Source organism: Kluyvera cryocrescens NBRC 102467, assembly GCF_001571285.1.
GTDB classification, from domain to species: Bacteria; Pseudomonadota; Gammaproteobacteria; order Enterobacterales; family Enterobacteriaceae; genus Kluyvera; species Kluyvera cryocrescens.
Genome location: NZ_BCTM01000013.1, coordinates 114,391 through 169,847, shown reverse-complemented (window position 1 = coordinate 169,847; position 55,457 = coordinate 114,391). Strand labels below are relative to the sequence as shown.

The window sequence follows — 55,457 nt, the reverse complement described above, 5'->3', positions numbered from 1 at the left end:
AGCGTGCCACGGCCTGTTCCCAAAACGTCTGGTGGTGGATGCCCTGCTGACGCTAGGTGAGCAACTCTCCGTAAAACATGTCCGTGCGGTGAGTAACGAAACCCATATTTACCGCAGCCTGCGCTATCGTCGTAAAAAGCGCGACAAGCTGCACGCCGATTATAACAGTTTCTGGGAGTCATTAAGCGCAACGGTAGATGCCGAAGGCGATTACGTACTGCCCCTGGCGCTACCGCGTAAAACGATGGAAGAGATTGCCAGTAAGAAGCGAGCGGAATACCGTCGTCGCTACGAGCTGCTGGACGCGCTCCAGCAGCAGATTGCTGCGACTATTCAGGGCTAATCGGCCTTCCCGCGCGCCAGCCAGACGACGCGGGAAAACATTTTTTTCAACAGCGGCGGCACGGCGTCAAGCCCACGCCGCCCTGCCTCCATCGCCACCTCAATCGCCAAATCGGGTTTTGACGATCGGTGTATTGCTTTGGTGATCACCCGACGCATATTCATTGGAATATTCTCCGGCAGTTGCGCCACGCGGTGGTAGACGTTAGAAAATCCCTGCTTATACATAAAGTGTTCCATATCCAGCGCCGGCAGCGTGGTCAGGTGATGGCGCTCCAGTTCCCGATCGTTATTGAGCAAGCCTCGGACCGTAGCGGCATATTTTTTGCCCGCTTCGTCGCCATCAACCAGCACGTGCCATTCAATCCCCATCCGCCGGGCAAACTTAATAAGCGGCTTTAGCCCTGATTGGGCAAACTCAATCACCTTAATCCCTTCGGCGTCAAAATGATGTCCGCATTGGCGAGCCAGTTCGTTAATTACCCAGGTTTCCGTCTCGCCCTCCACCAGCAGCCAGCAGCGGGCAAACAGCGAGGAGGCACGATTAAAACGAATATGGAAAGAGATGCGGCGGCTATCTTCCGCGCTGAGCCCTTGAGGTCCCAGCCGCCAGGCGGCAACGCGGGAGGATTCACGCACCAACCGGCAGACGTTTTCCATCGGCGTGAGCGACAGCAGTTCACCGGAATTGGTCGTGGCGATACGCTGTAACGGCATCAGATTTAACAGGCTCCAGGCCACTGACAGCATAATGGGATGGAGCCGGGTTTCCGGGTCTTCGACCAGCAGCAGCGGACGGGCATCCTTATCCAGCCTGACCGTCCCCTTCGCCTGAAGCAGCGTCGAAAACATGCCCAGAAGGATCACCCGGTGATTACGGGCGCCGGGTTTATCAATCATACGGTTGATGAGATCCAGATAGCGCCAGCTTCGCTGTTCGTCATGCGAACGACGGCGCATTAAGCGCTGGATCGCAGGCCCTGAACCCTGCTCAGAGAAGTAATGTTCCAGCAGTTGCCCCATCGCCGCCAGCCCCTGACGGATCTGCCCGTCGCTGAGGTTTTGCGGGCTGGTTACCAGTTCACGGGAGAGAAAATCGAGCTGACGTGCAGTAATTTCAACATCGGGTACAGGAGGGACCGTGCCGTTGCGAATACGCCGCATAAAGCGGGCATCGCGCAGGCGCAGCACCGGCATCAGGCGAATCAACTCCTGCGCTTTTGCATCAATGTCATCAAGCGCCAGCGCCTGGCCATCGCTATCAATAAAGCTGCGCAGCGTCAACACGCTGCCATCGGCGGCCAGCTCACCTTCAAGACGATAGAAAATACGCTGATAGCCGTCGTCACAGAGCGACCAGCAATCGGACAGGCCCCGATAGCGGCGGCCGCGGTATCGCCCCGGCTCATTTTCTCGGAAGGTCAGAATGATATGCAGATGGTGCTCTCGCCCTTCGATGTCGCCCGGCGGGAACCAGAAATCGGAATGCACAAAATGGTACAGCCCCTCGTGCGGAGAAAGCAGCAACGTTAACGCGTCCAGCAGGCTGGATTTACCCCACGCGTTTTCGCCGATCAAGACATTATTCTCTTCCAGCGTGAGCGATAAACGGTTAATGCCGCGAAACCCTGCAATCTCGGTGCGCTCAAGAAGCATAAATCCTCCGTAACACGAATACGACCATCCTGCTTTATCGGCAGTATAGCGGCATGCCGCCCGCTTGACACCCGCCTACCTGCCCGGATCCGGACCGTGTGTTGATTTAATAACCATTAAATGTAATAAAGTGCGCTACTGGTCACCCTAACCCGATTATTCCGAAAATATTGCACTACACTCTAATTCGAAGAATAAATTGATTAAGGAATGACACCACATTGTTTTGCATCAAAGTTCACGTATTTATTTAACTGGTTAAGGGATGACGTTAGTTTTTAAAATAACGCGGACTATGCCTGCCCCCATTTTCGGTAGGTATAAATTCTGTCGTCATCCTTTGTGACGATAATATTTTTGATTCGAGGTGGTTATGTTTAGAAAATTGGCTGCAGAGTGCTTCGGTACCTTCTGGCTGGTATTTGGTGGTTGCGGTAGCGCCGTTCTGGCTGCAGCATTCCCGGAATTAGGGATTGGCTTTGCGGGCGTCGCACTGGCGTTCGGTTTAACCGTTCTCACCATGGCTTATGCGGTGGGACACATTTCTGGCGGTCATTTTAACCCTGCTGTCACTCTGGGCCTGTGGGCCGGCGGTCGTTTCCCGGCTAAAGAAGTCATTGGCTATATTATTGCTCAGGTTGTCGGCGGTATTATTGCCGCGGCTATTCTGTACCTCATCGCCAGCGGTAAAGCCGGCTTTGACGCGGCGGCCAGCGGTTTTGCATCTAACGGTTATGGCGAACATTCACCTGGCGGTTTCTCCATGCTCTCCGCTATCGTCATTGAAATCGTCCTGACCTGCGGCTTCCTGATTGTGATTCACGGTGCGACTGATAAGAATGCACCTGCAGGCTTCGCTCCGATTGCTATCGGTCTGGCGCTGACCCTGATTCACCTGATCAGCATTCCGGTCACTAACACCTCCGTCAACCCGGCGCGTAGTACAGCTGTGGCTATCTTCCAGGGCGGCTGGGCGCTGGATCAGCTGTGGCTGTTCTGGGTTATGCCTATTATCGGCGGTATTCTGGGTGGCCTGATCTATCGCACCCTGCTGGAAAAGAAATAACGTATCCGTGATTCCTCCTATCCGGACAGGCATCAGCGGGTCCGAATAGACGATACCGACATGAAGGGCCCGGGTTTCCCGGGTCTTTCTTTTTTGATGGCTTTACTCAGTATGTGGTTTTCGGTAGTGTCTCTGCGCGATTTAAATACTGCAAGGAACAGTGCCAGCCATGTTATCCGGATTGCTCATTATTTTGGTGCCGCTCATTATCGGCTACCTCATTCCCCTTCGCCATCGCGGCGCACTTCAGCTCATTAATCGGCTACTCAGCTGGATTGTGTATCTTATTCTCTTCTTTATGGGGATAAGCCTGGCATTTCTGGATAATTTAACCGCCAATCTTCTCGCCATTCTCCACTATTCTGCTATCAGTATTGTGGTTATTCTGGCCTGTAATACCGCGGCATTGCTGTGGCTGGAAAAAATCCGCCCATGGGGGCATCCGCACCATCAGGAAAAATTACCTTCCCGCTTAGCCATGGCCCTGGAATCATTAAAACTGTGCTTTGTCGTTATTGCCGGTTTCGTCCTTGGCCTGAGCGGTCTTTCATTTTTACAGCATGCAACTGATGCCAGTGAATATACGCTTATTTTCCTTCTCTTCCTGGTGGGTATTCAGCTACGAAATAGCGGTATGACGCTGCGACAAATACTGCTTAATCGTCGGGGAATGCTCATTGCCCTGGTGGTGGTGGCCAGTTCAATGGTTGCCGGGGTAATTAACGCTTTCCTGCTGGGCCTGCCGATTAAAACCGGGCTGGCGATGGCCTCCGGTTTTGGCTGGTATTCGTTGTCAGGTATTCTGCTGACCGATGCTTACGGCCCGGTTATCGGCAGTGCGACCTTCTTTAATGACCTCGCGCGCGAGCTTATCGCTATCATGCTGATTCCAGGGATGGTGCGGCGCAGCCGTTCTACGGCGCTCGGCCTGTGTGGTGCGACGTCAATGGACTTTACTCTACCCGTCCTGCAACGCTCCGGCGGCGTAGAAATGGTGCCTCCGGCTATCGTTCACGGCTTTATTCTCAGCCTACTGGTTCCCCTGATGATGGCGTTCTTCACCGCCTGATACTCCTAAGGCGGTAGCGTCTGCTGCCGCCAAAATTGCGCTAAATCAACCTCCCATTAAGTTGCACTAAAAAGGCCTTTTCAAGGCTTATCGTCAGGCTTACCCTTAAACATGTATATTAAATATAACTTTAAAAGGTGTGACCATGTTTTGTGTGCAATGTGAACAAACCATCCGTACTCCGGCAGGGAACGGCTGCTCTTACGCGCAGGGTATGTGCGGTAAGACTGCAGAAACGTCCGACCTGCAGGATCTGCTGATTGCCTCCCTGCAAGGTCTGTCCGCATGGGCGGTGAAAGCGCGTGAATACGGCATCATCAGCCACGACGTTGATAACTTCGCCCCGCGCGCGTTCTTCTCCACCCTGACCAACGTTAACTTTGATTCCCCACGTATCGTCGGCTACGCGCGTCAGGCCATTGCTATGCGTGAAGCGCTGAAAGCGCAGTGCCTGGCTGTTGATGCCAACGCCTCCGTCAGCAACCCCATGGCCGATCTGCAGTTGGTGAGCGACGATCTGGGTGCCCTGCAGCAGCAGGCTGCCGAATTTACCCCTAACAAAGACAAAGCCACTATCGGCGAGAACATTCTCGGCCTGCGTCTGCTTTGCCTGTACGGCCTGAAAGGCGCGGCGGCCTATATGGAGCACGCCCACGTTCTGGGTCAGTACGACAACGACATTTACGCTCAATACCACAAAATCATGGCCTGGCTGGGCACCTGGCCTTCCGATATGAACGCTCTGCTGGAGTGTTCAATGGAAATTGGCCAGATGAACTTCAAAGTGATGAGCATTCTGGACGCCGGTGAAACCACGAAGTACGGCCACCCAACCCCGACCCAGGTCAACGTCAAAGCGACCGAAGGCAAATGCATCCTGATTTCCGGCCACGACCTGAAAGATCTGTATAACCTGCTGGAGCAAACCGAAGGCACCGGCGTGAACGTCTACACCCACGGTGAAATGCTGCCTGCTCACGGTTACCCGGAGCTGCGTAAGTTCAAGCATCTGATTGGTAACTACGGTAGCGGCTGGCAGAACCAGCAGGTTGAGTTTGCTCGCTTCCCTGGGCCCATCGTGATGACCTCTAACTGCATCATCGACCCAACCGTAGGCGCTTACGATGACCGTATCTGGACGCGTAGCATCGTGGGTTGGCCAAATGTTAGCCACCTGGAAGGCGACGATTTCACTCCAGTTATCACGCAGGCGCAGCAAATGGCGGGCTTCCCGTACAGCGAGATCCCACATCTGATCACCGTCGGTTTCGGTCGTCAGACGCTGCTGGGTGCCGCAGACTCACTGATCGATCTGGTGAGCCGCGAAAAACTGCGTCACATCTTCCTCGTCGGCGGCTGCGACGGCGCGCGCGGTGAGCGTAACTACTTCACCGACTTCGCCACCAGCGTGCCGGACGACTGCCTGATCCTGACGCTGGCCTGCGGTAAATACCGTTTCAACAAGCTTGAGTTCGGTGATATTGAAGGTCTGCCGCGTCTTATCGATGCTGGTCAATGTAACGATGCTTACTCCGCCATCATTCTGGCCGTCACTTTGGCAGAGAAACTGGGCTGCGGCGTCAACGATCTGCCGCTGTCTCTGGTGCTCTCCTGGTTTGAACAAAAAGCGATTGTGATTCTGCTGACCCTGCTCTCTCTGGGCGTGAAAAATATCGTCACTGGCCCAACCGCACCAGGCTTCTTCACGCCGGATCTGCTGGCCGTTCTCAACGAGAAATTTGGTCTGCGTTCCGTGACCACCGTTGAAGAAGACATGAAGCAGTTGCTGAACGCGTAAGGAGTAAAGAATGACAATGCCAACTCATCAGTGCCCATGGCGGATGCAGGTTCATCACATCCATCAGGAAACGCCGGACGTCTGGACAATTTCGTTGCTGTGTCACGATTATTATCCTTATCGCGCCGGGCAGTATGCACTGGTTAGCGTACGGAATTCGGCGGAGACCCTGCGGGCTTACACCATTTCATCAACCCCGGGCGTCAGCGAATACATCACGCTGACCGTGCGTCGGATTGATGACGGTGCCGGTTCGCAGTGGCTAACCCGTGACGTGAAGCGCGGCGATTACATCTGGCTGTCCGATGCAATGGGTGATTTCACCTGTGAAGATAAAGCAGAAGATAAGTTCCTGATGCTGGCCGCTGGCTGCGGCGTGACGCCTATCATGTCGATGCGTCGCTGGTTGGCAAAATATCGCCCGCAGGCCGATGTGCAGGTTATCTTCAACGTCCGTTCACCGGACGATGTGATTTTTGCCGATGAATGGCGTCAGTATCCGGTGACGCTGGTGGCGGAAAATAATGCGACTCATGGTTTTGTTTCCGGTCGCCTGAGCACCGCGCTGCTGCAAAGCGTGCCGGATCTGGCTTCCCGCACCGTGATGACCTGCGGCCCTGCGCCATATATGGATCTGGTGGAAAAAGAAGTGAAAGCGCTGGGCGTGACTCGCTTCTTCAAAGAGAAGTTCTTCACTCCGGTTGCCGAAGCGGCATCTACTGGCCTGAAATTCACCAAACTTCAGCCGGCGAAAGAGTTCTACGCACCGGTTGGTACCACGCTGCTGGATGCGCTAGAGAGCAATCAGGTTCCGGTTGTCGCGGCCTGCCGCGCTGGCGTATGCGGCTGCTGCAAAACTAAAGTGGTTTCCGGTGAGTATACGGTCGATAGCACCATGACGCTGACCGACGCGGAAATTGCTGAAGGCTATGTGCTGGCGTGTTCCTGCCATCCACAGGGCGATTTAGTGCTGGCGTAACGTTGCGCACAGCGACAAAAGGCCGTCGGGTTATACCCGGCGGCCTTTTTTATTCCCCGCATGCCGAGGGGCGTAAATCGGTTACCGGCCTTGCCGGTAACAACGGCTAGCGCTGCGCTTTTATATATTCGACAAATGCCTGAAAAGCCGCCGAGGCAAATTTGCGGTTGGAGTAGTAGAGATAAAAACCCGGTAATTCCGGCAGCCATTCGTCAAGCAGTGAAATGAGTTTGCCGCTGCGCAGATGAGGTTCCGCCATTTCAGATAGCACATAGCCTATTCCCGCCCCCTGCAGCGCCAGGCTCAGAGCGATATCGAGATCGTTAACTTCAAGCATCCCCTGCACGCTGATAGCCAACTGCTCGTGATCCCGGCCAAACTGCCACTGGTAGCTGCGGCCACCGGGGTAGCGAAACTTGATGCAGGAGTGCTGCAAAAGGTCGTGCGGCCGTTCAGGCGCTGCATGATGTTGAAGATACTCAGGGCTGGCAACCACCGCATAACGAATCGGCTTGCCCAGAGGAATCGAAATCATATCTTTTTCGATAATCTCACTTAGCCTTACCCCGGCGTCGTATTCACTGCTCACAATATCCACCAGATTATCGTCCTGGGCTATTTCAACCCGCACGTCAGGATATTTTTGGGTAAACCCGGCGACGAGCGGTGCAAGCCGATAACGGCCGCCCAGCCTAACGGCATTGATCCGCAGGGTGCCGATAGGCGTTGTGCGGTAATCATTAATCGCTTCAACCGCCTCCCTCGCGCTGCTGAATAACGGTGAAAGCGACTCAAATAGCTGATGCCCGGCATCCGTTAGCGCAACGCTACGGGTCGTGCGATTAAATAAACGGATCTTTAACCGTTCCTCTAGCTGACGAATGGAATGGCTCATGGCAGAAGAAGTGACGCCCGCCGCTTCCGCCGCCAGGCGGAAACTCCGAAAGGTCGCCACCGCGATGAAAGGCTCAAAGTCGGAAATTTTAATGCCCATTACTGAATAAAACTCACCAAGCCATCAAGTTTAATGAGCTTAATTAAAGCGTATTTGTGCTCTAAAGTCTTGCCATCAGCAACGTTTCGATGAGGAAAAATGATGGCTATCAACATGGCAGAACAAATTTTTATCGCCGGCGGCTACGGCATGATTGGCGGTAACCTGGCGGCACAGCTGCGGTCCCGCTTTCCGCAATCACGGTTAATTCTGGCGGGACGCTCGCCGCAAAAAGGCGAAGCATTGGCGGAACAGCTTGGAAATGCTCAGACCGCTTGTCTTGATCTGCTGAGTGGCGACATTCCACCGCTTGCCGCAACCTCTCAACTGATTATCAGCGCAGTCCCCGACCCTAAACATGTGCTCGGCGAATTTGCTATTCGCCATAATATTGCGTTTATCGATATTACCGTCGGGACCGCCGACGGCTACGCCCCGCTGCTCAATATGGCGATGCAATATCAAACCACTGCCCCGGTGGTGCCATTAGGGTATTACGAAGCAGGAATGTTTTTACCGCTGGTTAATAGGCTTAGCCGCCAGTTTAGCGCCATCAATAGCGTGCGCCTAACGGCATTACATGACGCCGAAGACCCGATTGGCGCAACCACCGAACAGGAACTGACCCAGGAACTTGCGCCGGCGTTTGTTCGGGAAGCGGGGATCTGGCGCTATACCTCGGCTCAGGATGAGATTTGCCTCATCAGCGGGGAATGCGTGGAAACGACGCCGTTTGGTATTCTGGATGTCAGCGCCGTCGCCGCCATGACCGGGGCAGAAAATATCAGGCTGGATGTCGCCATGGGTATTTCAGAAGGTCAGCGAAATTCGGCCCAAGCCTCCGTTGAACTGTATGTCGATATGCAGGGAATGAATGAAGCTGGCAAGCCGGATTCAAAACGCATCGTCGCTTCCGACCCTCGGGGACAGGCACATTTTACCGCGTTAGGCATCGTCACCGTGGTTACCGCCATGTTTGAGCGTCCTCTGAGCGGTTTTGTTTTGCCCGAAAATTTGCTCAATCCGCAAGCCGCGCTCATCACAATGCAGGACGCAGGCGTGGTCCTGATTCAGGATTAACTTAATTTTTCCGTTTCCGCAGGGCGCATCGGCGCTCGCGGGATACGCGTAAAAAACGGCGCCCCATGTTATCAGCCGTCCCCGCTGATTGCGCATCGGTAAATGTCCGCTTTAGGTTGCGAGTGTTAAGCGGACATCAGCTAACGGGCCTTTTGCCGCGATAGCGTTTCAATGCCTAATTTCGGTGTTCCCGCTTTATTATTGAATTCGCGTCACATTGGGATGTTTGTCGGTTGCCGCTTCATGATAAATATCATCCAGCCAGCCGGGAATTTCCGCCTCGGTCAGGTCATCCGGAATAATCACGCCATGCAGTCGGGAATATTTCTGCTCCGTGAGATCAACACGAAATACCTGCCAGCGCTCATCTTCGCGCTGAACGCCGATATGTCGGCCAAAAACGTCGTAAATCAACATCACCACCCTCTCTGGACAGGGATAACCTCTTCCCTTTAACTTATCCCAAACATCGCTAAAAAACAGCCCTTAGTTCACCACCACGCGGTGACCACCTTCGGGCGGCGCATATCGCTTACGACGCAGCCACCTTCTCCGTTCTGGCGGCTTTCTTTCCCGAGCACAATGCAATTCCGCAAACAATCAGCAGCGCGCTGACCAAATGGAACGAGTGTAATGGCACGCTCAGAAACAGCACGCTGAACAACCCGCCGCTGAGCGGAATAATATGGGAAAAAATCTCCCCACGCGTCGCGCCAATCGCCTGAATACCTTTGTTCCACAGCAAATAGGAGAGCCAAGAAGGAAAAATAACGAGATACAGCAGGCCGGAAACCACATCGCTACGGCTGAATTCAGCTAGCGCTGGCACGCCATTTTTTGCCATCGAGAAAATCAATACTGGAATCAGGACCACGGCCCCTATCGTCGCGCTGACCGCCACAAACGCGTTCCCCCCTACTTCACGCGGCTTCACGCGCAAAAAGGCGCAGTACACCGCCCAGCTTGCGGCCGATCCCATCGTCCACAGATCGCCACGATTGAGATGTTTTAGGGTATCCAGATGCCATAAATCTCCCTGCATCACCAGCCATATCACGCCAAGCGAGCTGATAATAACCCCGGCAATATTCTGCAGTGATATTTTCTCCTTGAACACAGTTTTATTAATCAATAAAACCAATGCGGGAGTGGTCGATAAATAAATGGCCGCATTCAGTGAAGATGTATATTGCAAGCCAATATATAAAGTGAGCGGAAATAATACCTGGCCAAATAAAGCCAGAAAGCTGATGATGTGGAAAGCACGCCGCATTGCGCTCCACTGCTGCCTGACCTGGCGATGATACAGTGCGACCAACAGCACCGCAGTCGCTACCCAGCGGGCTGAGGATAATAATATCGGGTCAACTAAATTTACCAATAAGTGGCCAACGACATAATTCCCGCCCCAAAAACAAGCGGCTAACGTGAGTAGTAAATAAGGCATTGTGCCCCCGATAAATAACATCATTTTGTTATTTGCCAGATTACTGCGATGACGATAGAGATGCTAATATAAAGTTTTGCTCTGCCGGTATCGTTTAAAACTATGATGTTTACTCTCAGGCAACTTGAATTCTACATAGCATTAGCAGAAACCTTACAAGTTTCTAAAGCCGCCAGCCGCTGCCACGTTTCGCAGTCCTCGATGACCGTTGCGCTGCGTAATCTGGAAGAGGCGCTCAACGCCCAGCTCTTTCTACGCCAGCCAAAAGGGATCCAGCTCACGGTAGCCGGGGAACGCTTTCTCGCTCATGCCCGCACCATCATCAGCAACAGCCACATCGCGCTGGAAGATCTGCATCGTCAGCCCGAAACCACGGCCGGCAAGGTGCGCATCGGCATCGCCCAGACGCTCTCCGCTTACCTGTTACCGGAAATGCTCAGCGATATAGACAACCGTTTTCCGCTGCTGGAGATCGACTATTTCGAGGCGACTGCCCCTGAACTGCTCACTGCGCTGCGCCAACGGCAGGTTGATTTTTGTCTCCTGCTGACTTCCAACATTGAGCATGATGGCGATCTGGAGGTTGAGACCATTATTCGATCGCTACGCCAGCTGTGGATTGCCCCAGGGCACGCGTTGCTCAGCCAATCGGTTATTCGCCTACGGGATATCGAAAAACTGCCCTTTCTCATGCTGGAAACCGACCAATATCCGGCGGTGATAACAGAAGTCTGGCGGCGCGATGGCTATCAGCCCAATATCCACTTTCGCAGTAACTCCTTTGAAGCCGTACGCAGCCTCGTCGCGCAAGGCAACGGGATCACCATTTTAAGCGACCTGGTTTACCGCCCCTGGTCGCTCAACGGCCAGCGCATCATTCGCCGGGCGATTGAGGACTGTATCACTTACATGGACGTTGGCGTGGTCACCTGCGCAGGGCAGCCATTATCGAGTCAGGCCCAGCGGCTGAGGGATTTTCTGCGTTCGCTGATCGTGAGGCGGGAAGGGAAAAACGCGATTATGTAGCGTGAATGGCCACAGGGAATGCGCCCTGTGACCGATAATGTCACGCTATTGCCTTACCACTTCATCTCGCCGGTATTGACCTTCGCGCTTAACTCAAGCGAGCTGTCATCCGCCAGATTCGGATACTCTGCCTTCATCGCGCTTATCACTGCTTTCGACGTTTTATGCTGGCTGAGCGCCTGCTCGAAGGTTTGCAGATAACGATGGGTGAAAGTGATGGCCGCAACGCCTGCCGGTCGCTCGCCCAGGTAATGGCCCGGGATCACCTGCTGCGGTTTGAGTGACTGCATCTCGCTTAACACGTTCATCCAGCCCTGACGGATTGCCGGCGTTTGCGTGTCAGCGGTCCAGACGTGAATACCGGACGCAATACCGGTACCGCCCAGAATGACTTTATTCGCCGGGATCCATACGTATGCGGCATATTCACCTGCGTGCTTCAGCTCAAGCGGCTCACCGTCCACGGTAAAGCGGGTACTGTTGGTGGCCTGCGGCACGATGACTTTGGTCGGCGCGCCCTCTTTCATCTGCGGTCCCCAGAAGGCTAGCTTCGCGTCCTTGGTGGCCTTAATGTGATCCACCACGGCCTGAGATGCCACGACTTTCGCCTGCGGGAATGCCTTCACCAACGGTTCAAGGCCAAAGTAGAAATCCGGATCGCCTGAGGTGATCACAATCTCTTTAAGCGTTTTGCCGCTGGCGTTGATCATTTGCACCAGCTTTTCACCATCTTTCACGCTGAACTGAGCATCAAATAAAATCGCTTCTTTTGGCCCGGAAACCAATGTCGAGGAGACCGGGAAAATCCCCTTGTCCTGCGGGTTGTAGACATCAAGCTGTAACGGCGCGGCAAATGCGGGTGCGGCTGCCAGCGACAATACCAGTGATAGCGTTTTTACGTTCATGGTGATCCTTAGTGATAGAGCCGGGTTTGGCTTTCGATACCCCCCATTTTACGGATTTATACTTCTGCTAGAATTCCTGAAACAATACATGCAGAGTTTCATAAAACGATCAAATGGGAATGTAATGGACAGAATCATGGCCGCAATCACCTACAACCGCATTTGTGAACTTGGGAGCCTCAGCGCCGCCGCCCGTTCGCTGGGCATCTCGCGCCCCATGGTCAGCCGTTACCTCGATGAGATGGAGAAGTGGGCCGGTTCGCGGCTGATTCACCGTTCAACGCGGCGGCTGACCATTACGCCTGCAGGGGAGAAAACGCTGGAGAAGACGCGGCAACTGGTTCTGCTCTCACAGGGCATCGAAGGGGACGCGACCCGCATTACGCCTTCCGGAACGCTGCGTATCGCCTGCGCCCATTTTACCGCCACCCACCTGCTCAGGCCGGTTATCCCCGCCTTTCTCGCCCGCTATCCGGCCTTACGTATCGAGGTCGATATCAATAACCATCCGGTCAGCCTGGTAGGAGAACGCATCGATCTGGCGATTCGCATCACCAATGAGCCGGAGCCTGGGGCTATTGCGCGCACTCTTGGAACATGCCGATCGGTACTGTGTGCCTCACCGGAGTACCTTAACACGGCGGGCACGCCGACAACGCTTGAGGATCTCGCCCAACATAATTGTCTGCATTACAGCCGTTTTTCCGCGCAGTCCTGGTCTTTTCGCGATCGCGATACCGGAGTGATGTCGGTTGCCGTGGGCGGGAATTTCAGCGCCGGCATCTCGTCACTGCTGTGTGATATGGCCGCCGCCGGCGTCGGCCTGGCAATGGTTCCTGAGATTGAGGCGCGCAGCGCTCTGGAAAAGGGGCAGTTGGTGAGGGTATTGCCGCATCTGGAACCGCAGCCGCTGGGCATTTATGGCCTCTATCAATCCCGAGACCACCAGCATGCGGCGCTCAGCCTGTTTCTCGACGCCCTCAAACAGCATTTAACGGACTCGGAATAGAAAAGAGTTTCCTGTTGCATTACCGATTACAGGTGAGCCGCGATACTCTGCATAATAAACATGGCTTGGGTGAGAATATGAAAATCTATATGACGGACCCTGATGGTGACTTAATCTTGCAAAAAGGCCGCAGTATTGTGGTTGAATTTGAGCATGGTCAAACGCTAGAGCTGGCGGGTAGCCAATCGCCATTGCCACCAGAAATCCCCGACGGTTTCGAGCTCTGGGGAGGTAGAATACCGACCGAAACGTCTCGTGATGTCGTCACCTCGCGGCTCAACATCACGCCAGTGGCAGCGAATGGCATCACCGTATCGCCGTATAATGAGGCCACATCCCGCGCCGCTATCACTGTGCTCTCTGTTGCCGATGACGATGGCAACCTGACACCGCTAACTACCTCGACAGCAGTGCTTGAGCTGGCTAACGGTAAAACCGTTGAAGTGATGGAAGATTACGGCCAAAAAGGTCTCCTGATTTGGGGAGGGCGCGAGCCAAATCCCGATCTAGCCGTTGAAGAGATTAAGGCCAGAACCGAATGCCTGGGCCTGTATCCTATTGCCGCTAATGTGGTGCATATCTTTGCCTATAAACTGGCCAGTGATTGAGGCGCACGCATCCGTAATAAAAAACCCAGCCGTTGGCTGGGTTTGGCCTCTGCTTCTACGAGTAAACTAGCGCCAGGCCGAATGACCGCCCAGCGCATACTTCCCGGCGCCCATAAAGGCAATCGCCAGCGCGGCAACGAAGAAATAGACCAGGCTCTCAATCGCCCACGCGCCGGTTTTTTCCAACGCGGCGGTTTCACCCAGCCCAACCATTAGCCATGCCACAATCATGGTAAACGCCAGTACCAGCGCCGCCGGGCGAGTCAGTATGCCGAGGATCAACAGAATGGGCGCCACCACTTCACCCACCAGTACACCGTAGGCGATAAACCCCGGAAGCCCTTTGGCCACCAGCATCGCGCTGATGCCATCTACGCCACCAATCAGCTTATGCAGCCCGTGAAACAACATGAGACCGCCTACCGCAAGACGCAGCAGCAGCTTGCCAAAATCCTCATGCGACAGCATACGGTTTACCGTATTTAACAATGTTGTAATCATTTGAATAATTTCCCTGTTTATCCCTGTAGAGCCCCACGTTACTTGTTCTTTCTGCGTAAATATACCTGCTGAAAATAAGGGGATTCAGCCAGCGAAACGACGAGATTCATCTAAACTTGTAACCGGTATCACATTTAAGGAGATGGAAAACCATGAAACAGACCGTAGCCAACTACATTGCCAAAACTCTTGAACAGGCCGGAGTGAAACGAATCTGGGGAGTGACGGGAGACTCCCTCAACGGGCTCAGCGACAGCCTAAACCGGATGGGCACCATCGCGTGGATGCCCACGCGACACGAAGAGGTCGCCGCCTTCGCCGCCGGTGCAGAAGCGCAGTTAACCGGCGAACTGGCGGTATGCGCCGGCTCCTGCGGGCCTGGAAACCTGCATTTAATTAACGGTCTGTTTGACTGCCACCGTAACCATGTTCCCGTCTTAGCCATCGCCGCGCATATTCCGTCGAGCGAAATCGGTAGCGGTTATTTTCAGGAAACGCACCCGCAGGAGTTGTTCCGCGAATGCAGCCACTACTGTGAACTGGTTTCATCCCCGGAGCAGATCCCGCAGGTGCTGGCAATCGCCATGCGCAAAGCGGTTCTCAACCGTGGCGTTTCGGTAGTGGTGCTACCGGGTGACGTCGCGCTGAAGGCCGCACCGGAAAGCGCCAGTACCCATTGGTATCCCGCGCCACAGCCTGTCGTCACCCCCGCGCATAGCGAGCTGGAAAAACTGGCTGAAAAACTCAAATCATCCAGCAACATCACCTTACTGTGCGGCAGCGGCTGCGCAGGAGCACACGCGGAGCTCACGGCTTTCGCTGAGAAGCTGAAATCCCCTATTGTTCACGCCCTGCGCGGCAAAGAGCACGTCGAGTACGATAACCCTTACGACGTCGGAATGACCGGTCTTATCGGTTTCTCCTCCGGCTTCCACGCGATGATGAACGCCGATACCCTGATTCTGCTCGGCACGCAGTTCCCCTATCGCCCGTTCTATCCAACCGAAAGCACCATCATTCAAATCGACATCAATCCCGCCAGCATTGGGGCGCACAGTAAGGTCGACATGGCGCTGATTGGCGATGTCAAAGCTACGCTTGCCGCTCTCCTGCCGATGCTGGAAGAGAAAAGCGACCGTCGCTTCCTCGATAAAGCGCTGGAGCACTACCGCAGTGCGCGCAAAGGGCTGGATGATTTAGCCACCGCCAGCGACAAAGTGATTCACCCGCAGTATCTGGCGCAGCAAATTAGCCGCTTCGCCGCCGATGACGCGATCTTTACCTGTGATGTCGGCACCCCGACGGTGTGGGCCGCGCGCTATTTGCAGATGAACGGCAAACGCCGCCTGCTCGGCTCGTTCAACCACGGTTCGATGGCCAACGCTATGCCGCAGGCGCTGGGCGCTCAGGCCACTCATCCGGATCGCCAGGTGGTAGCAATGTGTGGGGACGGCGGCTTTAGTATGCTGATGGGCGATTTTTTGTCGGTGGCGCAGATGAAGCTGCCGGTCAAAATCGTGGTCTTTAACAATAGCGTGCTGGGCTTTGTCGCCATGGAGATGAAAGCCGGTGGTTATCTCACCGATGGCACCGAACTGCACGACACCAACTTTGCCCGTATCGCTGAAGCCTGCGGTATTCCCGGTATTCGCGTCGAAAAAGCGGCCGACGTCGATGAGGCGCTGCAGCGTGCTTTTAGTATCGACGGCCCGGTACTGATCGACGTCGTCGTGGCTAAAGAAGAGTTAGCCATGCCGCCGCAGGTGAAGCTGGAGCAGGCGAAGGGCTTTAGTCTGTATATGCTGCGCGCCATCATCAACGGCCGCGGCGATGAAGTTATCGAACTGGCGAAAACCAACTGGCTCAGGTAAAAAGGATGGCATTGTTCTGAGTTTAAAAAGGAAAATGCCATGATTGATTTGCGTAGTGATACCGTCACCCGCCCGACGCGCGCCATGCTTGATGAGATGGTGGCCGCGCCGGTCGGCGATGACGTCTATGGCGATGACCCAACCGTTAACGCCCTGCAACAGTATGCCGCCGAATTGGCAGGTAAAGAGGCGGCGCTGTTCCTGCCAACCGGAACCCAGGCCAACCTGGTGGCGCTGTTAAGCCACTGCGAACGCGGGGAAGAGTACATTGTTGGCCAAGGGGCGCATAACTATCTGTATGAAGCAGGCGGCGCAGCGGTACTGGGTAGCATTCAACCACAGCCGATCGATGCCGCAGCCGATGGTACGCTGCCGCTGGATAAAGTGGCGGCTAAAATCAAAGCTGACGATATCCACTTCGCCCGCACCAAACTGCTGAGCATTGAAAACACCCATAACGGCAAAGTGCTGCCGCAGGCCTACCTGAAAGAGGCGTGGGAATTTACCCGCCAACGCGGTCTGGCGCTGCACGTTGACGGCGCGCGTATTTTTAACGCCCTCGTCACCTACGGCTGCGAGCTAAAAGAGATTGCCCAATACTGCGACTCTTTCACCATCTGTCTCTCCAAAGGCCTTGGCACCCCCGTCGGCTCTCTGCTGGTCGGCAACCGCGATTACATTAAGCGCGCCAACCGCTGGCGTAAAATGACCGGCGGCGGCATGCGTCAGGCCGGATTCCTGGCGGCAGCCGGGCTGTATGCCCTGAAAAATAATGTCGCTCGCCTACAAGACGATCACGACAACGCCGCTTGGCTTGCCGAACAGCTGCGCGAAATTGGTGCCGACGTGATGCGCCATGACACCAACATGCTGTTCGTGCGCGTGGGTGAGGCAAACGCCGCTGCGCTGGGCGAGTTTATGCAGCAGCGCGGGGTGCTGATTAACGCCTCGCCAATCGTCCGCCTGGTGACGCATCTGGACGTCAGCCGTCAGCAGCTTGCTGAGGTTGTCAGCCACTGGAAAGCGTTTTTAGCCCGCTAAGGAGCCCGACGTGTCGCAGTCTATTCTGGTTTTTGGTGCCAGCGGCTATATCGGCCAGCATTTGGTCACTGAACTCAGCCAGCGCGGATACTCCGTGCGGGCGGTAGCGCGTCGTGTTGAACGGCTGCAAAAACTACAGCTGCCTGGGGTGACCTGCCACGCGGTAGATCTGGAAAAAAACAGTGATTTCTCTGCTCTGCTGGAAGGTGTGGAGACGGTCTACTACCTGGTGCACGGCATGGGTGAAGGTTCGGACTTTATCGCCCATGAACGTCGGGTAGCTGAAAACGTGCGCGACGCGCTGCGAAAAACACCGGTGCACCAGCTCATTTTTCTCAGTTCGCTGCAGGCGCCAGCCCATGAGCAGTCTGCGCATTTACGCGCCCGCCAGCTCACTGCCGATATCCTGCGTAATGCCGGTGTGCCGGTAAGCGAACTGCGAGCCGGCATTATCGTCGGCGCCGGTTCCGCTGCATTTGAGGTGATGCGCGACATGGTCTACAACCTGCCGGTGCTGACGCCACCGCGCTGGGTACGTTCACGCACCACGCCCATCGCACTGGAAAACCTGCTGGTTTACCTGGTTGAATTGCTCAATCATCCCACGTCTGAACATCGCGTTTTAGAGGCTGCCGGCCCGGAAGAACTCACCTATCAGCAGCAGTTTGAGCACTTTATGCGGGTCAGCGGTCGCCATCGTCTGCTGATCCCGATCCCTTTCCCTACCAGTTGGATTTCAGTGTGGTTTCTGAATGTCATCACCTCCGTGCCGCCAACGATCGCGAAGGCGTTGATCCAAGGACTAAAGCACGATCTGCTGGCGGACGATCGCACGCTGCGGGCGCTGATCCCGCAAACCCTGATCCCCTTTGACGAAGCAGTGCGCCGCACGCTGGAAGAAGAGAAGAAGCTGGCTAACTCCAGCGACTGGGGGTACGACGCCCAGGCGTTCGCCCGCTGGCGTCCGGAGTACGGTTTTTTTGCCAAACAGGCGGGTTGTACCGTCCAGACCTCCGCCAGCCTGGCATCGCTGTGGGAAGTGGTTAACCAACTCGGCGGCAAAGAGGGCTATTTCTTCGGAAATATTCTGTGGAAAACGCGCGCAGCCATGGATCTGCTAGTTGGCCATCGGCTGGCCAAAGGCCGCCCTGCCAGCGCGATGCTGCAAACCGGCGATAGGGTCGATAGCTGGAAGGTGATCATCGTCGAACCTGAAAAGGCGCTAACCTTACTGTTCGGCATGAAAGCGCCGGGGCTGGGTCGCCTGAGCTTTACGATGGTCGATAAAGGCACACATCGCGAACTTGACGTTCGCGCCTGGTGGCATCCGCACGGTATGCCAGGATTACTCTACTGGCTGTTGATGATTCCAGCGCACCTTTTCATCTTTCGCGGGATGGCGCGGCGAATTGTTCATCTGGCAGAACAAGCAACAGGAAAAAATGCGCAATAACCCTTTTTCGTCTTAGTTTCCCATTGCATACGAGTGAAATAAACGGAAGAATGCGCACGAAACTCTTTTTTAACACTGTGGATGATTATGAAGGTACTGGTCACCGGCGCCACCAGCGGTTTAGGCAGAAATGCAGTTGAATATCTGCGCAGCAGGGGCATTAGCGTCAGAGCGAGCGGTCGCAATGAAGCGATGGGCAAACTGCTGGAGAAAATGGGCGCCGAGTTCGTCCATGCTGACCTAACCGAACTGGTTTCTTCACAAGCCAAGGTCATGCTGGCGGGCGTCGATACCCTTTGGCACTGCTCCAGCTTTACCTCGCCGTGGGGCACGCAAGCCGCGTTTGATTTGGCCAACGTCCGTGCCACCCGTCGTCTTGGCGAATGGGCCGTGGCGTGGGGGGTACGTAATTTCATCCATATTTCTTCGCCTTCTCTGTACTTCGACTATCACCATCATCGCGATATCAAAGAAGACTTCCGCCCGCACCGTTTCGCCAACGAATTCGCTCGCAGCAAAGCTGCCAGCGAAGAAGTGATCCAGCTGCTGGCGCAGGCAAACCCCAACACGCGCTTTACCATTCTGCGTCCGCAGAGCGTTTTTGGTCCGCATGACAAAGTGTTTATCCCACGTCTGGCGCAGATGATGCACCACTACGGCAGCGTGCTGTTGCCGCGCGGCGGCCACGCGATGGTAGACATGACATACTACGAGAATGCCGTACACGCGATGTGGCTTGCCAGCCAGCCGCGCTGCGATGATCTGCCGTCCGGCCGCGCCTATAACATCACCAACGGCGAACCGCGCACCCTGCGCAGCATCGTTGAACGACTGATTGACGAGCTGGATATTGCCTGCCGGATCCGTTCCGTTCCCTACCCGATGCTGGACATGATCGCCCGCAGCATGGAACGCTTTGGCGATAAGAGTGCGAAAGAGCCATCGCTGACCCACTACGGTGTTTCAAAGCTAAATTTCGACTTTACCCTCGATATCAGCCGCGCGCGTGAAGAGTTAGGGTACGAGCCAATCGTCTCGCTCGACGACGGTATCATTCGTACCGCCGCCTGGCTTGAAGATCACGGTAAACTGCCCCGCTAGTCTTATCCTTGACCGTATTTTTCCAGCAGCGCTTCCGCAATGGCCTGACTTTCGGCATCAGCAATGCCATCCCAGCGTGCCGGCCGGAAGTGCATCTGGAAGGCGGCAATCACGCGAATCTGCTGCATCCGAGTCATCCCCGGCTTAATTTCATAGCCGTAGCGCCCCAATAAATCGAGAAGATTGGTCGTCGACACCGGTGCGTTTGGCGCACGGCCATTGAGGTAAAACGCCACCCGATGTGCATCCGGCCATGCGCCTATACCCTGCTGCGCCAGCGACTGCCACGGGAAAAGTGGGCCGGGATCGTCTTTACGCTGCGGCGCAATATCCGCATGCGCCACCACGTTCTGCGGCTCAATGTTGTAGCGTTTGATAATGTCTTTAGCCAGCGGGACCAGCGCCTGAATTTGCGCCGGCTCGAACGGCGTAAAGAAGCGGGTACCTTCCGACTGTTTCCAGCCGGGATTTTCCAGTTCAATGCCAATCGAGGTGTCGTTGATCCGCGTGGCGCCGCGCCAGAAGCTAATCCCTGCATGCCAGGCCAGCTCTGACTCCGGCACCAGCTGCCAGATCTTAGGTTTACCGCGCATCAGCGGGGGGACTGAGGGGATAAGGTAATGAACGCTCACCTGACTCCCGGTGAGGGTGGTAAGAGAACCGTCAAAATCATCCGCCGTATAGTGCAGTACCAGCACTTTGACGCGCGGATAGGCTGCCGGTGCTGAACGACTGCGGTCGAGAACGTAACCAGGCTTCTCGACCACCGCTTTTTTCTCTTCTTTACTGGCACATCCCACCAACACCACGGCCAGCATTAAAACCGCCAGAAAACGTTTCATCTGCGCGTTTTAACCGCCGTTCCGCTTACGCTGACCATCAGCATGCTGCTGTCTTTACCCACGGTTTCGTAGTCAATATCGATACCGACCACCGCGTCAGCGCCCAGCGCTTTGGCCTGTTCGCCCAGCTCTTTAAAGGCGATTTCCCGCGCCTTACGCAGTTCCTTTTCGTAGGCCCCGGAGCGGCCGCCAACGATGTCGCGGATACCGGCAAAAAAGTCACGAAAAATGTTAGCACCCAGAATGGCTTCCCCGGTGACTACGCCGCAGTACTCGACAATCGGCTGCCCTTCAAGGGTGGGGGTCGTTGAAAATTGCATTACCTGCTCCTTCTTTAACGTTCAATGTCTTAGCTCTCAGCGCTAAACGCATTATCGGACCGATACGCTATGCTTGAAAAGGGAATACTCCATAATCGTATACATAAATCGCGCCCGCTGCATGGCGGCGCCGAGGCGATTACTGCCGGGACTGCACACAAGGAATCACTATGCGTTATACCAACCTTGCCTTTATTTTTCCTGCTGCGCTGCTGCTGAGCGCCTGTACGACCGTCACCCCTGCTTATAAAGATATCGGTACCCGCAGCGGACCCTGCGTGGAAGGTGGCCCGGATACCGTGGCACAGCAGTTTTACGATTTCCAAATCCAGCATCGGACGTCAGACTACGCCGTACTGCGCCCATACCTGAGCGATGGACTGGCCAAACTGCTTAATGACAGCAGCCAGGATGCGAGCAAGCGAGCGCTGCTGCAATCCGGGATGTTCTCAAGCAGCACGACGCCACCGAGCAGCGCCAGCGTCGATAGCGCCTCCACCATCCCGAACACGGATGCTCGCAACATCCCGCTGCGCGTAGAGTTAAAACAGGGCAGCCAAAGCTGGAAGGATGAAGTGCTGATGGTGCGTGAAGGGCAGTGCTGGGCGGTTGATGATGTGCGCTATCTGGGCAACAACACCCATTCGCCCGCGGGCACATTACGCCAATCTCTCGAGAAACGTTAATTAGCTGTTAACAAATTCTGCTTAACCGGTTATTCCGGCAAAATGTCTGGCATTCCCTCTGGAATGCCGACATTTATTCCCCGCCCCCACCCCGACCGTTATTTTGTGCTAACTTTATAAGAAAAGTTGGTTTATATTTAAGTTTTAACGCACAAATATTGCATAACTATTCTGTCAAAGGTACTATTTGCGGCCTCAATTGCTGATAATTCCTCTACGGCTGATACCTTCAGCGGGGATGAGTAAAGCGGCAGCGGAGTAAGCACCTGGCGTTTCCAGGGCGAGGACAACATATTCGTGACGGGTATCAATGAGCATTAAATTAGACGGCATTAACTGCTTTTATGGCGCACATCAGGCGCTATTCGACATCACGCTGCAGTGCCCAGAAGGCGAAACGCTGGTGCTGCTTGGCCCAAGCGGCGCGGGTAAAAGCTCACTGCTGCGCGTGCTGAATCTGCTGGAGATGCCAAAATCAGGCACTCTGGCGATTGCGGGTAACCATTTCGATTTTGCTAAAGCCCCGTCAGACAAAGCGATTCGCGAACTGCGTCAAAACGTGGGTATGGTCTTCCAGCAGTACAATCTCTGGCCGCACCTGACGGTGGTACAAAACCTGATTGAAGCGCCCTGCCGCGTGCTGGGTCTGAGCAAAGATCAGGCGATGGCCCGTGCGGAGAAACTGCTTGAGCGTTTACGCCTCAAACCCTTTAGCGACCGCTTCCCTCTGCATCTTTCCGGTGGTCAACAGCAGCGCGTGGCGATTGCCCGTGCGCTGATGATGGAGCCGCAGGTTCTGCTGTTTGATGAGCCAACCGCCGCCCTCGACCCGGAAATCACCGCACAGATCGTCAGCATCATTCACGAACTGGCGGAAACCAACATAACCCAAGTTATCGTCACCCACGAAGTCGAAGTGGCGCGTAAAACGGCCAGCCGCGTGGTGTACATGGAAAACGGTTATATCGTCGAACAAGGCGATGCAAGCTGCTTTAACAGCCCACAGACGGATGCATTTAGAAGTTATCTTTCTCACTGAGATTCAGGACAATGACTATGAAAAAAATACTGATTGCCGCGCTGCTCGCAAGCTTCAGCCTCTCCGCTGCCGCCGCTCAAACCATTCGTTTTGCCACGGAAGCCTCCTACCCTCCATTTGAGTCGATGGATGCCAACAACCAGATCGTCGGCTTTGACGTAGATCTGGCGAACGCCCTGTGTAAAGAGATTGATGCCACCTGTACCTTCAGCAATCAGTCTTTCGATAGCCTGATCCCAAGCCTGAAGTTCCGCCGTATTGACGCGGTCATGGCCGGAATGGATATCACCCCTGAGCGTGAAAAACAGGTTCTGTTCACTACCCCGTACTATGACAACTCCGCGCTGTTTGTCGGCGTGAAGGGCAAATTCACCGGCGTTGACCAGCTGAAAGGCAAAAAAGTCGGCGTGCAGAACGGTACCACGCACCAGAAATTCATCATGGATAAACATCCGGAAATCACTACCGTACCTTACGACAGCTATCAGAATGCGAAGCTGGATCTGCAAAACGGTCGTATTGATGCCGTCTTTGGTGACACTGCAGTGGTTACCGAATGGCTGAAAGCGAACGACAAGCTGGCGGCCGTGGGCGATAAAGTGGCTGACAAAGGCTACTTCGGTACCGGTCTGGGTATCGCTGTCCGCCAGGGCAACACCGAGCTGCAGCAGAAATTCAATGCTGCGCTGGAAAAAGTGAAGAAAGATGGGACGTACGCCACCATCTACGCTAAATGGTTCCAGAAGTAAGACTTGATGAACGAAATGTTTCCTTTAGCAAGCGCCGCCGGCATGACCGTCGGCCTTGCCATTTGTGCACTGGTCATCGGGCTGGCGCTGGCGATGTTCTTTGCGGTATGGGAGTCAGTAAAATGGCGTCCTGTCGCATGGGCAGGCTCGGCGCTGGTTACCGTGCTGCGCGGCCTGCCGGAAATTCTGGTGGTGCTGTTTATCTATTTTGGCTCCTCTCAACTGCTACTGACGCTGTCTGACGGCTTCACGATAAACCTTGGTTTCGTGCAAATTCCGGTACAGATGCAGATCGAAAACTTCGATGTCAGCCCGTTCCTGTGCGGTGTTATCGCCCTCTCTTTGCTCTATGCAGCCTATGCCTCGCAAACGCTGCGCGGTGCGCTGAAAGCGGTCCCGATGGGCCAATGGGAGTCGGGACAGGCGCTGGGGTTGTCGAAAAGCGCCATTTTCTTCCGTCTGGTGATGCCGCAAATGTGGCGCCACGCGCTACCCGGTTTGGGCAACCAGTGGCTGGTGCTGCTGAAGGATACCGCGCTGGTGTCGCTGATTAGCGTGAACGATTTGATGCTGCAAACCAAAAGCATCGCCACGCGGACCCAGGAGCCGTTTACCTGGTACATCGTTGCCGCAGCTATTTACCTGGTGATTACGCTGTTAAGCCAGTACATCCTCAAACGCATTGACCTGCGTACCACTCGCTTTGAACGGAGACCAGGCTGATGCTCGAGTATTTACCGGAGCTGATGAAAGGGCTGCATACCAGCCTGACGCTAACCGTGGCCTCTATCGTCGTGGCGCTGGTGCTGTCGCTGATTTTCACCATCATTTTGACGCTGAAAACGCCGGTGCTGGTCTGGCTGGTTCGCGGCTACATCACCCTATTCACCGGCACCCCGCTGCTGGTGCAGATCTTCCTGATCTACTACGGCCCGGGTCAGTTCCCGTCGCTGCAGAACTATCCGGTGGTGTGGCACCTGCTGTCTGAGCCGTGGCTGTGCGCGCTGATTGCACTGTCGCTCAACAGCGCGGCGTATACCACGCAGCTATTCTACGGTGCCATTCGCGCGATCCCGGAAGGCCAATGGCAGTCCTGTAGTTCGCTGGGGATGAGCAAGAAAGATACGCTGGCGATCCTACTGCCGTACGCGCTCAAACGTGCGCTTTCTTCTTACTCCAACGAAGTGGTGCTGGTGTTCAAGAGTACGTCGCTGGCCTACACCATCACCCTGATGGAAGTCATGGGCCATGGACAATTGCTGTATGGGCGTACCTACGACGTGATGGTCTTTGGTGCCGCCGGGCTGGTTTATCTGGTCGTCAACGGCCTGTTAACGCTGCTCATGCGCTTAATTGAGCGTAAGGCATTAGCCTTCGAGCGCCGCAATTAAGTTTTGCATAAATAGAAAATCAAAAAACGGATAAGTCACTGGCTTGTCCGTTTTTTTTTGCAATGTATAAAATATTTACTCAATTATATTGCATATAAATTCACGCAGTGGCATTGTACCCCCATGCCACACGCAGGGCAGCATCTAACAAGTCAGACAGACAGGAGCACATCCATGAAAAAATTAGTATTGGCCGCCTTACTCGCCACCGTTGCCGCAGGCGCACATGCCGCAGATAAAATCAGCTTTGGCGTTTCCGCGACCTATCCACCATTTGAATCAATGGATGCAAACAACCAGATTGTTGGCTTTGATATCGATCTGGCGAACGCGCTGTGCAAACAAATGCAGGCCGAATGTACCTTCACCAACCATGCGTTCGACAGCCTGATCCCGGCGCTGAAATTCAAAAAATACGACGCGGTGATTTCCGGTATGGATATTACCCCGGAGCGTAGCAAACAGGTCTCCTTTACCGACCCATACTATGCTAACTCCGCATTAGTTATCGCCAAAAAGGGCGAGTTCAAAAGCTTTGAAGATCTGAAAGGCAAACGTATCGGGATGGAAAACGGGACAACCCACCAGAAATACCTGATGGATAAACACCCGGAAGTGAAAACCGTGGCCTATGACAGCTACCAGAACGCGATTATTGACCTGAAAAATGGCCGCATCGATGGCGTATTTGGTGATACCGCCGTGGTGAACGAATGGCTGAAAACCAACCCGCAGCTGGGCGCGGCGACGCCAAAAGTGACCGACGCGCAGTACTTCGGTACCGGCCTTGGCATTGCGGTGCGTCCGGACAACAAAGCCCTGCTGGAGAAACTTAACGGCGCGCTGAAAGCGATTAAAGCCGATGGCACTTATCAGAAAATCAGCGACCAGTGGTTCCCACAGTAAGTGAAAATACCCCGCAGGCATCGCGCCGAGCGGGGTTTCTTTTTACAGCGGGACAAAGAAGCGGAAACAGGCTCCTGTGGACGCTTCCATCAACCGAATCCCCCCACCGTGCAGCTCCAGCATTCTGCGGACAATCAGCAACCCCAGACCACCGCGATTCTCCCGCACGCTCTGCGGATTAAGCACCGATGGCCGCTGGAATAGCTGGTCGCGCAGATCTTGCTCAACGCCCGGCCCGCTATCGGCGACTTCGACCTGTAACTGGGCGCCCTCCTGCCAAACGCGTAGCGCGATGGTTCCGCCAATCGGCGTATGACGCACGGCGTTATCCAGCAGATTAGTGACCACCCGTTCTATCATTGACACATCGGCCAGCACCTGCGGCAGCGCCCGCGGCATATCGACCTGAAGCTTAAGCTGCCGGGTTTCAATCGCCAGATCGAATTTCTGCGCCACGTCCTGAATCAGATCGCCAATGGCGAACCGCTCAAGCTGGGGTTTGATTCCGCCGTGCTCCAGCTTGGCTAGCTCAAACAGCTGCTGGGATAAATGGCGAACCTTATGTCCTTGCCGCAGCGCAATGGCCAGATACTGGCGATTATCGGCGGGTGAGAGCGTATCGGCTTTCATTGACAGAGTTTCCAGATACCCCAACAAAGAGGTCAACGGCGTGCGTAAGTCATGGGAAATATTGGCGATAAATTCGCGGCGCTGCCGGTCGCTATCGGACAGCTGATCCCACTGATTGGCAATTTTGCGCGCCAGCTCGATAAAGGTATTGCGCAAAATCGCCACCTCATTCGCCGGATGGCTTTCCAGCGTCTGCTGCGCCAGTTGCTTAATGGCGCTGATACTGTCCTGGTCCAGCCCGCGGACGTCCGAGGTCAGCTTTTTCACCGGGCGCGTCACCCAATACCAGACGGTCATCCCGGCCAGCAGGCCAAACAGCGCCACCAGCAGCAAAGACCACGAGAGCGTGCTCCACAGCGCATCACGCCATGCGGTATCGGCGAGAGCATTGAGATCCTCACCCTGCAGAATAATGTACAGATAGCAGTGCAGCTCGCCGTTCAGACGCACCGGTGCGACGCTGAATACTTTTTGCTTATCAACGCTGCGCGGGTCATCGCCGTAGACCGGCCAGGCGGCACCTGCGAGAAATGTTTGTAGCGGCGCAACGGCGATGGTCTGCCGCTTCAAATGCCCTGCCGGAGCGGCATCGGCCAGCAGTTGGCCTTCCGGTGAAACCAAATACAGCTCGACGCTGGGATTGAGCGTCATCAGGCGGTCAAACAATGTTTTGAGCGTCTGCCGATTCACATTGCCCTGCGCATCCAGCAGCGGCTCACTTTTGACAATTTGCTGCGCCAGGCCGGCCGACAGCCGCTGCACCATCGCATTCCCGTACTGGCTGCTGCTGTAAAGCTGCACGCTACATACCGCCACGGCGCAGAGCAGCAAAATAGTGGTGAACACCAAGGTTAAACGCTGGCTGAGGCTCAATCGACGGATCATGGCGTAGACTCCGTTTTTTCCGTGGCGAATTTATAGCCTTTTCCCCAGACGGTCAGAATGATTTCCGGCTCGGCGGGATCGCGCTCTATCTTAATCCGTAGGCGGTTAATGTGGGTGTTGACGGTGTGCTCATAGCCTTCATGCTGATAGCCCCACACCCGGTCGAGCAGCGATAAGCGGGAAAAAACCTCACCCGGATGACGCGCAAACCAGTACAGCAGGTCAAATTCGCGCGGCGTCAGTTCGACCGGTTCACCGCGCAGGCGCACTTCCCGCGACAGCGGTTCGATATCGAGGCCGTGACAGGCTATTGAGCCGCTTTCGAGGCGGATATTTTGCCCCATCGCCTCCTGGCGGCGAAACAGTGCCTTGACGCGAGCAATCAGCTCCAGCACGGAAAATGGCTTCGGCAGATAATCGTCAGCCCCCATCTCCAGCCCCAGCACCCGATGGGTTTCGCTGGTACGGGCGCTGATAATAATCACCGGTAGATAACGCGTCATTTGGCGGATACGACGGCAAATCTCCAGCCCGTCAACGCCCGGCAGCATCAAATCGAGGATCACCGCGTCCCAGCTCTGTTTTTCAAGCTGTATCAGCGCCTGATTGCCATCGGCTTCATGCACTATCTGATAGCCCTCATCCTGCAGGTTAAGCCGCAGTAAGGTGGCGATGTCCTGATCGTCTTCGACCAGCAGTATTTTCTTTGCGCTATTCATAACTCTTCACCGACAGACTTTTCTCAAGCTTAACGCAGGCGGGCGCGGCAAGTTATCACATTTTATTTAAACTTCCGTGAGGATCTGGTGATCAGAAACCGCGCATGCTGTGGACATGTCATTCACGGAGAGCCGGCCATGTCCGCATCGCATCCTGCAAACATTCACCCATTGTGGCTGCGCTGCTGCCACTGGGTAAACGCTATCGCCATTGCCGGCATGCTGTTTAGCGGCTGGCGCATCTACAACGCCTCCCCGCTGTTTGATTTTACCTTTCCGGCCAGCCTCACGCTCGGCGGCTGGCTCGGCGGCGCGTTGCAGTGGCATTTCGCCATGATGTGGGTGCTGGGAATCAATGCGGTGGTGTATTTGACGCTCGGCATCATCACCGGGCGTTTTCGCCACAAATTCTTGCCGCTTTCACCCCGCGAGATTGTCGATGACCTGCGCCAGGCGCTACGCGGCAAGCTCCAGCATGCCGACCTGAGCCACTACAACGCGGTGCAAAAGCTGGCTTATTTAGGCGTGATTTTGCTGGGTATCGGTCTGGTGCTGTCGGGCCTGGTACTGTGGAAATCCGTGCAGTTTCCGCTGCTGCGTGACCTGCTCGGTGGTTATGAGGCCGCCCGCTATATCCATTTCTTCTGTATGAGCGCGATGGGCCTGTTCGTGGTGATTCACCTGCTGATGGTGCTACTGGTGCCGCGAACTTTACTCGCCATGCTGCGTGGACGCTAAGGATAACAAAATGAAAAAACCGACCTTTCTTTCCGCCAGCGATTCACATTATTTGGTTAAGGACGCAGAAAAGTTGCTGAGCCCAGACCGCCGTCGCCTGTTGCGCCAGGGTCTGACGCTCGGCGGCATCATGATGCTCACCGGTTGTGATATCAGCGATAACGAAAGCGTAGAGACGGCGCTGTCCCGCATGTCTCGCTTTAACGATCGCGTGCAGGGATTCCTGTTTAGCGACCGCGATCTGGCACCGGAATACAGTGAGTCACAGATCACGCGCCCCTTCCCGTTTAACGCCTTCTATGGCCCAGAAGATATCCCGAAAGTGGATGGACGTGATTACCAACTGGAGATCCGCGGCCTGGTACAGACAACCAAAAGCTGGAGCTTAACCGAGCTTTATCACATGCAGCAGGTCAGCCAAATCACCCGCCATATCTGCGTCGAGGGCTGGAGCGCTATCGGCAAATGGGGCGGCGTGCCTTTCCGCGAGTTTCTGCAGCTGATTGGCGCTGACCGTCGCGCCAGATACGTCAGCTTCCGCTGCGCGGATGACTACTACACCAGCATCGATATGGCCACCGCGCTCCATCCCCAGACGCTGCTGGCCTTAACCTGGGATAACCGCATTCTGCCCCCTGAGTACGGTTATCCGATGAAAATCCGTATTCCGACCAAGCTCGGATACAAAAACCCGAAGCACGTTTTATCTATCGAAATCACCAATCGTTTCCCAGGCGGTTACTGGGAAGACCAGGGATACAACTGGTTTGGTGGAAGTTAATCCCTAACGCAAAAATGATGAGGAAATACCATGAAAAAGATGATGATTGCCGCTGCTGCTCTGTCCGCCCTGTTTATGGTGAACGTTCAGGCCGCCGACAGCATGAGCAAAGATGCGATGCATAAAGACGGTATGGAAATGTCTCACGACGGCATGGCCAAAGATGGCATGGCGAAACCGCATGACAAAATGTGTAAGGACGGCATGTGTAAAGAGGGAATGGCTAAAGACGGTATGCACAAAGACGGCATGAAAAAGGACAAGATGGGAAAAATGGATAACATGGCGAAAGATGGCATGAAAAAAGAGGCGATGAGTCAGTAAGCCCTACGGTGATAACCCGGCGGCCTGCGGCTTGCCGGGCTGTCATCACCGCGTTAGATACGCACTAACAGCGTCAACACTTCATAATGCGCGGTGTGCGGGAACATATCGAACAACTGTACCCGCTCCACGCGGTAGCCCGTCAAATGGGCAAAATCCTTCGCCATGGTCTGCGCATTACAACTGGAGTAAACAATATACTCCGGCGCCATCTCGCTAAGATAATCACACAGCGCTTTGCCAATCCCGCGACGAGGCGGGTTGACCAGCACCAGTTGCGGCACTTCCCCCTGCGCGGTGGCAAACTGTGTCGAATCCAGCGCCTGGAACTGTAATTTATCCAGCCCCAGCTGCGCCGCCGACTGTTTGGCGCAGGCAATGGCCTCAGGGGCAATTTCAATCCCGGTCAGCATCATCTCCGGCGTGGCGCAGTGCAGGCCAAAGCCGCCCACGCCGCAAAACAGATCCCACATATGATTGACCGGCAGCGCCCTTACCCAATCACGCGCCGTCGCATACAGCGCGCTGGCCACGGTCGGGTTGGTCTGGAAAAAGCTTTGCGGACGGATCCACAGCGGCACGCCGTTAAAGGTTTCCGCCAGCGCCTGCTGCTCGGTGAAGAAGATCTCCTCCTCGCCTTCCATTATCGCCATATGCACCGGCTGAATATTCGCGGTGATCACTTTTAGCTGCGGTAGCTGAGCCTGCAGCCACGGCAGCGCCGCGCGCAGTTGCGCCAGCTTGTCCTGCGAGCGCAGCACGAAGCGCAGCATCATACCGCCGTCCAGTTGGCTTTCGGTTAACAGCAGATACTTCAGTTCGCCGCGCTTGCGCGCCACGTTATACGGCGTCAGCCCGGCGCGGGCGATAAAGGGCTTCAGAACGGCGAATACCGGCGCAAAGCTGTCGGGATAGAGCGGGCAGTCGGTCAGGTCTTCCGGCGTGCCGTCGCGGTGCAGCATGCCGAACAGCGGCTTTTCTACGCTACCGCTAACCACCATTTTAGCTTTATTGCGAAAGCCCTGTTCCGGGCCGCAGACGGGTGCGCACCAGTCGCCAACGGCAAAATCCGCCAGCAGCGTCTGGAGATCGGCCATTTTGGCCGCAAGTTGTTCGCTAATCGGTCGCTCAATCCACTGACATGAACGACAACGATCGGCATCATAAAGTGCGCACTGCATACAAAGACCTTCACAAAAACGGGGGCGTGGATTGTATCACCGTTATTGTAAGCGGAAAAATCGCCGCGAGGCTGAGGGAACAAATAGCAGGAATAAAACCAGCAGATCCGGCATCTTTTGCATGACCAGCGAACGGAAAATCTCCCGTTTTGACTCCCCGGCAATACTGAACAGCTCAGGGTAACCGTAGCCGAGCGAGGCGGCCCACAGGTAGCTGGCGGCAATCACCTGGGTGAGCAAGTAAACCCAGCGCGCCCAGTTTCGCCCTTTCACCAGCGAAAACGCACAGCCAATCTCGACAAAGACCAGCATCAGGCTACTCAGAAAGACCAGCGTCAACGTCCAGGTCTGGACGCTGCGATGGATAAAATCAACCATTCCGGCAAACCCGAGCAGGTTGAATATCATCAACAGATCGAGGCAGCGGATTAAAATAATCGCGAGCGCGGCCACCTGCACAATAGCAGGAACATTCAAACGGGCATGCGACCGACGAGTTCGAGTAAACAGTTCCAATGTGATGCCTTCCATGAAAACGATGCCGCGAACGTTCGCGGCATCGACTGCATATCCGTATCGATTTTAAGTGGATTATCCGCGTCTTGCACGCTGGATATCGCGCACCCGTTGTTTTTCTGCGCGCGCCATCAGATACCAGGCGATTAATCCGACAATTCCGACGACGCCTAAAATCAGCGACGCCAGAGCATTGATCTCTGGATTGACCCCCATCCGCACGCTGGAGAACACCAGCATCGGTAACGTCGTGGCTCCCGGACCGGAGACAAAGCTGGCAATCACCAGATCATCAAGCGACAGCGTAAAGGCCAGCAGCCAGCCGGAGATCACCGCCGGCATAATCATCGGCAGCGTGATGATGAAAAACACCTTCAGCGGCGTCGCGCCCAAATCCATCGCCGCCTCTTCAATCGAGTGATCAATTTCGCGCAGCCGCGAAGAGATAACCACCGCAACATAGGCGGTACAGAAGGTCACGTGCGCCAGCCAGATAGTCAGCATGCCACGATCCGCCGGCCAGCCGATGGCGTGCGCCAGAGCGACGAACAGCAGCAGCAGCGACAGCCCGGTGATCACATCCGGCATAACCAACGGCGCGGTGATCATAAAGGCAAAGCCATTGGACCCGCGGAAGCGGCCAAAGCGCACCATCACCATCGCCGCGATGGTGCCCAGGATCGCCGCCATCGTTGCCGCCGCAGCGGCAATGGTCAGACTCAGCCCCACCGCGCTCATCATCGCGTCATCGCGGAACAGTTCACCGTACCAGCGCGTCGACCAGCCCGCCCACACGGTCACCAGCTTCGAGCTGTTAAATGAATAGATAACCAACATCAGCATTGGGGCGTAGAGGAACGTAAACCCTATCACCAGAATCAGGATGCGCCACGGCGAGCGCACAACCGGTAAGTTATTCATCCGTGATCCCCCATCTGTTTTTGCTGATATTTGTGGAACCACATGATCGGCACGATCAACAGCAATAGCATGACGATCGCCACCGCCGAAGCCACCGGCCAATCGCGGTTGTTGAAGAATTCCTGCCACAGCACGCGGCCAATCATGATGCTATCCGGCCCACCCAGCAGTTCCGGGATCACAAACTCCCCTACCGCCGGGATAAACACCAGCATCGAGCCGGCAATAATGCCGCCTTTGGTGAGCGGCACAATCACGCTGAAGAAGGTTTTCAGCGGGCGCGCGCCAAGATCCAGCGAGGCTTCAACCAGCGAATAATCAATGCGGGTCAGCGCAGTATAGATTGGCAACACCATAAACGGCAGATAGGCGTAAACGATACCGATATACACCGCAAGGTTGGTGTGCAGAATGGTCAGCGGCTGGTCGATAACGCCGAGCCACATCAGGAAATTATTCAGCACGCCGTTGTTTTTCAGAATCCCCATCCAGGCGTAGACGCGAATCAAAAATGAGGTCCACGACGGCAGGATCACCAGCAGCAGCAGGATATTGCGGGTCGACGGTTTACTGTGCGCCACCGCCCAGGCCAGCGGATAGCCAAGCAACAAACAGCAGATCGTTGAGATCCCCGCCACCTGAAGCGACTGGAGATAGGCTTCAAAGTAGAGCGGATCGTCGGTCAGCTGCAGGTAGTTGCCAAAGTTCAGCGTCAGGCTCAGCTGACCATCCGCCCACTCCATCAGATCGGTATACGGTGGAATGGCCCGCGCCATTTCAGCGAGGCTGATTTTAAAGACGATCAGAAACGGCAGCAAAAACAGTAAAATCAGCCAAATATATGGCATCGCAATGACCAGCTTGCGGCCATGTTTCATATTGATGCGCGCCAGCCATAGGGCTATCCCACCCGGCTTATGCGGGCGGGCCGGTGGTTCATAAATACTCATCGCCCCTCCTTAAACCGTCAGTACCACACAGCTATCGGCTTCCCAGCACAGACGCACTTCATCACCCCAGGTCGGCAACCCTTTCTGGTAGCGATGTTCGTTCTGTAGCTGAGCGCTGATCATCTGGCCGCTCTGCAGCCGCACGTGGTAGATAGAGAGATCGCCCAGGTAGGCGATGTGCACCACTTCACCGACGGCAAAGTTATAGCCATCGGCCGGCGGTTCGTCACAGAGCATGATTTTCTCCGGACGCAGCGCCACGTAGACCGGGACGTTGTCGACCACCGAAGCATCAGGATCCACCTTCAGCGGGTGCACCAGCCCCGGCGATTCAATCACCAGGCCATCTTCCTGGCGCTCTTTTAACAGCCCTTCAAAGACGTTGACCGAGCCGATAAATTCGGCGCTGTAGCGGGTGGTTGGGTGCTCATAAATCTCTTCCGGTTCGCCAATCTGCACGAACTTACCGCGGTTCATAATGGCGATACGCCCCGCCATGGTCATGGCCTCTTCCTGGTCATGGGTCACCATCACGCAGGTCACGCCAACGCGCTCCAGAATGTCCACCACTTCCAGCTGCATACGATCGCGCAGCTTTTTATCCAGCGCACCCATCGGTTCATCCAGCAGCAAAAGCTTTGGCCGCTTGGCCAGGCTGCGCGCCAGCGCCACGCGCTGACGCTGGCCGCCGGAGAGCTGATGCGGTTTGCGTTTGGCGAACTCCTGCATATGCACCAGCGCCAGCATTTCATTCACGCGGGCAGTGATTTCGGCTTTTGGCAGTTTGTCCTGCTTGAGGCCAAAGGCAATATTCTGTTCGACGGTCATATGCGGGAAGAGCGCATACGACTGGAACATCATATTAATCGGGCGTAGATACGGTGGCACCTGCGCCAGGTCAACGCCGTCCAGCACAATTTGCCCGGCCGTTGGCTGTTCAAATCCCGCCAGCATACGCAGCAGGGTTGATTTTCCACAGCCGGAAGCGCCCAGCAGGGCAAAGATTTCGCCTTTATAAATGGTGAGGTTAACGTCATCGACCGCGTGCTGACCGTCAAACGATTTGGTCAGATTACGGATTTCCAGCAGCGGGGTGAGCGCTTTGCGAGTTTTCGCCTGTGGGCGGGGAATAGCGTCGTTCAATCTGGTGCTCTCCGGCAAAAAACAAATATCAATATGACCCGGTTGTCATATCAACCCCTGGCTACCGGCCGGGCGGCCGGTGTCCAGATTGGGGCAGTTGCACTGCCCCGGTGCATAATCATCACTTTTCAGGTGATTGAATTACTTCCCACTTTTCACTTTCGTCCATGCACGCGTTCTGACGCGGTCAATTTTTGGATCCTGGACTTTCAGCGTAAACAGTTTGGCGAAGACATCAGCCGGCGGATAAATCGCCGGGTTATCGCGAACTTCGGCGCTCACTAGCGGCGTAGAAGCCTTATTCCCGTTGGCGTAGAACACGTGGTCGCTGATATGCGCGATAACGTCTGGACGCATCAGGTAGTTAAGGAACTGATAGGCCTCATCTTTATTTTTGGCATCTGCCGGCATCGCGAAGACGTCGAAGAAGGCCAGCGCCCCCTCTTTTGGAATGAAGTAAGAAACGTTCACGCCGTTTTTCGCCTCTTTGGCGCGGTTAGCCGCCTGCCAGACGTCACCCGCCCAGCCGATGGCCACGCAGATATCGCCGTTCGCGAGATCGTTAATGTATTGCGAAGAGTGGAAGTAGCGGATATTCGGACGCAGCTTCAGCAGCAGATCGGTCGCCGGACCGCTGTAATCATCAGCCTTGGTGCTGTTCGGATCTTTGCCAAGGTAATTCAGCACGGTGGCAAAAATCTCTTCCGGTGCATCGAGGAATGAGACGCCGCAGCTTTTCAGCTTCTCGAGGTTCTCTGGTTTCATCACCAGATCCCAGCTGTTCAGCGGTACGTCTTTGCCCAACACGGCTTTCACTTTATCGACGTTATAGCCAATGCCGGTGGTCGCCCACAGATAAGGCAGCGCATATTTATTGTCCGGGTCGTGACGAGCCACCAGCTTCAGTACATCCGGATCGAGGTTTTTCCAGTTTGGCAGCTTGCTCTTATCCAGCGGCTGGAACACGCCTGCCGTCAGTTGGCGTTCAAGGAAGCTTGCGGACGGCACCACCAGGTCAAAGCCGGTGCTGCCGGCCATCAGTTTGCCTTCCAGCACCTCGTTGGAGTCGAATACGTCGTACACGACTTTAATCCCGGTCTCTTTTTCAAAGTTCGCCACGGTGTCCGGCGCGATATAGTCAGACCAGTTATAAACATGCAGCGTTTTTTGTTCTGCAGCGAGCACGCTTGCCGAGGCGGCCATCAGCGCACCCGTCACCAGACCTGTTAACCATTTTTTATTCAAGGCGGCCATATCTCTTATCCTTCTCGTCGCCCGTTAACAAACGGACTAAATATACGCAATTTAGAGTATGCAGAAATCATGCATATTATTTCGGACTATATGAAAGAGAAGAGACCGGGCTCCCCTGCAGTCATTGCTCGCAATACCGATGCAAGAATCTCGCCAACAATGATTATTGCTAGCAATACAGAGGGGGGCATCGATATGTCGAAAGAATAACTGTAGCCCGGGTCAGAGGCTATAGGGCAGTGTAAAAAACGCCTTTTATCAATTTTTTATGCAAGATCACTCTATCTGATAAGCCAAAAGCGGCAATCAGGTAGTGAAAGAATCTTTAAAGATAGGTTAAAAGCAGAATAAAAGAATGTGATATGCAGCCACTATGGCAGTGACTGCGCTATTTCGCCGGCTGGCTTAGTGAAGAAAATGGTATTGAATATCTTCCGGCGGCTGCTCGCTCTCTTCAGCCTTATACAGCAGGTCATGCGCCGAGGCCTCAAGAATCACCATGGAAACCTGTTCTTCACTTTGCTGCACAAATGAGGAGAACTGTTCGAAAGTCACCCCCACGGCTGCGGATAAAGACTGGCATACCACCAGTTTTGGCAGATTATCATCCTGCATATCGAGAAACGCTTTTACCGTCAGTGAACTGGCGTTAATCGCTGAGAGATCGGCACCCAGCGCCAGCAGCGCGGAAGGTTTTACCTCAGCCAACGCGGAAAACAGCACGACGTTATCGATGAGATCGATTTTGGCATCAAAAATGCCCTCAAAATTTTGCATGTGCGGCAGGTGCAGCGCCTGACAGGTGTCGCACTCAAAAAAGCTCATGCCCATTTCGTCGAGCCACTGACGTAACGTATCCAGACTCGGGACGACGAGAGAATCCATATTGCCTATGACCTCATGCAGTAAAATAACAACCCAGAAAAACAAACTACCGGGCGTAGGCCCGGTAAAAGTACGATTTTAGCGCACAGTCTACGCAAAAACGCCAGTGCATACCACGATAGACGTACTATCCGCCGATTTTCAGGCAAAAGCCTGGGCGCGCCTGGCGCTCGATCCACTCGATCATTTTGCCCGCAATATCGATTCCGGTGGTGGTTTCCACCCCTTCAAGACCGGGTGAAGCGTTCACTTCCATCACCAGCGGACCGCGGCTGGCACGCAAAATATCGACACCGGCAACATCAAGACCCAGCGTTTGTGCCGCTTTCACCGCAATTTCACGCTCGGCAGCGGTGATATCCGCGACCGTCGCGACACCGCCACGGTGCAGATTCGAGCGAAAATCGCCGTCTTTTGCCCGCCGCTCAATCGCCGCCACCACTTCATTACCCACCACCAGGCAGCGGATATCGCGACCTTTGGCTTCTTTGATGTACTCCTGAACCAGGATATGGGCATTCAGGCCACGAAACGCGTCCACGACGCTCTCCGCCGCCTGCCGGGTTTCCGCCAACACCACGCCGATCCCCTGCGTCCCTTCCACCAGTTTCACCACCAGCGGCGCGCCGCCCACCATATCAATAAGATCGCTGGTATCGTCCGGGGAGTGTGCAATACCGGTGACGGGGAGATCGATGCCCTGACGCGCCAGCAGTTGCAAAGATCGCAGCTTGTCGCGGGCGCGGGTAATGGCCACCGATTCGTTTAGCGGATAGCTTCCCAGCATTTCAAACTGGCGTAGCGCAGCCATGCCATAGTAGGTAATCGCCGATCCAATACGCGGGATCACCGCGTCGTAGTGCGGTAGCTGCTGCCCTTTATAATGAATAGACGACGCGGCAGGATTAATATTCATATAGCAAGAAAGCGGGTCGAGCACTTCAACAATATGCCCCCGACGCCTGGCTGCCTCACGCAGGCGCTTGCACGAATAGAGCGTTCCATCCCGGGACAAAATGGCAATTTTCACCCTTTACCTCTCCTGAAGACCTTAAAAAAGCCGACGTATGATACAGCGCCCACCGGGCCGGGTGCATGCGCCCGCACACAATTTCAGGCTTTAGCCCCGCCAATTATTCGTCATCTATCAGCGCGTTGCCCAACCCTGCTTATGCAGGTAATCGAGAATAAATGGTCGATTCTCTTTGATAAGCGTACGGCGAATATGGTCACTCCAGGTATCGCGACGAGCATTGGTGCTACGCGACAGATAATACTGCGCCAGCAGCTCGTCATAACGATCCAGCTCCGCCTTATCGAGCGGCTGATAGTGGTTTTCATGCACCAGCAGCGAAGCCGGCAGGCGCGGCTTGAGATCCGGCTGACTGGCCGGCCAGCCGAGGCACAGGCCAAACAGCGGCAGCACGTGTTTTGGTAAGCCGAGCAGATCCGTCACCTGCTGGATATTGTTACGCAGACCGCCGATGTACACGCCGCCAAGCCCCAGCGACTCCGCCGCGGTCAGCGCATTCTGCGCCATCAACGACGTATCGACCACGCCCAGTAGCAACTGTTCAGCCAGCCCCAACTGTGCATCCGGACAGATTTCCAGATGACGATGAAAATCGGCACAGAACACCCAAAACTCGGCCGCCTGCGCCACGTGGGCCTGCCCACCAGTCAGCTCAACCAGCTGCGCACGCGTCGATTTATCGGTGATGCGGATAATGGAAGTGCACTGCAAAAAGCTCGAACTGGACGTCGCCTGCGCGCTGGCAATAATCGCCTCGCGCTGCTCGTCGCTAATAGCTTCGTTGGTAAACTGGCGAATGGAGCGATGGTTAAGCAAAACCTCAATGGTCGGTGTCATCTTTTTTTTCCTTTTTGCGCGGCAGGTCAGAATTCATCAGCTGCGGGGCGACCGTACGGGCAATGCTCCAAAAAAGCACCGCTGCGGCGGGCAGCATTAGCGCAATACCCACGAAGATCATCACCACCGCCGCCAACTGGCTGGCAAAGGGGTCGGGCAGCGTGACGTACTGATTCAACGACAACCATGCCGCAGCCAGCACAACCATGCCGATGGCCTCCAGTATTAACACGCTTTTCGGGAGTGCTCCGAGCGAACGCATACGTTTCTCCGGTGAATCTGTACCGCAATTTGTTAGGCTATTGACGACGAGTATAACGGCAAGACCGCAAAAAATAATTAGCCAAACATAGCCTGAATGAATCGTAACAACAGGTAGAACCTTCTTTCCCCTTCTGCCTTAGCGCGGCATGATAAGCGCCATTCGCCGACAGGCACATTGATTAGTCCGCTCGTTTAAGGAGAGACATATGTTTACCGTTATTTTTGGTCGCCCTGGTTGCCCTTACTGTGTTCGTGCAAAAGAGCTGGCGGAAAAACTGACTCAGGAACGTGACGATTTTAACTACCGTTACGTCGATATTCATGCGGAAGGTATTACCAAAGCCGACCTGGAAAAAACGGTGGGTAAACCGGTTGAGACCGTGCCACAGATTTTTGTCGACCAGCAGCACATTGGTGGATGTACCGATTTTGAAGCCTGGGCGAAAGAAAACCTCGGCCTGTTTGCTTAATACTGATTGCAGCGCCCGCCTCTACAGCGGGCGTTTTCCTTCCCGGCGTTTATCGCCCAGCATTGAGCTGACGAATAGATAACACAACGCTCCCAGCGCGCACCAGAAGATAGCGCTGAATAACCACGCCAGTTCCTGCCACATTGAACGATCGCTGATAATGAAAACCCGGGCCAGCAGAAGGCACAGCGGTGCCGCCAGAATAGCACCCAGCAGCGGACGCAGCACCCGACGGCGCGAAGAAATAAAGCTTGAAACGACGCCCGGAATCAGGAAAAACAGCAGACCCAGCTCAGGGGTTCCCGATGTGCGAAAAGCGCCCTTCACTTGCAGAAGAAGTGAACAAAAAACCACAATAAATAATATGAAGCAGCAAATAACACCAGCCCAACCGCGTTCAGTTTTCACACGCATCTCCTGAAAAATCTCTCTATCGAAATCCAGACTTCGTCCTTTCGGACGCCCAGTCAGATAAAGTCATTGGCTTTCCATGCCAAAACACTTCTGTGCTAAAAGCGATTGTTACTGGCAGTAGTAGCCAGGAACGATTAAACTATCGTCCGCTATTTTCTGGTTATTCTGCGGGTACAGGATAGCAGCACACATGCCATAGCCCTTGGTCAACAGTAGACCAAATAGCCATTCCTTTCAACACGTTACTGGTAAACAATAAGTTAGACTCCGTGAATATAAACGTCGCAGATTTGTTAAACGGGAATTACATCCTGTTATTATTCGTGGTATTAGCGCTGGGGCTTTGTCTCGGTAAATTACGCCTGGGCTCAATCCAACTTGGTAATTCCATTGGCGTTTTAGTGGTTTCTCTCTTATTAGGGCAACAACACTTCAGTATTAACACTGAGGCGCTTAACCTGGGCTTTATGCTGTTTATTTTTTGCGTAGGCGTAGAAGCGGGGCCAAACTTTTTTTCTATTTTCTTCCGCGACGGCAAGAATTATCTGATGCTCGGTCTGGTGATGGTCGGCAGCGCTCTGCTGATTGCCCTGGGACTCGGTAAGCTATTCGGCTGGGATATCGGTCTGACTGCGGGTTTGCTGGCAGGTTCGATGACGTCGACCCCGGTGCTGGTGGGTGCAGGCGATACGCTACGACACTCCGGCATGGAGGCCAGCCTGCTGGCGCAGGCGCAGGATCATCTGAGCCTCGGCTACGCCCTGACCTATCTGATTGGTCTGGTGAGCCTGATTGTCGCCGCGCGCTATATGCCTAAGTTCCAGCACCAGGATCTGCAGACCAGCGCCCAGCAAATCGCTCGCGAGCGCGGTCTGGATACCGATACCAATCGTAAAGTCTATCTGCCGGTGATCCGCGCCTACCGCGTGGGCCCGGAATTAGTCGCCTGGGCCGACGGTAAAAATCTGCGCGAGCTGGGCATCTATCGCCAGACAGGCTGCTATATCGAACGTATCCGTCGTAACGGCATTCTCGCTAACCCAGACGGCGATGCGGTGCTGCAAATGGGCGACGAAATTTCACTGGTCGGTTACCCGGACGCCCATGCGCGCCTTGACCCAAGTTTCCGTAACGGTAAAGAAGTCTTCGACCGCGACCTGCTGGATATGCGCATCGTCACCGAGGAGATTGTGGTCAAAAACCACAATGTCGTTGGCCGCCGTCTGGCGCAGCTCAAGCTGACCGACCACGGCTGCTTCCTGAACCGCGTGATCCGCAGCCAGATTGAGATGCCGATTGACGACAACATAGTGCTCAACAAAGGCGACGTACTGCAGGTGAGCGGCGATGCGCGCCGCGTGAAAACCGTCGCCGACCGCATCGGCTTCGTGTCTATTCACAGCCAGGTGACCGACCTGCTGGCCTTCTGCGCCTTCTTTATCGTAGGCCTGATGATCGGCATGATCACCTTCCAGTTCAGCAACTTCAATTTCGGCGTCGGCAACGCGGCCGGTCTGCTGTTTGCCGGTATCATGCTGGGCTTCCTGCGTGCCAACCACCCGACCTTCGGCTACATCCCACAGGGTGCGCTGAACATGGTGAAAGAATTTGGTCTGATGGTATTTATGGCCGGCGTCGGCCTGAGCGCCGGTAGCGGGATTGGCAACGGCCTCGGCGCGGTGGGCGGGCAAATGCTGGTTGCCGGATTGTTCGTCAGCCTGATCCCGGTCGTCATCTGCTTCCTGTTCGGGGCCTACATCCTGAGAATGAACCGCGCGCTGCTGTTCGGGGCGATTATGGGTGCTCGAACCTGTGCGCCGGCAATGGAAATCATCAGCGACACCGCACGCAGCAACATTCCTGCGCTCGGCTACGCGGGCACCTATGCTATTGCTAACGTATTGTTAACATTGGCCGGTACGCTGATTATCATCATCTGGCCAGGGCTCGGCGGCTAGCCCGAGCCAATGGGAAACAAAGAAAAGAAAAATATTTTTGCGCAACGCAGAACTTTTTGACCAAGCGCAAGTCTTAATTAGTGCCACTGCTTTTCTTTGATGTCCCCATTTTGTGGAGCCCATCAACCCCGCCATCTTTGGTTCAAGGTTGATGGGTTTTTTGTTGCCTGACGTTCATGGCGCTTCACATAGGTTCCTTCGGCCAGTCATCAGCCAGCCGTCATAACGCCGCCTCTTCCCGCTCAGTACAGCCCTTGGATCTGTCATTCATAACATCCATTTATTTGTGATCAAGCATTCCCACCTACTATCGAATAAAATCAAATAAAAGAGATAGTAAGGATTGAATATGTTCGCGTTTTACCCTGAAAAAACCTATAGCAGAGCAGAAGTAATGAGTAGGCCAACCCCCGTGCCTGCCACAAACGGTGTCTATTTCTGGTGGTTTAAAGACCTCCCCTCTTGCGTGCCAACCGAAGGCTGTATTGAGAAAGATGGCTACACTCTACTTTATGTCGGTATCTCACCCGATAAAAAGGGCAAACCCAGCAGTAAAGCTAATCTCAAAACACGTATCAAAACTCATTACAGCGGTAATGCTGAGGGTTCAACGCTTAGGCGAACGCTAGGAGTCTTACTTGCTGCGGAAAGCCATTTTCCGCTTCGCCGCGTTGGCTCCGGAACCAGAACCACCTTCACACATTCAGGAGAACAATGGCTGGATAGATGGATGGAACAAAACGCGAAAGTGCATTGGGTTGCACACGATGAACCCTGGGTTCTTGAAGAGAGTCTGATTGGCAGCATAGCATTGCCATTAAACATCCAGGGAAACACCCACGCCTTTAAGCCTTTACTTTCCGCGATGCGGAGTAAAGCCATGGCGGAGGCGAAACGGCTGGAGATTGCTGACGAGTCCGGTTACAGCAGACGATTAAAAAACCCGGTTGCTTAATAGTTTTTCAGCTTTCAGTGATGACTATTTAGCCTTAGATCACGACGCCGGGGTAATAGTCACAATCGTAAACCGTGCCACTATGCCCTCACTCCCCATCCGGCAAAACCTCACGCCACCACTGCGGTTTCATATCCTCGAAGGCATGAAAATCAGGCGCAAACGCGGCGCTCTGGTTTTGGTCAAACACGCCGCTCAGCAGCGCGATCACCGGGCCGTCGTCAATTGCGCCCAGCGAGCTGCCGCAGCGTGGGCAGAATGCGCGGCTGGAAACGTCAGAAGAGCGCCAAGTGGCAGGCCGCCCGCCCTCTCCCGTCCACTGGACATCGTCGGCGGCGAACTCGAGCCACACCACGGTCTGGCCGCCGGTATGTTTTTGGCAGATATCGCAAGAGCAGCTGTGGGCGTTGGTGGGATTCATGGCAGTGAAGGTGATGCGGCCGCACAGGCAGCCGCCGGATAATACTGTCGTCATCGCAAGGCCTCGGCAAAAGAGTTTGCCTAAGCGTATACGCTTTTAGCCATTCTCTCCCGCAATCCGCCCTACCATTTTTCGGATCTCCTCACGCGCGAGCGGCTGGCGGTCGGTTGCAAAGTGCAGCGTCATCCCCTCGATAAACGCATCGAGCGCGCGGGCGGTAGCCGGGTCGAACCACTGCTCCAGCGTTTGCTGGCTGCGGCGCATCCAGTTTTGCATCACCGCTTTTAGCGTTGGCGTACTGCTGGCGAGCGCATAAAGCTGATACATCAGCGTCATATTTTTCGGCGTGGTGACCTGGCTACTGAAAATCAGTTCCGCCACCGCATCGCAGGCGCCATCAACGGTAGTGACGCCGGTGAAGAATGCCGTGTACTCCTCCGACATTCGTGTCGTAAAGGTGGCAAAGGCTTCGCCCAGCAGGGCCTCAATGCCGTCGAAATAGTAGGTCATTGAGCCCAGCGGGACATCGGCACAGCTGGCGATTTTGCGGTGCGTCACCGCGCTAATGCCATGGACGGCGATGGTTTCCAGAGTCGCATCAATAATACGGGCGCGACGCAGCGGGTCATTCGGTCGACGAGCCATAACTCTCCTCTTTCAGGTTATGTACAAATGTACACAACCTTGTTAGTGTTGTCTGCACACTTTCCGACCCGACTCGAATGGATGACAACGTTAACCTCCCGTAAAGCCCTGCAACTGCGGATGTGGGCACTTTTTATGTTCTTCTTTTTACCCGGCTTGTTGATGGCCTCCTGGGCCACGCGTACTCCAGCAATCCGTGACATCCTGTCGGTTTCTACCGCCGAAATGGGCATTGTGCTGTTTGGCCTGTCGATTGGTTCGATGAGCGGCATCCTCTGTTCGGCCTTTTTAGTGAAACGATTCGGTACCCGCACCGTTATCCGCACCACCATGTCTTGCGCTTTAGTTGGCATGATGATCCTAAGCCTGGCGCTGTATCTCAGTTCAGCATGGGTATTCGCCATTGGACTGGCAATCTTTGGCGCGAGCTTCGGCTCGGCGGAAGTCGCCATTAACGTCGAAGGCGCGGCGGTTGAGCGCGAAATGAAAAAAACCGTGCTGCCAATGATGCACGGCTTCTACAGCTTTGGCACCCTGGTCGGTGCGGGCGTCGGCATGGCGGTAACTGCCTTTGGCCTGCCGGCCATGTGGCATATTCTGGTCGCGGCGCTGGTGGGTATCGCCCCCATTGCTATCGCGATCAAAGCCATTCCGGACGGTACCGGGCGCAACGAGGCCGAGAATGCACAGCATCAGGAAAAAGGCGTGCCTTTCTGGCGCGATGGGCAACTGATGCTAATTGGCGTCGTGGTGCTGGCGATGGCCTTTGCCGAAGGCTCCGCTAATGACTGGCTACCGCTGCTGATGGTCGATGGCCACGGCTTTAGCCCCACCTCCGGCTCGCTGATTTATGCTGGCTTTACGCTAGGGATGACGGTCGGCCGCTTTACCGGCGGTTGGTTTATTGATCGCTACAGCCGCGTCACCGTGGTCCGCGCCAGCGCACTGATGGGCGCGTTGGGTATCGCACTGATTATCTTTGTCGACAGTCCCTGGGTTGCCGGGGTGTCGGTTATCCTATGGGGTCTGGGCGCATCGCTCGGTTTCCCACTGACCATTTCCGCTGCCAGCGACACCGGCCCGGATGCCCCTACCCGCGTAAGCGTTGTTGCCACCACCGGGTATCTGGCGTTCCTGGTAGGACCGCCGCTGCTCGGCTTCCTCGGCGAACATTACGGCCTGCGCAGCGCGATGCTGGCCGTACTGGCGCTGGTTCTGATTGCCGCGATAGTCGCAAAAGCGGTGGCTAAACCCGAGCCCCGCGCTGTAATGGAGAGTCACTAATGAGCGTTAAATTGATCGCCGTAGACATGGATGGCACGTTCCTCAACGATAAGAAAACCTACAACCGCGAGCGTTTTCGTCAGCAGTATCAGCAGATGAAAGCGCAGCAGATTCGCTTCGTGGTCGCCAGCGGTAACCAGTATTACCAACTGGCCTCCTTCTTCCCGGAGATTGTTGGGGAAATCGCCTTCGTGGCCGAGAACGGCGGCTGGGTGCGCGATGCGGGCGAAGATGTGTATAACTGCTCAATGCCGCGCGACCACTTCCAGCAGATTGTTGATTTCCTGCTGACCCGCCCGGAAATTGAAATTATCGCCTGTGGTAAAGCCAGCGCCTATACGCTGAAAAGCTATGACCCGCGCTTCCATCAGATTGCCGAACACTACTATCACCGCATCGAACTGGTGGATAACTTCGACAATATCGATGACACCATTTTGAAGTTCGCCCTGAATATTCCTGATGACAAAGTTCCGCAGATGCAGGCGACGCTGGACGCCAAGCTCGGCCATCTGCTGACGGCAGTGACCACCGGACACGGCAGTATTGACCTGATTATCCCCGGTGTGCATAAAGCACACGGTCTGCGTTTACTGCAGGACCGCTGGGGGATTGCCGATGAGGAAGTGGTCGCTTTCGGCGACAGCGGAAATGATATTGAGATGGTGAAACAGGCCGGATACGGCTTTGCAATGGCCAACGCCGCCGAGGCGGTAAAAGCCGTCGCGGGCTATCATGCGCCGCATAACAATGATGAAGGTGTGTTAGCCATCATTGATAAAGCGCTGAAGGGCGAAGCGCCGTTTGCCTGACTGAACACCGGGCTACGGCTGTAGCCCGGTAATGCGCAGCGCCTGCCGGGATTACTCCGGCTGTAAGCCGCTGCCGACGCGCTTATCGCGCAGGAACATCACCACCAGCCCCAGCCACAGCACACCGCCCGCCAGATTGAACAGGCTGAACATACCAATGCCGCCCAGCTGATAGCTGTGCTTGCTCAGCTCAATCCCCACGGTGAAGATAAGCATTTGCAGCATGCCCATCGCCGCTGAGACCGTGCCTTTACTCATGTCGCTGGCAAACAGCGTCAGACGCACTAGCCCCGCGTTCGCAAGACCGATACCAAAGGCGTAGAAGCTCAGCCCAGCCGTCATCCACAGATAGGCGTGAGAAGAGACCACCGTCGCCGCAGCCGCTAGAATCAAGCCGAACATAATGGGATAACCGCCGGCAATAATCAGCTCGCGTACCGTACGCCGTGAGGTCAAACGCGCCAGCACCAGGTTGCCAAGGATCAGGGCGCCGAAGATCGGTACCTGCAGCAGACCATACTCATAGCTGCTGGCCTTCTCGCCGCTGATAATAATCACCGGCGACTGCGCAATCCACGCCAACAGCGGCAGGCTGACAAACCCTGTCGCCAGTGCGCCGGCGACAAAGCGGCCATTTTTCAGCACTTCGCGATAGTCGCGGCCCAGCGCTTTCAACGAAAGTGATTCACCGAGGCGGGTCGCCGTTTCAGGCATCGACTTGAAGAGACCGAGATAAGAGATGGCTGCCAGCACAGCGAACAGCACAAACATGCTCTCCCAGCGCGCAAGATGGATCCACGCGGCCCCCACGAGCGGCCCTAACAGCGGCGCAATCAGCGCAACGTTGGCCATTAACGCCGTTATCTTGATGCAAGTGGCCTCATCGAATGACTCCTGAATCGCCGCATAGCCCACCGCACCGATAAAGCACAGGCTCACCCCCTGCAAAAAGCGCATGAAGGTAAACTGCTCGATGTTTTGTACCAGCAGCGTGGCAAGACAGGTGACGATGAACCAGATAACCCCGGTGAGCATCACCGGACGACGTCCGATGCGATCCGACAGCGGCCCCAGCAGCCACTGCAGGAACATACCGCCCGCCAGATACGCGGTCATGGAGGTTGGAACCCACTCGTCGCCGGCATTAAATTCTTGCACGACTGCCAGCATCCCCGGCTGGATCATATCGTTGGCAATATAGGTGGAAAACTCGTAGAGCACGAGGCAAAGCGGGAACAGAATTGCCTTACGCCCCAAGCGTTTCCGGGAAGAAGTGGAAGTATCCATTTGACTCGCATCCGTCATAAAAACGCGCAAGTTTAATCAATGCACGGTAGTGGTGATAGTTAATTATCACGCAGCTTAACGATTTCGCACAAATTGATGTCGTTAAGATTTGCTTAAGGTTGTGCACGTTATACTCTACGCCACTTGTTGCACCACCTTATTCTCCAGATAGTTGCCTGTTAGTGACAGGATTCAGACAATACTGGTTTACCGTCCTGGCATGGTTTTTTAAGGTGGCCGTCATAAAACCGTCATCTTTTAAGCCGGAACGTTATGCTGGAAAATCTTAATAACACGCTGTTTTTAATGATCAACGCTACCCCTGCCTCAGCGCAGTGGCAGATTTCGTTGGCCACATTTTTAGCCAAGGACCTGATTCTTATCGTTCCCGTGCTGGCTGCCGCCATGTGGCTGTGGGGTGAGCGCCGGCAGGTACATGCGCAACGTCATTTGGTGGTTAAAGTGGCCCTGGCGATGGCGGTCAGCCTGACGATCTCCTGGACGATGGGCCAACTGTTCCCGCATGAGCGGCCGTTTGTTGCCAACGTCGGTTATAACTTCCTGCATCACGCAGCGGACAACTCTTTCCCAAGCGATCATGGCACGGTGATTTTCACCTTCGCGCTGGCGTTCCTGTTCTGGCACCGCCTGTGGTCCGGGCTGGTATTGATGGCTATCGGGGTCGCCATTGCCTGGTCACGCGTTTATCTCGGCGTGCACTGGCCGATGGATATGCTCGGCGGCTTCCTGTGTGGCGTTGTTGGCTGTATTGCGGCACAGATGCTGTGGCACTTTATCGGCGCCAGCGTCTTCCCGCGCTTGCAGCAGGTTTACCGCCTGATTTTCTCACTGCCGATCCGTAAAGGTTGGGTTCGCGGATAAGCGCAGCCATACCGCCCAGCGTCGGGCGGTATTTCCCTTCACACTCTCCCGCCTCCGCTTGAAATTTGTGACCTAAGTCGCAAACACTTCGCCATCAAGCAAAATGATTATCATTTTAAAAACAGTCATATAGATAAGAGTCCCCTATCAGAAAAGTATGACTAACATCACAAATTCACAATCAGGTCACTATTTTCAAGAAAAGGTGACTTTTTTACTATATGAACCCCTGATGGTTCAGTGAAAGATATTGGCCATTACATTGCCCATTTACGCTTTCCGCCGCGTAGTCGCCCGCGCTATCCGCACTACGCTCTCAGGAGTCTCGCATGGCGAAGGAAATCACCTATCATTGCACCTTAAGCGAGGGGATCCACGCCAGACCGGCCGGGCATATCGCACGTCTGTGCAACACCTATCAGGCCGAGATTAACTGGCAAAACCAACGCACCGGAATTGCTGGCAGCGCCAGAAATGCGCTGTCGCTGGTGGCTACCGATACCTTACCGGGCGATAGCTGCCGGATAACGCTTAGCGGCCCGGATAGCGACAGCGCTGCCGTTGCGCTGGAAGCGCTGCTGGCGCATCTTCCTGATTTCAGCGCGATCGCGGAAACGGCACCGGGCCATCTCCCGCGCTGGCTGGAAGAGCTAAAACCCCAGTACCAGACCGGTGCCTGCATCAGCGAGGGGATCGCCATTGCGCCGCCGGTCGTCATCGCCAGCGCCAGTTTTGACGATTTGCTGGCGCAAAGCCCGCAGCAGCATTCAAGCATTGAGCTAGAGCAGCAGACATTTGCCACGGCGTTAGCCACGCTGCGCCAGGAAAAAATCGCCGCCCTGCGACTTACTGAAGGCATTGAACATGATTTGCTGGAGGCGCATCTGGCATTTATTAGCGACGGCGAATTTCAGGACAGCATCGGCGACTATCTCATGCAGGGGCAGAGCTGTTGGCAAGCCGTGCTCCACGCGGCGATGGACTACAGCGCCCTACTGCAACGTTCGTCGAGCCGCTACATTCAGCAGCGCACGCTGGATATTCTCGACATCGCCACGCAAATTCTGCGAACGATTGACCAGACTCACCCCCTGCTACAAGGGGCACCCGCGCTGACCGCTCCTGCCGTAGTATTTGCCAGCGCGCTAACGCCAAGCCAGTTGCTCGCCATTAAACGTGAAAATCTGGCAGGGCTGGTGCTTTCCAATACCGGGAAAAATTCACACACGGCGATTCTCGCCCGGGCGCTGGCGATCCCAACCCTTGCGGATATTGCGCTACCCACCGACTCTTCCGGCCAGAAGCTCGTCGTGCTCGACGCGGGATATGGCATTCTGATAACCGACATCACGGAACGGATCCTGCGCGACTATCGCCACGAAATTGCCGTGCAGCAGCAAAAAATCAGCCAACCACCGGCTCAGTCCGCGGATAAATCGCTGCTGACACCCGAAATGATCCAGTGGGATCTGGCGGCGGAAGATAAAAATGAGGCGATCAAAAAAATGGTCGATCATCTCTGGCTCCTGCAGCGCACTGCATCTCGCGAAAAGCTATGCCAGGATATCTGGGCGCGGGAAATTCCCTTCCCGACCGTGGTTGGCTCGGGCTTTGCCATCCCGCACGCGCGCACATCCGCGATTGAGAATTCAACCGTCAGCATTGCCCGTTTAAAGCAGCCCGTCGCCTGGGGGGGCGTGCAGGTGGATATGGTGTTCATGCTCTCCATCAGCGAGCATGCCGCTGAACATGAACACATGCGCTATTTCTCGACGCTTGCCCGCATGCTGATGAACGATGAGTTCGTCAGCCAAGCCAAAGCGGCCACTTCGCCTATTGCACTTTATGACCTGATTTTCAGCACCCTGGCGCGCTAAGTCGCCCCACCCTGCAACGAGGCCGGTATGTTAAAACTATTAAAAAATACCAAGCGGCATTTTATGACCGGAGTGTCCTACATGGTGCCGTTTGTCGTCGCTGGCGGCGTGCTGCTGGCGCTGGCGGTGATGTTCAACGACCATGCGGCGATTCCGGAAAGTGGCTTTTTAAAGGCGATGTCGCAGATTGGCATGGCCGGTCTGACGCTGTTTATCCCAATTCTGGCCGGTTTTATCGCCTGGTCGATGGTGGATAAACCCGGCATCGCCCCCGGTGCTATCGGCGGCCTCATGGCCTATCAAATGGGGGCCGGTTTCTTAGGCGGTATGCTGGCCGGTATTATTGCCGGATTGGTCGTGTGGCTGCTGCTGGCTATTATTGCGCGCCTGAAAATTCCTGTATTTCTGCGGATGGTGCTGCCGATTTTCATTATCCCGCTGATTGGGACTTTCGTGACCGGCATGGCGGTCTACTACATTATCGGTGACCCGATAGCCGGGATGATGAAATGGCTCAGCGCCTGGCTAGCCAATATGCAGGGCGTTTCGTTTATCATCCTCGGCGGTATTTTAGGCTGCATGATTGCCGTCGATATGGGCGGCCCGATGAACAAAACCGCCTTCTTTTTCGCCGTGGCGCTGATCTCAACGAATCCGCAATTGATGGCCGCCGTTGCCGCCGCCGACTGTACGCCGCCGCTTGGGCTGGCCTTGGCCACATTCATGTTCAAAGGGATTTTTAACGACGTCGAACGGGAGGCCGGTAAACCGGCCATCATCATGGGGTTTATGGGCATAACCGAAGGCGCGATTCCTTTCGCCGCCGCCGATCCGGTGCGCGTGATCCCGGCAATCATGCTCGGCAGCGCGGTGGCGGCGATTTCATCGTTGTGGTTTGGTGCCACCAATGCCGCACCGTGGGGGGGACTGATTGTCCTCCCCGTAGTCAGTAATCATTTCGGCTATATCGTTTCGGTCATTGCCGGCACGCTCACCACCGCCATCGCAGTGAAGGTACTAAAGACCGTGGTAAAACCCCGGGATGAGCAATAAGGACCAGGAAAATGGCCGCATTCATACAGTCAATTTTGAGCGAGTTTAGCGCCCAGTGCGCGACCACCGAAAGCGTGCTGGTGGCAAACGGTGACGCCCAGCCACCGGTGATGGCCTATCATCTGCACGTCCCGCGCATCGAGCTCACGGTGAAAGGCGCGTTGAATATGCTGCTGCCTAAAGGCAGCGACCGGATAATCAAATGCGAGCGCACGGTGGGAACCATTACCTATATTCCCGCCAACAGCTGGAATTCACCGCAGTGGGAAAACCCGGTTATCTGTATGTCGATTGTGTTCTGGAAGCAGGATGTCGGTTTTAGTATCAGCAACTGGGACGGTACGCAGTTTAAAGAGGTCGAGAAATTCAACCTCCAGAACTCGAGCAGCACGGTACGCGATCGCCTGCTGGAGCTCGCAGAGTCACTGGCCTGGGCGCAGGATAAAACCAGCGAAACGTTCGCCCATATCGTCTATGCCCTGTTAAACGACCTGCTTTATCAGGTGGCCGAAGGGATGAACAACCCGCGAGGGCCGTTCTCACTGCTGGATGAAATTAAAAGCCACATCGATAGTCACTATCACCAGGAAATTAGCCGCGAAAGCGTCGCGGAGACGTTTAATATTTCGCCCGGCTATCTGTCTCGTCTGTTTACCCGTGAATCAGACGTGAAGTTTAACGAGTACCTTAAGCTTGCCCGGATCTCGCGGTCAAAAACGCTGCTAACTCACTCCACGATGAAGATCAACGAGGTGGCAGAGAAGTGCGGATTCACCGACACCAACTATTTTTGCAAAGTGTTCCGGGACATTAACGATTGCACGCCGCTTGAATACCGGCGTAAGAACAAGGGAGCAAACTTATCATGACACGCAGCGCTAAAGATGAAGTTCAACCCTTTTCCAGCGACCGCAACCTGCATGTTGTCGCGGTAACCGCCTGCGCCACCGGCGTCGCACATACCTACATGGCCGCCGAACAGCTGGAAAAACTGGCGAAGCGCTATCGGTTCTCCATAAAAATCGAAACCCAAGGCGTGCTGGGGATGAAAAATGATATTACCGATAAGGATCTGCTCGATGCCGAGCTGACCATCATCGCCTCCGATATTACGATTAACAACCCAGCCCGTTTCGAGGGTTGTCGGATCATCAACGTCTGTATTAACTCGCTGCTGTTAAAGCCTGCTGAGGTGATTTCCGCGATCCGCAAGTCGCTGAATCTGCCGCGTGGCAACGTTATCGATCTCTAGCCTATAGTTCGTCAAACTCCACAATTCGCTCGCCGCCGCGCCGCTCCAGAAATTCCAGAACCCGGCGCGGCGAGGCGTTGAGCACACGCGCAGACGGAAATTCGCTCTCCACCAGCAGAGGCAGACAGGCGTTAAAGTCGCCCAGCGAAAACGCGCTGTGGGAATCGGTTCCCAGCGACAAGAGCCCGCCGGCATCTCTTACCGCGGCAACAATCTTACGGCAGTTTCCCTCACTGCCCCGGCGGGAGAGCAGAAAGGAGGCATTGTTCACCTCCAGCGCTACATCGTATTCACGCGCCGCCGCCACCACCGCCGGGATATCAATCGGGTATTCCGGGTTCCCGGGATGGCTAATGATATGTACTTTGCCGCTGGCGATAACCGCAATCATGGCCTCGGTATTGGTCACAACATCGGCCGGGGCAAAAACCTGCTTGTGGAATCCGGCAATAATCAGATCCAGCGCGCCGCGCATTTTGTCACTGCAATCAGTCTCGCCTCCCGTTTTGATGTTGGCTTCAATACCGCGCAAAATCCCTACCCCATCAACCATTCTTGGCAGGATGCGCATATTGTTAAAGTGAAACGCGTGCGGTGCATCGACCATTTCCGGCCCATGATCGGTAATCGCGATCAGGCGAATCTGCTTACGCGCCGCGGCGGCAATATAGTCATGAATCGTACTGTAGGCGTGGGTGCTGGCCACGGTATGCAGATGAAGATCAACGTTAAACATGGCGTATCCTCGTTGGGAGTAGGCCCCGCTAACGGGGCCTGTGTCATTACGCTAGCAGGGCCTTCGCTTCGCGTACCACGCGTTCTGCGGTGATCCCAAAGCTTTCATAGAGCTGTTCCGCAGGAGCGGACTCGCCGAAGCTCTGCATCCCGACGATCGCCCCGTTCAGGCCGGTATATTTAAACCAGTAATCGGTTATGCCCGCCTCGACTGCCACGCGGGCGGTCACCGCTTTCGGCAGCACCGCTTCGCGATAGGCAGCATCCTGCATATCAAAGCGGTCAGTGCACGGCATCGACACCACTCGCACCTTCACGCCTTCAGCGCTGAGCGTTTGCCAGGCCGCTACCGCCAGCTCGACTTCTGAACCGGTGGCAATCAGGATCACCTGCGGCTCACCTTCACACGCCTTCAGCACATAAGCACCGCGCGCAATATCTCGAACCTGCTGCAAAGTACGCTCTGGCTGGGTCAGATTCTGTCGGGATAAGATCAGCGCCGTTGGCCCATCCTCACGTTCCACAGCCTGCTGCCACGCTACGGCAGTTTCAACCTGGCAGCAGGGGCGCCAGACGCTCAGGTTCGGCGTCAAACGAAGAGAGGCCGTTTGTTCAACCGGCTGATGGGTTGGGCCGTCCTCGCCCAGACCAATAGAGTCGTGGGTATAGACCATCACGTGGCGCTGCTTCATCAGTGCCGCCATCCGCACCGCGTTGCGGGCGTATTCAACGAACATCAGAAACGTCGAGGTGTAAGGTAAGAATCCACCGTGCAAAGCCACCCCATTCGCGATAGCCGTCATGCCAAATTCGCGCACCCCGTAATGGATGTAATTACCTGCCGCCTGCTCATTAATGGGTTTCGATCCCGACCACAGCGTCAGATTGCTGGGGGCCAGATCGGCGGAACCGCCGAGAAACTCCGGCAGCAGCGGTCCAAAGGCTTCAAGGGCATTTTGTGAGGCTTTACGGCTGGCGATTTTTGCCGGCTTCGCCTGTAAGCGTTCAACGAACGTCTGAGCTTTGGCACTGAAATCTGTCGGGAGATCGCCGCGAAGTCGCCGCGTAAGTTCCACCGCCTCCTGTGGGAAAGCTTCGGCGTAGCGGGAAAATTGCGCCTGCCATGCCGACTCTTTCGCCTGACCACTCTCTTTTGCGTCCCAATGCGCATAGATCTCCGCCGGAATAACAAACGGCGCATGCGGCCAGTTCAGGGCATCGCGCGTGGCGGTAATTTCGGCGTCACCCAGCGGCGCGCCGTGCACATCGTGGGTGCCCGCTTTGTTAGGTGAGCCGAAACCAATCACCGTTTTACACATCAGCAAAGAGGGCTTATCGGTTACCGCCCGCGCGGCGTTGATCGCGCGCTGAATGGCCTCGGCGTCATGGCCGTCCACATCACGCACCACGTGCCAGCCGTAGGCCTCAAAACGCCTGGCGGTATCGTCGGTAAACCAGCCCTCGACGTGGCCATCAATCGAAATACCGTTATCGTCATAGAACGCCAGCAGCTTACCCAGCTTCAAGGTACCGGCAAGCGAGCAAACTTCATGGGAAATACCCTCCATCATGCAGCCATCACCCATAAATACGTAGGTAAAATGATCGATGATTTCATGATTTAGGCGATTAAACTGCGCCGCCAGCGTTTTCTCGGCAATGGCCATGCCGACCGCATTAGCAATCCCCTGTCCCAACGGGCCGGTCGTGGTTTCGACACCTGCGGTGTAACCCACTTCTGGATGGCCTGGGGTTTTCGAGTGCAGCTGGCGGAAGTTTTGCAGCTCGCTCAGCGGTAAGTCATAACCGGTCAGATGCAGTAGGCTGTAAATCAGCATCGAGCCGTGACCGTTAGAGAGTACAAAGCGGTCGCGGTTAGCCCAATTCGGGTTATGCGGATTGTGGTTAAGAAAATCGCGCCACAGCACTTCGGCAATATCCGCCATCCCCATCGGGGCGCCGGGATGGCCTGATTTTGCCCGCTGCACGGCATCAATACTCAGGAAGCGAATCGCATTCGCTAGGGTCTTTCTTGAGGTCATTACAAACTCCATTTTAAAGCTGAAGGATAAATTCGGCCGCGCCCTTAGGGCTGACGCTGAGATCCTGGTAGTGGGGAATGGTGGCGAAGGTCTCTAAATCATGAACCCCGGCCTGCGGTGTGAGGACTTCGACAACCACGCTTTGCGCCGCCTGGGCCGACAGCAGCCCAGCGTGAGAATCCTCAAATACGACGCACTGGGAGACCGGCACATTCAGGCGTTTCGCCCCCAACAGGAAGGGTTCCGGATGCGGTTTGCCATAGGTAATATCTTCACTGGTTACCAGCACATCCGGGAACGGAAGCCCCGCATGGTGGATACGTGCAGAAGCCACCTTTCGCGATCCTGAGGTCACGATGCCCCACGGCACGTTGAGCGCATTTAGCTGCCGGAGAAATGCCACCGCGCCGGCTACCGCGGTCATCCCCTG

Annotated in this window: 59 protein-coding genes (2 of these 59 only partly in view); 32 read left to right on the top strand and 27 right to left on the bottom strand. The window is 55.2% G+C overall.

Annotation, left to right across the window (positions count from 1 at the left end):
- Positions 1-343 carry the 3' end of a VirK/YbjX family protein gene (locus tag KCR01S_RS11245; RefSeq protein WP_061282836.1) on the top strand. It extends 614 nt beyond the left edge of the window, so the window shows 343 of its 957 coding nt (coding positions 615-957); its start codon lies beyond the left edge, outside the window; the stop codon is at positions 341-343.
- Here KCR01S_RS11245 and KCR01S_RS11240 read toward each other — a convergent pair.
- Complete coding sequence (locus tag KCR01S_RS11240; protein ID WP_061282835.1) at positions 340-1,998, bottom strand: ATP-dependent endonuclease; 1,659 nt, start codon at positions 1,996-1,998, stop codon at positions 340-342. The genes KCR01S_RS11245 and KCR01S_RS11240 overlap by 4 nt on opposite strands.
- 373 nt (positions 1,999-2,371) lie before the next feature.
- Here KCR01S_RS11240 and aqpZ point away from each other — a divergent pair, with 373 nt between their 5' ends.
- The 4 genes from aqpZ to hcr all read left to right on the top strand — a co-directional run bounded on the left by aqpZ (position 2,372) and on the right by hcr (position 6,910).
- The gene (gene aqpZ / locus KCR01S_RS11235) at positions 2,372-3,064 is read left to right on the top strand and encodes an aquaporin Z (RefSeq protein WP_061282834.1); all 693 of its coding nucleotides are present in this window, start codon (positions 2,372-2,374) and stop codon (positions 3,062-3,064) included.
- A gap of 169 nt (positions 3,065-3,233) precedes the next feature.
- Positions 3,234-4,133, top strand: coding sequence for a LysO family transporter (locus tag KCR01S_RS11230; protein ID WP_061282833.1), 900 nt, complete (start codon positions 3,234-3,236; stop codon positions 4,131-4,133).
- Between the two features lie 145 nt (positions 4,134-4,278).
- Entirely contained in the window at positions 4,279-5,931 is a 1,653-nt protein-coding gene (gene hcp / locus KCR01S_RS11225) for a hydroxylamine reductase (RefSeq protein WP_061282832.1), read from the top strand.
- A 10-nt stretch (positions 5,932-5,941) separates the two neighbouring features.
- Positions 5,942-6,910, top strand: a complete 969-nt coding sequence (gene hcr, locus KCR01S_RS11220; protein ID WP_061282831.1) for an NADH oxidoreductase — start codon at positions 5,942-5,944, stop codon at positions 6,908-6,910.
- Between the two features lie 106 nt (positions 6,911-7,016).
- Here hcr and KCR01S_RS11215 read toward each other — a convergent pair whose 3' ends face one another.
- The gene (locus tag KCR01S_RS11215) at positions 7,017-7,904 is read right to left on the bottom strand and encodes a LysR family transcriptional regulator (protein WP_061282830.1); all 888 of its coding nucleotides are present in this window, start codon (positions 7,902-7,904) and stop codon (positions 7,017-7,019) included.
- 114 nt (positions 7,905-8,018) lie between these two features.
- Between KCR01S_RS11215 and KCR01S_RS11210 the strand changes: the two genes are divergently transcribed.
- On the top strand, positions 8,019-8,984 hold the full coding sequence (locus KCR01S_RS11210) for a saccharopine dehydrogenase family protein (RefSeq protein WP_156478758.1): 966 nt from the start codon (positions 8,019-8,021) through the stop codon (positions 8,982-8,984).
- A 198-nt stretch (positions 8,985-9,182) separates the two neighbouring features.
- Here KCR01S_RS11210 and KCR01S_RS11205 read toward each other — a convergent pair whose 3' ends face one another.
- The gene (locus KCR01S_RS11205) at positions 9,183-9,401 is read right to left on the bottom strand and encodes a DUF7661 family protein (RefSeq protein ID WP_061282828.1); all 219 of its coding nucleotides are present in this window, start codon (positions 9,399-9,401) and stop codon (positions 9,183-9,185) included.
- 115 nt (positions 9,402-9,516) lie between these two features.
- Positions 9,517-10,431, bottom strand: coding sequence for a DMT family transporter (locus tag KCR01S_RS11200; RefSeq protein WP_061282852.1), 915 nt, complete (start codon positions 10,429-10,431; stop codon positions 9,517-9,519).
- Between the two features lie 102 nt (positions 10,432-10,533).
- Here KCR01S_RS11200 and KCR01S_RS11195 point away from each other — a divergent pair, with 102 nt between their 5' ends.
- Complete coding sequence (locus KCR01S_RS11195) at positions 10,534-11,457, top strand: LysR family transcriptional regulator (RefSeq protein ID WP_061282827.1); 924 nt, start codon at positions 10,534-10,536, stop codon at positions 11,455-11,457.
- A 53-nt stretch (positions 11,458-11,510) separates the two neighbouring features.
- Here KCR01S_RS11195 and KCR01S_RS11190 read toward each other — a convergent pair whose 3' ends face one another.
- Entirely contained in the window at positions 11,511-12,362 is an 852-nt protein-coding gene (locus KCR01S_RS11190; RefSeq protein WP_061282826.1) for a Vmh family MBL fold metallo-hydrolase, read from the bottom strand.
- A 124-nt stretch (positions 12,363-12,486) separates the two neighbouring features.
- On the opposite strand from KCR01S_RS11190, the gene KCR01S_RS11185 reads away from it, so the two are divergent.
- The gene (locus KCR01S_RS11185; RefSeq protein WP_061282825.1) at positions 12,487-13,371 is read left to right on the top strand and encodes a LysR family transcriptional regulator; all 885 of its coding nucleotides are present in this window, start codon (positions 12,487-12,489) and stop codon (positions 13,369-13,371) included.
- 89 nt (positions 13,372-13,460) lie between these two features.
- Positions 13,461-13,979, top strand: coding sequence for a hypothetical protein (locus KCR01S_RS25625; RefSeq protein WP_244886208.1), 519 nt, complete (start codon positions 13,461-13,463; stop codon positions 13,977-13,979).
- A gap of 66 nt (positions 13,980-14,045) precedes the next feature.
- Here the strand turns inward: KCR01S_RS25625 and KCR01S_RS11175 are convergent, their stop codons facing one another.
- Complete coding sequence (locus tag KCR01S_RS11175; protein WP_061282823.1) at positions 14,046-14,480, bottom strand: DoxX family protein; 435 nt, start codon at positions 14,478-14,480, stop codon at positions 14,046-14,048.
- A 152-nt stretch (positions 14,481-14,632) separates the two neighbouring features.
- Here KCR01S_RS11175 and poxB point away from each other — a divergent pair, with 152 nt between their 5' ends.
- From poxB to KCR01S_RS11155, 4 genes are all read left to right on the top strand, one after another.
- Entirely contained in the window at positions 14,633-16,351 is a 1,719-nt protein-coding gene (poxB, locus tag KCR01S_RS11170; protein WP_061282822.1) for a ubiquinone-dependent pyruvate dehydrogenase, read from the top strand.
- 39 nt (positions 16,352-16,390) lie between these two features.
- A complete protein-coding gene (gene ltaE / locus KCR01S_RS11165) occupies positions 16,391-17,392 on the top strand; it encodes a low-specificity L-threonine aldolase (RefSeq protein WP_061282821.1) in 1,002 nt (333 codons plus the stop codon).
- Between the two features lie 10 nt (positions 17,393-17,402).
- Positions 17,403-18,845, top strand: a complete 1,443-nt coding sequence (locus KCR01S_RS11160; protein WP_061282820.1) for an SDR family oxidoreductase — start codon at positions 17,403-17,405, stop codon at positions 18,843-18,845.
- 87 nt (positions 18,846-18,932) lie between these two features.
- Complete coding sequence (locus tag KCR01S_RS11155) at positions 18,933-19,946, top strand: NAD-dependent epimerase/dehydratase family protein (RefSeq protein ID WP_061282851.1); 1,014 nt, start codon at positions 18,933-18,935, stop codon at positions 19,944-19,946.
- Positions 19,947-19,948: 2 nt separating this feature from the next.
- Here the strand turns inward: KCR01S_RS11155 and KCR01S_RS11150 are convergent, their stop codons facing one another.
- Positions 19,949-20,788 (bottom strand): N-acetylmuramoyl-L-alanine amidase, encoded by an 840-nt coding sequence (locus KCR01S_RS11150; protein ID WP_061282819.1) that lies wholly within the window; start codon positions 20,786-20,788, stop codon positions 19,949-19,951.
- Entirely contained in the window at positions 20,785-21,108 is a 324-nt protein-coding gene (locus KCR01S_RS11145) for a heavy metal-binding domain-containing protein (protein ID WP_061282818.1), read from the bottom strand. The genes KCR01S_RS11150 and KCR01S_RS11145 overlap by 4 nt, the downstream gene beginning before the upstream one ends.
- A 170-nt stretch (positions 21,109-21,278) precedes the next feature.
- On the opposite strand from KCR01S_RS11145, the gene KCR01S_RS11140 reads away from it, so the two are divergent.
- The 6 genes from KCR01S_RS11140 (at position 21,279) to artJ (ending at position 25,879) form a co-directional block, all read left to right on the top strand.
- Entirely contained in the window at positions 21,279-21,794 is a 516-nt protein-coding gene (locus tag KCR01S_RS11140; RefSeq protein WP_061282817.1) for a lipoprotein, read from the top strand.
- 310 nt (positions 21,795-22,104) lie between these two features.
- Positions 22,105-22,833 carry an arginine ABC transporter ATP-binding protein ArtP gene (gene artP, locus KCR01S_RS11135; protein ID WP_061282816.1) on the top strand — a complete coding sequence of 243 codons (729 nt, stop codon included), beginning with the start codon at positions 22,105-22,107 and terminating at the stop codon, positions 22,831-22,833.
- 17 nt (positions 22,834-22,850) lie between these two features.
- Positions 22,851-23,582, top strand: a complete 732-nt coding sequence (gene artI / locus KCR01S_RS11130; protein ID WP_061282815.1) for an arginine ABC transporter substrate-binding protein ArtI — start codon at positions 22,851-22,853, stop codon at positions 23,580-23,582.
- A 6-nt stretch (positions 23,583-23,588) separates the two neighbouring features.
- Positions 23,589-24,305, top strand: a complete 717-nt coding sequence (gene artQ / locus KCR01S_RS11125) for an arginine ABC transporter permease ArtQ (protein ID WP_061282814.1) — start codon at positions 23,589-23,591, stop codon at positions 24,303-24,305.
- Positions 24,305-24,973, top strand: coding sequence for an arginine ABC transporter permease ArtM (artM, locus tag KCR01S_RS11120; RefSeq protein ID WP_061282813.1), 669 nt, complete (start codon positions 24,305-24,307; stop codon positions 24,971-24,973). The genes artQ and artM overlap by 1 nt, the downstream gene beginning before the upstream one ends.
- A gap of 174 nt (positions 24,974-25,147) precedes the next feature.
- Positions 25,148-25,879 carry an arginine ABC transporter substrate-binding protein ArtJ gene (gene artJ / locus KCR01S_RS11115; protein WP_061282812.1) on the top strand — a complete coding sequence of 244 codons (732 nt, stop codon included), beginning with the start codon at positions 25,148-25,150 and terminating at the stop codon, positions 25,877-25,879.
- Positions 25,880-25,921: 42 nt separating this feature from the next.
- Here artJ and KCR01S_RS11110 read toward each other — a convergent pair whose 3' ends face one another.
- Together KCR01S_RS11110 and KCR01S_RS11105 are read right to left on the bottom strand one after the other, a co-directional pair.
- A complete protein-coding gene (locus tag KCR01S_RS11110; protein ID WP_061282811.1) occupies positions 25,922-27,394 on the bottom strand; it encodes a sensor histidine kinase in 1,473 nt (490 codons plus the stop codon).
- Positions 27,391-28,113, bottom strand: coding sequence for a response regulator transcription factor (locus KCR01S_RS11105; protein ID WP_061282810.1), 723 nt, complete (start codon positions 28,111-28,113; stop codon positions 27,391-27,393). Before KCR01S_RS11105 ends, KCR01S_RS11110 begins: the two co-directional genes overlap by 4 nt.
- 138 nt (positions 28,114-28,251) lie before the next feature.
- On the opposite strand from KCR01S_RS11105, the gene KCR01S_RS11100 reads away from it, so the two are divergent.
- Genes KCR01S_RS11100 through KCR01S_RS11090 form a run of 3 tightly spaced genes read left to right on the top strand, consistent with a single transcriptional unit; the run spans position 28,252 to position 29,956 of the window.
- Positions 28,252-28,851, top strand: a complete 600-nt coding sequence (locus tag KCR01S_RS11100; protein ID WP_061282809.1) for a cytochrome b/b6 domain-containing protein — start codon at positions 28,252-28,254, stop codon at positions 28,849-28,851.
- Between the two features lie 10 nt (positions 28,852-28,861).
- Complete coding sequence (locus tag KCR01S_RS11095; RefSeq protein ID WP_061282808.1) at positions 28,862-29,632, top strand: molybdopterin-dependent oxidoreductase; 771 nt, start codon at positions 28,862-28,864, stop codon at positions 29,630-29,632.
- Positions 29,633-29,662: 30 nt separating this feature from the next.
- Positions 29,663-29,956 carry a pentapeptide MXKDX repeat protein gene (locus tag KCR01S_RS11090; protein WP_061282807.1) on the top strand — a complete coding sequence of 98 codons (294 nt, stop codon included), beginning with the start codon at positions 29,663-29,665 and terminating at the stop codon, positions 29,954-29,956.
- Positions 29,957-30,009: 53 nt separating this feature from the next.
- Here the strand turns inward: KCR01S_RS11090 and rlmC are convergent, their stop codons facing one another.
- The 10 genes from rlmC to KCR01S_RS11040 form a co-directional block, all read right to left on the bottom strand.
- On the bottom strand, positions 30,010-31,137 hold the full coding sequence (gene rlmC, locus KCR01S_RS11085) for a 23S rRNA (uracil(747)-C(5))-methyltransferase RlmC (RefSeq protein ID WP_061282806.1): 1,128 nt from the start codon (positions 31,135-31,137) through the stop codon (positions 30,010-30,012).
- A 42-nt stretch (positions 31,138-31,179) separates the two neighbouring features.
- Complete coding sequence (locus KCR01S_RS11080; protein WP_061282805.1) at positions 31,180-31,668, bottom strand: YbjO family protein; 489 nt, start codon at positions 31,666-31,668, stop codon at positions 31,180-31,182.
- A 60-nt stretch (positions 31,669-31,728) separates the two neighbouring features.
- Positions 31,729-32,574, bottom strand: a complete 846-nt coding sequence (gene potI, locus KCR01S_RS11075) for a putrescine ABC transporter permease PotI (RefSeq protein ID WP_052284299.1) — start codon at positions 32,572-32,574, stop codon at positions 31,729-31,731.
- Positions 32,571-33,524 (bottom strand): putrescine ABC transporter permease PotH, encoded by a 954-nt coding sequence (potH, locus tag KCR01S_RS11070; RefSeq protein ID WP_061282804.1) that lies wholly within the window; start codon positions 33,522-33,524, stop codon positions 32,571-32,573. The genes potI and potH overlap by 4 nt, the downstream gene beginning before the upstream one ends.
- Before the next feature lie 9 nt (positions 33,525-33,533).
- Entirely contained in the window at positions 33,534-34,667 is a 1,134-nt protein-coding gene (gene potG / locus KCR01S_RS11065; protein WP_061282803.1) for a putrescine ABC transporter ATP-binding subunit PotG, read from the bottom strand.
- A gap of 141 nt (positions 34,668-34,808) precedes the next feature.
- Positions 34,809-35,921 carry a spermidine/putrescine ABC transporter substrate-binding protein PotF gene (potF, locus tag KCR01S_RS11060; protein WP_061282802.1) on the bottom strand — a complete coding sequence of 371 codons (1,113 nt, stop codon included), beginning with the start codon at positions 35,919-35,921 and terminating at the stop codon, positions 34,809-34,811.
- Positions 35,922-36,326: 405 nt separating this feature from the next.
- Positions 36,327-36,806, bottom strand: coding sequence for a type III secretion system chaperone family protein (locus KCR01S_RS11055; RefSeq protein WP_061282801.1), 480 nt, complete (start codon positions 36,804-36,806; stop codon positions 36,327-36,329).
- Positions 36,807-36,933: 127 nt separating this feature from the next.
- Positions 36,934-37,836 carry a 30S ribosomal protein S6--L-glutamate ligase gene (rimK, locus tag KCR01S_RS11050; RefSeq protein WP_061282800.1) on the bottom strand — a complete coding sequence of 301 codons (903 nt, stop codon included), beginning with the start codon at positions 37,834-37,836 and terminating at the stop codon, positions 36,934-36,936.
- Positions 37,837-37,953: 117 nt separating this feature from the next.
- Positions 37,954-38,676, bottom strand: coding sequence for an oxygen-insensitive NADPH nitroreductase (nfsA, locus tag KCR01S_RS11045; protein WP_061282799.1), 723 nt, complete (start codon positions 38,674-38,676; stop codon positions 37,954-37,956).
- Complete coding sequence (locus tag KCR01S_RS11040) at positions 38,660-38,938, bottom strand: YbjC family protein (RefSeq protein WP_061282798.1); 279 nt, start codon at positions 38,936-38,938, stop codon at positions 38,660-38,662. The genes nfsA and KCR01S_RS11040 overlap by 17 nt, the downstream gene beginning before the upstream one ends.
- A gap of 208 nt (positions 38,939-39,146) precedes the next feature.
- On the opposite strand from KCR01S_RS11040, the gene KCR01S_RS11035 reads away from it, so the two are divergent.
- Complete coding sequence (locus tag KCR01S_RS11035; protein WP_052284291.1) at positions 39,147-39,410, top strand: GrxA family glutaredoxin; 264 nt, start codon at positions 39,147-39,149, stop codon at positions 39,408-39,410.
- Between the two features lie 21 nt (positions 39,411-39,431).
- Here the strand turns inward: KCR01S_RS11035 and KCR01S_RS11030 are convergent, their stop codons facing one another.
- Positions 39,432-39,818 carry an inner membrane protein YbjM gene (locus KCR01S_RS11030; RefSeq protein WP_061282797.1) on the bottom strand — a complete coding sequence of 129 codons (387 nt, stop codon included), beginning with the start codon at positions 39,816-39,818 and terminating at the stop codon, positions 39,432-39,434.
- Positions 39,819-40,093: 275 nt separating this feature from the next.
- Here KCR01S_RS11030 and KCR01S_RS11025 point away from each other — a divergent pair, with 275 nt between their 5' ends.
- Both KCR01S_RS11025 and KCR01S_RS25620 read left to right on the top strand, forming a co-directional pair.
- A complete protein-coding gene (locus KCR01S_RS11025; RefSeq protein WP_061282796.1) occupies positions 40,094-41,782 on the top strand; it encodes an aspartate:alanine antiporter in 1,689 nt (562 codons plus the stop codon).
- A gap of 349 nt (positions 41,783-42,131) precedes the next feature.
- Positions 42,132-42,737 (top strand): GIY-YIG nuclease family protein, encoded by a 606-nt coding sequence (locus tag KCR01S_RS25620; protein WP_061282795.1) that lies wholly within the window; start codon positions 42,132-42,134, stop codon positions 42,735-42,737.
- 88 nt (positions 42,738-42,825) lie between these two features.
- Here KCR01S_RS25620 and KCR01S_RS11015 read toward each other — a convergent pair whose 3' ends face one another.
- Together KCR01S_RS11015 and KCR01S_RS11010 are read right to left on the bottom strand one after the other, a co-directional pair.
- Positions 42,826-43,212 carry a GFA family protein gene (locus KCR01S_RS11015; protein WP_061282794.1) on the bottom strand — a complete coding sequence of 129 codons (387 nt, stop codon included), beginning with the start codon at positions 43,210-43,212 and terminating at the stop codon, positions 42,826-42,828.
- A 42-nt stretch (positions 43,213-43,254) separates the two neighbouring features.
- On the bottom strand, positions 43,255-43,803 hold the full coding sequence (locus tag KCR01S_RS11010; RefSeq protein ID WP_061282793.1) for a TetR/AcrR family transcriptional regulator: 549 nt from the start codon (positions 43,801-43,803) through the stop codon (positions 43,255-43,257).
- Positions 43,804-43,884: 81 nt separating this feature from the next.
- Between KCR01S_RS11010 and KCR01S_RS11005 the strand changes: the two genes are divergently transcribed.
- A complete protein-coding gene (locus KCR01S_RS11005) occupies positions 43,885-45,087 on the top strand; it encodes an MFS transporter (protein WP_061282792.1) in 1,203 nt (400 codons plus the stop codon).
- Positions 45,087-45,899 carry a Cof-type HAD-IIB family hydrolase gene (locus tag KCR01S_RS11000; protein WP_061282791.1) on the top strand — a complete coding sequence of 271 codons (813 nt, stop codon included), beginning with the start codon at positions 45,087-45,089 and terminating at the stop codon, positions 45,897-45,899. Before KCR01S_RS11005 ends, KCR01S_RS11000 begins: the two co-directional genes overlap by 1 nt.
- 51 nt (positions 45,900-45,950) lie before the next feature.
- Here KCR01S_RS11000 and KCR01S_RS10995 read toward each other — a convergent pair whose 3' ends face one another.
- Positions 45,951-47,186 carry an MFS transporter gene (locus KCR01S_RS10995; RefSeq protein ID WP_061282790.1) on the bottom strand — a complete coding sequence of 412 codons (1,236 nt, stop codon included), beginning with the start codon at positions 47,184-47,186 and terminating at the stop codon, positions 45,951-45,953.
- 273 nt (positions 47,187-47,459) lie between these two features.
- On the opposite strand from KCR01S_RS10995, the gene ybjG reads away from it, so the two are divergent.
- From ybjG to KCR01S_RS10970, 5 genes are all read left to right on the top strand, one after another.
- On the top strand, positions 47,460-48,068 hold the full coding sequence (gene ybjG, locus KCR01S_RS10990) for an undecaprenyl-diphosphate phosphatase (protein WP_061282789.1): 609 nt from the start codon (positions 47,460-47,462) through the stop codon (positions 48,066-48,068).
- 329 nt (positions 48,069-48,397) lie between these two features.
- Complete coding sequence (locus KCR01S_RS10985; RefSeq protein ID WP_061282788.1) at positions 48,398-49,945, top strand: PTS sugar transporter subunit IIA; 1,548 nt, start codon at positions 48,398-48,400, stop codon at positions 49,943-49,945.
- Between the two features lie 27 nt (positions 49,946-49,972).
- The gene (locus KCR01S_RS10980) at positions 49,973-50,998 is read left to right on the top strand and encodes a PTS fructose transporter subunit IIC (protein WP_061282787.1); all 1,026 of its coding nucleotides are present in this window, start codon (positions 49,973-49,975) and stop codon (positions 50,996-50,998) included.
- 11 nt (positions 50,999-51,009) lie between these two features.
- A complete protein-coding gene (locus tag KCR01S_RS10975) occupies positions 51,010-51,867 on the top strand; it encodes a helix-turn-helix domain-containing protein (RefSeq protein ID WP_061282786.1) in 858 nt (285 codons plus the stop codon).
- A complete protein-coding gene (locus tag KCR01S_RS10970) occupies positions 51,864-52,250 on the top strand; it encodes a fructose PTS transporter subunit IIB (RefSeq protein ID WP_061282785.1) in 387 nt (128 codons plus the stop codon). The genes KCR01S_RS10975 and KCR01S_RS10970 overlap by 4 nt, the downstream gene beginning before the upstream one ends.
- Position 52,251: 1 nt before the next feature.
- Here the strand turns inward: KCR01S_RS10970 and KCR01S_RS10965 are convergent, their stop codons facing one another.
- The 3 genes in view from KCR01S_RS10965 to KCR01S_RS10955 are tightly spaced (at most 46 nt apart) and all read right to left on the bottom strand, a layout consistent with a single transcriptional unit that may run on beyond the window.
- Positions 52,252-52,986 (bottom strand): phosphatase, encoded by a 735-nt coding sequence (locus KCR01S_RS10965; protein ID WP_061282784.1) that lies wholly within the window; start codon positions 52,984-52,986, stop codon positions 52,252-52,254.
- A gap of 46 nt (positions 52,987-53,032) precedes the next feature.
- Positions 53,033-55,027, bottom strand: a complete 1,995-nt coding sequence (gene tkt / locus KCR01S_RS10960) for a transketolase (protein ID WP_061282783.1) — start codon at positions 55,025-55,027, stop codon at positions 53,033-53,035.
- A gap of 13 nt (positions 55,028-55,040) precedes the next feature.
- Positions 55,041-55,457 carry the 3' portion of an HAD-IA family hydrolase gene (locus KCR01S_RS10955; protein WP_061282782.1) on the bottom strand. The gene runs 237 nt beyond the window's last position, so only the last 417 of its 654 coding nucleotides appear in the window; its start codon lies off the right edge, out of view — the gene reads right to left on this strand; its stop codon occupies positions 55,041-55,043.

What these genes read in the sequence shown, in the direction of transcription:
- artI (WP_061282815.1), top strand. Translation starts at nt 22,851, where the DNA reads ATGAAAAAAATACTGATTGCCGCGCTGCTCGCAAGCTTCAGCCTCTCC.
- KCR01S_RS10985 (WP_061282788.1), top strand. Translation starts at nt 48,398, where the DNA reads ATGGCGAAGGAAATCACCTATCATTGCACCTTAAGCGAGGGGATCCAC.
- KCR01S_RS11000 (WP_061282791.1), top strand. Translation starts at nt 45,087, where the DNA reads ATGAGCGTTAAATTGATCGCCGTAGACATGGATGGCACGTTCCTCAAC.
- KCR01S_RS11190 (WP_061282826.1), bottom strand. Translation starts at nt 12,362, where the DNA reads ATGAACGTAAAAACGCTATCACTGGTATTGTCGCTGGCAGCCGCACCC.
- ltaE (WP_061282821.1), top strand. Translation starts at nt 16,391, where the DNA reads ATGATTGATTTGCGTAGTGATACCGTCACCCGCCCGACGCGCGCCATG.
- KCR01S_RS25620 (WP_061282795.1), top strand. Translation starts at nt 42,132, where the DNA reads ATGTTCGCGTTTTACCCTGAAAAAACCTATAGCAGAGCAGAAGTAATG.
- KCR01S_RS10975 (WP_061282786.1), top strand. Translation starts at nt 51,010, where the DNA reads ATGGCCGCATTCATACAGTCAATTTTGAGCGAGTTTAGCGCCCAGTGC.
- KCR01S_RS11215 (WP_061282830.1), bottom strand. Translation starts at nt 7,904, where the DNA reads ATGGGCATTAAAATTTCCGACTTTGAGCCTTTCATCGCGGTGGCGACC.
- KCR01S_RS11110 (WP_061282811.1), bottom strand. Translation starts at nt 27,394, where the DNA reads ATGATCCGTCGATTGAGCCTCAGCCAGCGTTTAACCTTGGTGTTCACC.
- artJ (WP_061282812.1), top strand. Translation starts at nt 25,148, where the DNA reads ATGAAAAAATTAGTATTGGCCGCCTTACTCGCCACCGTTGCCGCAGGC.
- KCR01S_RS25625 (WP_244886208.1), top strand. Translation starts at nt 13,461, where the DNA reads ATGACGGACCCTGATGGTGACTTAATCTTGCAAAAAGGCCGCAGTATT.
- KCR01S_RS11080 (WP_061282805.1), bottom strand. Translation starts at nt 31,668, where the DNA reads ATGGAAGGCATCACATTGGAACTGTTTACTCGAACTCGTCGGTCGCAT.
- KCR01S_RS11195 (WP_061282827.1), top strand. Translation starts at nt 10,534, where the DNA reads ATGATGTTTACTCTCAGGCAACTTGAATTCTACATAGCATTAGCAGAA.
- KCR01S_RS11145 (WP_061282818.1), bottom strand. Translation starts at nt 21,108, where the DNA reads ATGCAATTTTCAACGACCCCCACCCTTGAAGGGCAGCCGATTGTCGAG.
- artQ (WP_061282814.1), top strand. Translation starts at nt 23,589, where the DNA reads ATGAACGAAATGTTTCCTTTAGCAAGCGCCGCCGGCATGACCGTCGGC.
- poxB (WP_061282822.1), top strand. Translation starts at nt 14,633, where the DNA reads ATGAAACAGACCGTAGCCAACTACATTGCCAAAACTCTTGAACAGGCC.
- rlmC (WP_061282806.1), bottom strand. Translation starts at nt 31,137, where the DNA reads ATGCAGTGCGCACTTTATGATGCCGATCGTTGTCGTTCATGTCAGTGG.
- KCR01S_RS11040 (WP_061282798.1), bottom strand. Translation starts at nt 38,938, where the DNA reads ATGCGTTCGCTCGGAGCACTCCCGAAAAGCGTGTTAATACTGGAGGCC.
- KCR01S_RS10965 (WP_061282784.1), bottom strand. Translation starts at nt 52,986, where the DNA reads ATGTTTAACGTTGATCTTCATCTGCATACCGTGGCCAGCACCCACGCC.
- KCR01S_RS11105 (WP_061282810.1), bottom strand. Translation starts at nt 28,113, where the DNA reads ATGAATAGCGCAAAGAAAATACTGCTGGTCGAAGACGATCAGGACATC.
- hcr (WP_061282831.1), top strand. Translation starts at nt 5,942, where the DNA reads ATGACAATGCCAACTCATCAGTGCCCATGGCGGATGCAGGTTCATCAC.
- KCR01S_RS11210 (WP_156478758.1), top strand. Translation starts at nt 8,019, where the DNA reads ATGGCAGAACAAATTTTTATCGCCGGCGGCTACGGCATGATTGGCGGT.
- KCR01S_RS11240 (WP_061282835.1), bottom strand. Translation starts at nt 1,998, where the DNA reads ATGCTTCTTGAGCGCACCGAGATTGCAGGGTTTCGCGGCATTAACCGT.
- KCR01S_RS11090 (WP_061282807.1), top strand. Translation starts at nt 29,663, where the DNA reads ATGAAAAAGATGATGATTGCCGCTGCTGCTCTGTCCGCCCTGTTTATG.
- potH (WP_061282804.1), bottom strand. Translation starts at nt 33,524, where the DNA reads ATGAGTATTTATGAACCACCGGCCCGCCCGCATAAGCCGGGTGGGATA.
- KCR01S_RS11140 (WP_061282817.1), top strand. Translation starts at nt 21,279, where the DNA reads ATGCGTTATACCAACCTTGCCTTTATTTTTCCTGCTGCGCTGCTGCTG.
- KCR01S_RS11015 (WP_061282794.1), bottom strand. Translation starts at nt 43,212, where the DNA reads ATGACGACAGTATTATCCGGCGGCTGCCTGTGCGGCCGCATCACCTTC.
- KCR01S_RS11095 (WP_061282808.1), top strand. Translation starts at nt 28,862, where the DNA reads ATGAAAAAACCGACCTTTCTTTCCGCCAGCGATTCACATTATTTGGTT.
- KCR01S_RS11010 (WP_061282793.1), bottom strand. Translation starts at nt 43,803, where the DNA reads ATGGCTCGTCGACCGAATGACCCGCTGCGTCGCGCCCGTATTATTGAT.
- nfsA (WP_061282799.1), bottom strand. Translation starts at nt 38,676, where the DNA reads ATGACACCGACCATTGAGGTTTTGCTTAACCATCGCTCCATTCGCCAG.
- KCR01S_RS10980 (WP_061282787.1), top strand. Translation starts at nt 49,973, where the DNA reads ATGTTAAAACTATTAAAAAATACCAAGCGGCATTTTATGACCGGAGTG.
- KCR01S_RS11035 (WP_052284291.1), top strand. Translation starts at nt 39,147, where the DNA reads ATGTTTACCGTTATTTTTGGTCGCCCTGGTTGCCCTTACTGTGTTCGT.
- KCR01S_RS11200 (WP_061282852.1), bottom strand. Translation starts at nt 10,431, where the DNA reads ATGCCTTATTTACTACTCACGTTAGCCGCTTGTTTTTGGGGCGGGAAT.
- artP (WP_061282816.1), top strand. Translation starts at nt 22,105, where the DNA reads ATGAGCATTAAATTAGACGGCATTAACTGCTTTTATGGCGCACATCAG.
- potI (WP_052284299.1), bottom strand. Translation starts at nt 32,574, where the DNA reads ATGAATAACTTACCGGTTGTGCGCTCGCCGTGGCGCATCCTGATTCTG.
- KCR01S_RS11100 (WP_061282809.1), top strand. Translation starts at nt 28,252, where the DNA reads ATGTCCGCATCGCATCCTGCAAACATTCACCCATTGTGGCTGCGCTGC.
- KCR01S_RS11055 (WP_061282801.1), bottom strand. Translation starts at nt 36,806, where the DNA reads ATGGATTCTCTCGTCGTCCCGAGTCTGGATACGTTACGTCAGTGGCTC.
- artM (WP_061282813.1), top strand. Translation starts at nt 24,305, where the DNA reads ATGCTCGAGTATTTACCGGAGCTGATGAAAGGGCTGCATACCAGCCTG.
- KCR01S_RS10970 (WP_061282785.1), top strand. Translation starts at nt 51,864, where the DNA reads ATGACACGCAGCGCTAAAGATGAAGTTCAACCCTTTTCCAGCGACCGC.
- KCR01S_RS11005 (WP_061282792.1), top strand. Translation starts at nt 43,885, where the DNA reads ATGACAACGTTAACCTCCCGTAAAGCCCTGCAACTGCGGATGTGGGCA.
- KCR01S_RS11205 (WP_061282828.1), bottom strand. Translation starts at nt 9,401, where the DNA reads ATGTTGATTTACGACGTTTTTGGCCGACATATCGGCGTTCAGCGCGAA.
- potF (WP_061282802.1), bottom strand. Translation starts at nt 35,921, where the DNA reads ATGGCCGCCTTGAATAAAAAATGGTTAACAGGTCTGGTGACGGGTGCG.
- KCR01S_RS11230 (WP_061282833.1), top strand. Translation starts at nt 3,234, where the DNA reads ATGTTATCCGGATTGCTCATTATTTTGGTGCCGCTCATTATCGGCTAC.
- hcp (WP_061282832.1), top strand. Translation starts at nt 4,279, where the DNA reads ATGTTTTGTGTGCAATGTGAACAAACCATCCGTACTCCGGCAGGGAAC.
- KCR01S_RS11175 (WP_061282823.1), bottom strand. Translation starts at nt 14,480, where the DNA reads ATGATTACAACATTGTTAAATACGGTAAACCGTATGCTGTCGCATGAG.
- KCR01S_RS11150 (WP_061282819.1), bottom strand. Translation starts at nt 20,788, where the DNA reads ATGAAACGTTTTCTGGCGGTTTTAATGCTGGCCGTGGTGTTGGTGGGA.
- ybjG (WP_061282789.1), top strand. Translation starts at nt 47,460, where the DNA reads ATGCTGGAAAATCTTAATAACACGCTGTTTTTAATGATCAACGCTACC.
- aqpZ (WP_061282834.1), top strand. Translation starts at nt 2,372, where the DNA reads ATGTTTAGAAAATTGGCTGCAGAGTGCTTCGGTACCTTCTGGCTGGTA.
- KCR01S_RS11185 (WP_061282825.1), top strand. Translation starts at nt 12,487, where the DNA reads ATGGACAGAATCATGGCCGCAATCACCTACAACCGCATTTGTGAACTT.
- KCR01S_RS11155 (WP_061282851.1), top strand. Translation starts at nt 18,933, where the DNA reads ATGAAGGTACTGGTCACCGGCGCCACCAGCGGTTTAGGCAGAAATGCA.
- KCR01S_RS10995 (WP_061282790.1), bottom strand. Translation starts at nt 47,186, where the DNA reads ATGGATACTTCCACTTCTTCCCGGAAACGCTTGGGGCGTAAGGCAATT.
- tkt (WP_061282783.1), bottom strand. Translation starts at nt 55,027, where the DNA reads ATGACCTCAAGAAAGACCCTAGCGAATGCGATTCGCTTCCTGAGTATT.